The sequence below is a fragment of the Streptomyces sp. Y309 genome (assembly GCF_056712025.1).
Window position 1 is genome coordinate 2,013,354 of the sequence record NZ_CM160048.1, and the last position, 55,931, is coordinate 2,069,284.

At 71.8% G+C, this 55,931-nt stretch carries 49 protein-coding genes and 4 pseudogenes (2 of these 53 cut by a window edge); 24 read left to right on the plus strand and 29 right to left on the minus strand.

All coding sequences use genetic code 11. The features are described 5' to 3' along the window. The 4 genes from AC0KTA_RS07315 to AC0KTA_RS07330 all read right to left on the minus strand — a co-directional run. Positions 1-296: the 5' end (the start) of a carbohydrate ABC transporter permease gene (locus AC0KTA_RS07315; RefSeq protein ID WP_481054293.1), read on the minus strand. Its footprint begins 721 nt before the window's first position; the window shows 296 of its 1,017 coding nt (coding positions 1-296); it begins with the start codon at positions 294-296; the stop codon falls past the left edge of the window. Beyond that, positions 297-1,580: an ABC transporter substrate-binding protein gene (locus tag AC0KTA_RS07320; RefSeq protein WP_481054294.1), complete on the minus strand. Its 1,284-nt coding sequence runs from the start codon at positions 1,578-1,580 to the stop codon at positions 297-299. Positions 1,581-1,781: 201 nt separating this feature from the next. Further along, a complete protein-coding gene (locus AC0KTA_RS07325; RefSeq protein ID WP_481054295.1) occupies positions 1,782-2,747 on the minus strand; it encodes a PaaX family transcriptional regulator in 966 nt (321 codons plus the stop codon). 385 nt (positions 2,748-3,132) lie between these two features. Beyond that, complete coding sequence (locus AC0KTA_RS07330) at positions 3,133-3,978, minus strand: SDR family oxidoreductase (RefSeq protein ID WP_481054296.1); 846 nt, start codon at positions 3,976-3,978, stop codon at positions 3,133-3,135. A gap of 65 nt (positions 3,979-4,043) precedes the next feature. Between AC0KTA_RS07330 and AC0KTA_RS07335 the strand changes: the two genes are divergently transcribed. Beyond that, entirely contained in the window at positions 4,044-4,379 is a 336-nt protein-coding gene (locus tag AC0KTA_RS07335; RefSeq protein ID WP_481054297.1) for a winged helix-turn-helix transcriptional regulator, read from the plus strand. Here the strand turns inward: AC0KTA_RS07335 and AC0KTA_RS07340 are convergent. Beyond that, entirely contained in the window at positions 4,369-4,974 is a 606-nt protein-coding gene (locus AC0KTA_RS07340; RefSeq protein ID WP_481054298.1) for an SPL family radical SAM protein, read from the minus strand. The two genes, AC0KTA_RS07335 and AC0KTA_RS07340, sit on opposite strands and share 11 nt — an antisense overlap. Before the next feature lie 234 nt (positions 4,975-5,208). Between AC0KTA_RS07340 and AC0KTA_RS07345 the strand changes: the two genes are divergently transcribed. Both AC0KTA_RS07345 and AC0KTA_RS07350 read left to right on the plus strand, forming a co-directional pair. Continuing rightward, entirely contained in the window at positions 5,209-5,982 is a 774-nt protein-coding gene (locus AC0KTA_RS07345; RefSeq protein ID WP_481054299.1) for an MBL fold metallo-hydrolase, read from the plus strand. Positions 5,983-6,171: 189 nt separating this feature from the next. Then, the gene (locus AC0KTA_RS07350) at positions 6,172-6,393 is read left to right on the plus strand and encodes a nuclear transport factor 2 family protein (RefSeq protein ID WP_481054300.1); all 222 of its coding nucleotides are present in this window, start codon (positions 6,172-6,174) and stop codon (positions 6,391-6,393) included. Between the two features lie 266 nt (positions 6,394-6,659). Here AC0KTA_RS07350 and AC0KTA_RS07355 read toward each other — a convergent pair whose 3' ends face one another. Beyond that, positions 6,660-7,169, minus strand: coding sequence for a MarR family winged helix-turn-helix transcriptional regulator (locus AC0KTA_RS07355; protein ID WP_481054301.1), 510 nt, complete (start codon positions 7,167-7,169; stop codon positions 6,660-6,662). Positions 7,170-7,462: 293 nt separating this feature from the next. Then, positions 7,463-8,653, minus strand: a complete 1,191-nt coding sequence (locus tag AC0KTA_RS07360; protein WP_481054302.1) for an acyl-CoA dehydrogenase family protein — start codon at positions 8,651-8,653, stop codon at positions 7,463-7,465. A gap of 209 nt (positions 8,654-8,862) precedes the next feature. Between AC0KTA_RS07360 and AC0KTA_RS07365 the strand changes: the two genes are divergently transcribed. After that, complete coding sequence (locus tag AC0KTA_RS07365; RefSeq protein ID WP_481054303.1) at positions 8,863-9,591, plus strand: YoaK family protein; 729 nt, start codon at positions 8,863-8,865, stop codon at positions 9,589-9,591. Positions 9,592-10,079: 488 nt separating this feature from the next. On the opposite strand, the gene AC0KTA_RS07370 is transcribed toward AC0KTA_RS07365, so the two are convergent. From AC0KTA_RS07370 to AC0KTA_RS07380, 3 genes are all read right to left on the minus strand, one after another. Beyond that, positions 10,080-10,556 carry a VOC family protein gene (locus AC0KTA_RS07370; protein WP_481054304.1) on the minus strand — a complete coding sequence of 159 codons (477 nt, stop codon included), beginning with the start codon at positions 10,554-10,556 and terminating at the stop codon, positions 10,080-10,082. A 147-nt stretch (positions 10,557-10,703) separates the two neighbouring features. Continuing rightward, positions 10,704-13,154: a phosphoketolase family protein gene (locus tag AC0KTA_RS07375; protein WP_481054305.1), complete on the minus strand. Its 2,451-nt coding sequence runs from the start codon at positions 13,152-13,154 to the stop codon at positions 10,704-10,706. Between the two features lie 287 nt (positions 13,155-13,441). Further along, positions 13,442-14,386 carry a GbsR/MarR family transcriptional regulator gene (locus AC0KTA_RS07380; protein ID WP_481054306.1) on the minus strand — a complete coding sequence of 315 codons (945 nt, stop codon included), beginning with the start codon at positions 14,384-14,386 and terminating at the stop codon, positions 13,442-13,444. A gap of 241 nt (positions 14,387-14,627) precedes the next feature. Between AC0KTA_RS07380 and AC0KTA_RS07385 the strand changes: the two genes are divergently transcribed. From AC0KTA_RS07385 to AC0KTA_RS07395, 3 genes are all read left to right on the plus strand, one after another. Continuing rightward, the gene (locus tag AC0KTA_RS07385) at positions 14,628-15,641 is read left to right on the plus strand and encodes an ABC transporter ATP-binding protein (protein ID WP_481054307.1); all 1,014 of its coding nucleotides are present in this window, start codon (positions 14,628-14,630) and stop codon (positions 15,639-15,641) included. After that, positions 15,638-16,504 carry an ABC transporter permease gene (locus AC0KTA_RS07390; RefSeq protein WP_481054308.1) on the plus strand — a complete coding sequence of 289 codons (867 nt, stop codon included), beginning with the start codon at positions 15,638-15,640 and terminating at the stop codon, positions 16,502-16,504. The genes AC0KTA_RS07385 and AC0KTA_RS07390 overlap by 4 nt, the downstream gene beginning before the upstream one ends. A gap of 138 nt (positions 16,505-16,642) precedes the next feature. Further along, the gene (locus AC0KTA_RS07395) at positions 16,643-17,185 is read left to right on the plus strand and encodes an SgcJ/EcaC family oxidoreductase (protein WP_481054309.1); all 543 of its coding nucleotides are present in this window, start codon (positions 16,643-16,645) and stop codon (positions 17,183-17,185) included. Here the strand turns inward: AC0KTA_RS07395 and AC0KTA_RS07400 are convergent. Both AC0KTA_RS07400 and AC0KTA_RS07405 read right to left on the minus strand, forming a co-directional pair. Next, positions 17,148-18,551: a sensor histidine kinase gene (locus AC0KTA_RS07400; RefSeq protein WP_481054310.1), complete on the minus strand. Its 1,404-nt coding sequence runs from the start codon at positions 18,549-18,551 to the stop codon at positions 17,148-17,150. The two genes, AC0KTA_RS07395 and AC0KTA_RS07400, sit on opposite strands and share 38 nt — an antisense overlap. Beyond that, positions 18,548-19,291: a response regulator transcription factor gene (locus AC0KTA_RS07405; protein ID WP_481054311.1), complete on the minus strand. Its 744-nt coding sequence runs from the start codon at positions 19,289-19,291 to the stop codon at positions 18,548-18,550. The genes AC0KTA_RS07400 and AC0KTA_RS07405 overlap by 4 nt, the downstream gene beginning before the upstream one ends. Positions 19,292-19,405: 114 nt before the next feature. Between AC0KTA_RS07405 and dhaK the strand changes: the two genes are divergently transcribed. The 4 genes from dhaK to AC0KTA_RS07425 all read left to right on the plus strand — a co-directional run bounded on the left by dhaK (position 19,406) and on the right by AC0KTA_RS07425 (position 22,726). Beyond that, positions 19,406-20,398: a dihydroxyacetone kinase subunit DhaK gene (gene dhaK / locus AC0KTA_RS07410; protein WP_016642467.1), complete on the plus strand. Its 993-nt coding sequence runs from the start codon at positions 19,406-19,408 to the stop codon at positions 20,396-20,398. Between the two features lie 112 nt (positions 20,399-20,510). Next, the gene (dhaL, locus tag AC0KTA_RS07415) at positions 20,511-21,113 is read left to right on the plus strand and encodes a dihydroxyacetone kinase subunit DhaL (RefSeq protein WP_481054312.1); all 603 of its coding nucleotides are present in this window, start codon (positions 20,511-20,513) and stop codon (positions 21,111-21,113) included. Positions 21,114-21,126: 13 nt separating this feature from the next. After that, positions 21,127-21,537, plus strand: coding sequence for a PTS-dependent dihydroxyacetone kinase phosphotransferase subunit DhaM (locus tag AC0KTA_RS07420; RefSeq protein WP_481056342.1), 411 nt, complete (start codon positions 21,127-21,129; stop codon positions 21,535-21,537). A gap of 178 nt (positions 21,538-21,715) precedes the next feature. Next, complete coding sequence (locus AC0KTA_RS07425; RefSeq protein ID WP_481054313.1) at positions 21,716-22,726, plus strand: fibronectin type III domain-containing protein; 1,011 nt, start codon at positions 21,716-21,718, stop codon at positions 22,724-22,726. A 29-nt stretch (positions 22,727-22,755) separates the two neighbouring features. On the opposite strand, the gene AC0KTA_RS07430 is transcribed toward AC0KTA_RS07425, so the two are convergent. Next, the gene (locus tag AC0KTA_RS07430; protein WP_481054314.1) at positions 22,756-23,316 is read right to left on the minus strand and encodes a PadR family transcriptional regulator; all 561 of its coding nucleotides are present in this window, start codon (positions 23,314-23,316) and stop codon (positions 22,756-22,758) included. Positions 23,317-23,405: 89 nt separating this feature from the next. Here AC0KTA_RS07430 and AC0KTA_RS07435 point away from each other — a divergent pair, with 89 nt between their 5' ends. Further along, on the plus strand, positions 23,406-23,858 hold the full coding sequence (locus AC0KTA_RS07435) for a nuclear transport factor 2 family protein (RefSeq protein WP_481054315.1): 453 nt from the start codon (positions 23,406-23,408) through the stop codon (positions 23,856-23,858). Positions 23,859-23,884: 26 nt separating this feature from the next. Here AC0KTA_RS07435 and AC0KTA_RS07440 read toward each other — a convergent pair whose 3' ends face one another. Genes AC0KTA_RS07440 through AC0KTA_RS07450 form a run of 3 tightly spaced genes read right to left on the minus strand, consistent with a single transcriptional unit; the run spans position 23,885 to position 26,511 of the window. Continuing rightward, complete coding sequence (locus AC0KTA_RS07440) at positions 23,885-25,213, minus strand: aldehyde dehydrogenase family protein (RefSeq protein ID WP_481054316.1); 1,329 nt, start codon at positions 25,211-25,213, stop codon at positions 23,885-23,887. Positions 25,214-25,220: 7 nt separating this feature from the next. Next, on the minus strand, positions 25,221-25,811 hold the full coding sequence (locus AC0KTA_RS07445; protein WP_481054317.1) for a TetR/AcrR family transcriptional regulator: 591 nt from the start codon (positions 25,809-25,811) through the stop codon (positions 25,221-25,223). A 4-nt stretch (positions 25,812-25,815) separates the two neighbouring features. Then, positions 25,816-26,511 carry a type 1 glutamine amidotransferase domain-containing protein gene (locus AC0KTA_RS07450; RefSeq protein ID WP_481054318.1) on the minus strand — a complete coding sequence of 232 codons (696 nt, stop codon included), beginning with the start codon at positions 26,509-26,511 and terminating at the stop codon, positions 25,816-25,818. A 120-nt stretch (positions 26,512-26,631) separates the two neighbouring features. Between AC0KTA_RS07450 and AC0KTA_RS07455 the strand changes: the two genes are divergently transcribed. The 4 genes from AC0KTA_RS07455 (at position 26,632) to AC0KTA_RS07470 (ending at position 30,304) form a co-directional block, all read left to right on the plus strand. After that, positions 26,632-27,561 (plus strand): LysR family transcriptional regulator, encoded by a 930-nt coding sequence (locus AC0KTA_RS07455; RefSeq protein WP_481054319.1) that lies wholly within the window; start codon positions 26,632-26,634, stop codon positions 27,559-27,561. Positions 27,562-27,718: 157 nt separating this feature from the next. Next, complete coding sequence (locus tag AC0KTA_RS07460) at positions 27,719-28,231, plus strand: hypothetical protein (protein ID WP_481054320.1); 513 nt, start codon at positions 27,719-27,721, stop codon at positions 28,229-28,231. Between the two features lie 187 nt (positions 28,232-28,418). Further along, positions 28,419-29,171 carry a sugar phosphate isomerase/epimerase family protein gene (locus AC0KTA_RS07465; protein ID WP_481054321.1) on the plus strand — a complete coding sequence of 251 codons (753 nt, stop codon included), beginning with the start codon at positions 28,419-28,421 and terminating at the stop codon, positions 29,169-29,171. Next, positions 29,168-30,304, plus strand: a complete 1,137-nt coding sequence (locus AC0KTA_RS07470; protein ID WP_481054322.1) for a Gfo/Idh/MocA family protein — start codon at positions 29,168-29,170, stop codon at positions 30,302-30,304. Before AC0KTA_RS07465 ends, AC0KTA_RS07470 begins: the two co-directional genes overlap by 4 nt. Here AC0KTA_RS07470 and AC0KTA_RS07475 read toward each other — a convergent pair. Beyond that, the gene (locus AC0KTA_RS07475; protein WP_481054323.1) at positions 30,301-30,834 is read right to left on the minus strand and encodes a PadR family transcriptional regulator; all 534 of its coding nucleotides are present in this window, start codon (positions 30,832-30,834) and stop codon (positions 30,301-30,303) included. The genes AC0KTA_RS07470 and AC0KTA_RS07475 overlap by 4 nt on opposite strands. Before the next feature lie 52 nt (positions 30,835-30,886). Continuing rightward, positions 30,887-32,908, minus strand: coding sequence for a 2,4-dienoyl-CoA reductase FMN-binding domain-containing protein (locus AC0KTA_RS07480; protein WP_481056343.1), 2,022 nt, complete (start codon positions 32,906-32,908; stop codon positions 30,887-30,889). A gap of 165 nt (positions 32,909-33,073) precedes the next feature. On the opposite strand from AC0KTA_RS07480, the gene AC0KTA_RS07485 reads away from it, so the two are divergent. After that, a complete protein-coding gene (locus AC0KTA_RS07485; protein ID WP_481054324.1) occupies positions 33,074-34,225 on the plus strand; it encodes a hypothetical protein in 1,152 nt (383 codons plus the stop codon). An 81-nt stretch (positions 34,226-34,306) separates the two neighbouring features. Here AC0KTA_RS07485 and AC0KTA_RS07490 read toward each other — a convergent pair whose 3' ends face one another. Both AC0KTA_RS07490 and AC0KTA_RS07495 read right to left on the minus strand, forming a co-directional pair. Further along, positions 34,307-38,872: a CHAT domain-containing protein gene (locus tag AC0KTA_RS07490; protein WP_481054325.1), complete on the minus strand. Its 4,566-nt coding sequence runs from the start codon at positions 38,870-38,872 to the stop codon at positions 34,307-34,309. 47 nt (positions 38,873-38,919) lie between these two features. Next, positions 38,920-39,330 carry a hypothetical protein gene (locus AC0KTA_RS07495; RefSeq protein WP_481054326.1) on the minus strand — a complete coding sequence of 137 codons (411 nt, stop codon included), beginning with the start codon at positions 39,328-39,330 and terminating at the stop codon, positions 38,920-38,922. Positions 39,331-39,553: 223 nt separating this feature from the next. On the opposite strand from AC0KTA_RS07495, the gene AC0KTA_RS07500 reads away from it, so the two are divergent. Then, entirely contained in the window at positions 39,554-40,546 is a 993-nt protein-coding gene (locus AC0KTA_RS07500; protein ID WP_481054327.1) for a zinc-binding dehydrogenase, read from the plus strand. A 659-nt stretch (positions 40,547-41,205) separates the two neighbouring features. Here AC0KTA_RS07500 and AC0KTA_RS07505 read toward each other — a convergent pair. Next, positions 41,206-41,604, minus strand: coding sequence for a type II toxin-antitoxin system PemK/MazF family toxin (locus AC0KTA_RS07505; protein ID WP_481054328.1), 399 nt, complete (start codon positions 41,602-41,604; stop codon positions 41,206-41,208). 113 nt (positions 41,605-41,717) lie between these two features. Between AC0KTA_RS07505 and AC0KTA_RS07510 the strand changes: the two are divergent. Beyond that, positions 41,718-42,804, plus strand: a pseudogene (locus AC0KTA_RS07510) (IS701 family transposase). Positions 42,805-43,448: 644 nt separating this feature from the next. Here the strand turns inward: AC0KTA_RS07510 and AC0KTA_RS07515 are convergent. Then, positions 43,449-43,784, minus strand: coding sequence for an ArsR/SmtB family transcription factor (locus AC0KTA_RS07515; protein WP_481054329.1), 336 nt, complete (start codon positions 43,782-43,784; stop codon positions 43,449-43,451). A gap of 170 nt (positions 43,785-43,954) precedes the next feature. Here AC0KTA_RS07515 and AC0KTA_RS07520 point away from each other — a divergent pair, with 170 nt between their 5' ends. The 3 genes and pseudogenes from AC0KTA_RS07520 to AC0KTA_RS07530 all read left to right on the plus strand — a co-directional run. Beyond that, positions 43,955-45,097, plus strand: coding sequence for an FAD-dependent monooxygenase (locus AC0KTA_RS07520; protein ID WP_481054330.1), 1,143 nt, complete (start codon positions 43,955-43,957; stop codon positions 45,095-45,097). A gap of 99 nt (positions 45,098-45,196) precedes the next feature. Then, a pseudogene (locus tag AC0KTA_RS07525) lies at positions 45,197-45,277 on the plus strand (IS5/IS1182 family transposase); the annotation flags it as partial. Positions 45,278-45,291: 14 nt separating this feature from the next. Then, a pseudogene (locus tag AC0KTA_RS07530) lies at positions 45,292-45,426 on the plus strand (SAM-dependent methyltransferase); the annotation flags it as partial. Here the strand turns inward: AC0KTA_RS07530 and AC0KTA_RS07535 are convergent. Beyond that, positions 45,397-45,721 (minus strand): annotated as a pseudogene (locus AC0KTA_RS07535) (IS630 family transposase); the annotation flags it as partial. The pseudogenes AC0KTA_RS07530 and AC0KTA_RS07535 overlap by 30 nt on opposite strands. 88 nt (positions 45,722-45,809) lie before the next feature. After that, positions 45,810-46,451, minus strand: a complete 642-nt coding sequence (locus tag AC0KTA_RS07540; protein WP_481054331.1) for a gamma carbonic anhydrase family protein — start codon at positions 46,449-46,451, stop codon at positions 45,810-45,812. Between the two features lie 242 nt (positions 46,452-46,693). Here AC0KTA_RS07540 and AC0KTA_RS07545 point away from each other — a divergent pair, with 242 nt between their 5' ends. Continuing rightward, positions 46,694-47,482 (plus strand): polysaccharide deacetylase family protein, encoded by a 789-nt coding sequence (locus AC0KTA_RS07545; RefSeq protein WP_481056344.1) that lies wholly within the window; start codon positions 46,694-46,696, stop codon positions 47,480-47,482. 33 nt (positions 47,483-47,515) lie between these two features. On the opposite strand, the gene AC0KTA_RS07550 is transcribed toward AC0KTA_RS07545, so the two are convergent. Both AC0KTA_RS07550 and AC0KTA_RS07555 read right to left on the minus strand, forming a co-directional pair. Beyond that, positions 47,516-48,811, minus strand: coding sequence for a cytochrome P450 (locus AC0KTA_RS07550; RefSeq protein WP_481054332.1), 1,296 nt, complete (start codon positions 48,809-48,811; stop codon positions 47,516-47,518). A 72-nt stretch (positions 48,812-48,883) separates the two neighbouring features. Beyond that, positions 48,884-49,516, minus strand: coding sequence for a TetR family transcriptional regulator (locus AC0KTA_RS07555; protein ID WP_481054333.1), 633 nt, complete (start codon positions 49,514-49,516; stop codon positions 48,884-48,886). Positions 49,517-49,597: 81 nt separating this feature from the next. On the opposite strand from AC0KTA_RS07555, the gene AC0KTA_RS07560 reads away from it, so the two are divergent. Next, on the plus strand, positions 49,598-50,590 hold the full coding sequence (locus AC0KTA_RS07560; protein WP_481054334.1) for an oxidoreductase: 993 nt from the start codon (positions 49,598-49,600) through the stop codon (positions 50,588-50,590). Between the two features lie 145 nt (positions 50,591-50,735). Here AC0KTA_RS07560 and AC0KTA_RS07565 read toward each other — a convergent pair whose 3' ends face one another. The 3 genes from AC0KTA_RS07565 to AC0KTA_RS07575 all read right to left on the minus strand — a co-directional run. Then, positions 50,736-51,962 carry an XdhC family protein gene (locus AC0KTA_RS07565; protein WP_481054335.1) on the minus strand — a complete coding sequence of 409 codons (1,227 nt, stop codon included), beginning with the start codon at positions 51,960-51,962 and terminating at the stop codon, positions 50,736-50,738. A gap of 69 nt (positions 51,963-52,031) precedes the next feature. Beyond that, on the minus strand, positions 52,032-53,489 hold the full coding sequence (locus AC0KTA_RS07570; RefSeq protein ID WP_481054336.1) for an NCS2 family permease: 1,458 nt from the start codon (positions 53,487-53,489) through the stop codon (positions 52,032-52,034). Positions 53,490-53,651: 162 nt separating this feature from the next. Further along, positions 53,652-55,931, minus strand: the 3' portion of a protein-coding gene (locus AC0KTA_RS07575; RefSeq protein ID WP_481054337.1) for a xanthine dehydrogenase family protein molybdopterin-binding subunit. Its footprint extends 111 nt past the window's final position; 2,280 of the gene's 2,391 nt are visible here — the last part of the coding sequence; its start codon lies beyond the right edge, outside the window; its stop codon occupies positions 53,652-53,654.

The window sequence follows — 55,931 nt, forward strand, 5'->3', positions numbered from 1 at the left end:
AGGGTGTTGCCGATCGACTGCCAGAAGTCGGAGTCGGTCACCAGGTACGCGTAGTTCTCCCAGCCGATCGACCGCATCTCTCCGATGCCGTCCCACGACATGAACGACAGGTAGACGGAGAAGCCGACCGGGAAGATGCCGAAGACGGCGAAGAGGATGAAGAACGGGGAGACCGCCGTGTACATCGGCCAGTAGCGGCGCCAGCCGGGCAGCGGCCTGGACCCGTCCGGCGGCGGCTTGGCGGCGCTCACTCGCCGGTTGACGGGCTTCCCGCGGAGCGCATTGGCGAGGCCCATTCACATCGCCCCCTCGCGGGTGAGTTCGCGCTCGATGGTGTCCTGGGCGTCCCTCCATGCCGTGTCGACGTTCTTGCCGGACTCCACGTCGGCGAGCTCGGCGGCGAAGACGGGGTCCATCACCCGGTCGTACGGGCTCTTGTAGACGGTCTTGACCCCCCGCGCCGACGGGCCGAACACCTCGATGGTGCGCTGCCCGCCGTAGAAGGGCCGAGGCTCACGCATCTGAGGCCTCGTGAAGGAGCGCGGGGAGGACGGGAACAGCGACATCTCCGTGAACGCCTTGACCTGGTTCTCCGGAGACTGCAGCCAGGTGATGAACTTGTAGGCCGCCTCGGCGTTCTTGGAGTACTTGGTGATCGCCAGGAAGGAGCCGCCCCGGTTGCCGGCGCCGCCGGGCGGGTCGGTCACCCGCCACTTGCCCTTGGTCTTCGGCGCGGCCGACTCCGGGAAGGCGAAGCCCCACCACACCGCGCCGATGCCGACCGGCTGGCGGCCGCTGGTGACCACGCCGTACAAGTCGGTGGAGCCCTCCGGGGCGCCGGCCGACAGGCCGTCCCTGCCGATCCGGTAGGCCAGTTCGAATGCCTCGCGCAGCTCGTCCCGGTCGCCGATGTAGCGGCCGTCCTCGGTCATGTACCTGCTGGCCAGCTGGCTCAGCCGGATGTCCCAGACGTGGTGGATGTTGGGGCAGATCACCGCGCGCTGCTGGGACTTCCGCAGTTCCTTGCCCAGGGCGATGAAGCCGTCCCAGTCCGGGGCCCGGGCGGCGAGTTCCTTCGGGTCGGTGGTGATCCCGGCTTCCTGAAGCAGGTCGGCGCGGTAGAACAGCCCGGTGGGGCCGGTGTCCATGGGGAACGCGATCATCCGGCCCTCGGGCGTGATGCACTCGTTCCACTTCCAGTCCAGGTACCGGCTCTTCAGCGCGGCCGCGCCGAAGTCGTTCAGGTCGACGAACACGTCCTGGTTGGGGAAGTAGGTGGCCACGTCGGAGTTGATGCCGATGATGTCCGGCACCAGGGACTTGCCGGCGAGCGCGGTACGCACCTTGGTGTTGAAGTGGCCGCCGATGTTGGTGCGGCTGAGTCTGAAGCCCTCGGCCCCGGGAATGCCCTTCGTCTCGGCCCGGGCGACCAGCTCGTCGCTCACCGACCGGTCCCAGGCCCACAGCGTGATCTCGTCCGAGTCGCCGAGCGAGCGCTGCGACCCGCAGCCGACCGGCCCGAACCCTCCAGCGGCCGCTCCGGCGCCCAACGCCAGCAGCCGCCTTCGTGACACTGCCATGGAGATGCCTCCTGTCACCACTGATGCGGAGGTACGAGGGCCCGAGGCGGCGGGAGGCGGTGCCTGCGATCTGCTCGTTGCGCGGCACACGACTGTGAACGTTCCCACATCGCTTCGAATGACAGAAAGAGTCGCGATCGGGCTCTCATCTGTCAATCGCTGCGACCTAATCACTTTGAACTCAGATCAGGCCGTCGGCCATCAGCCGTGACTGTGACCGATCCCAGCGCTCATGCCGGCGATCGTATGGGCACTGATGTCGAGGTGCGGACCGTCCGCGGACCGGGCCGCCACCAACCGGACGTGTTCCTGGGCCGGTTGGGCCAGGCCGTCGTACACCGCGACGCACACTTCCCGCGCCCGGGACCGGGGCCAGTCGGCCGGCAGCAGATCGACGGGCAGCAGGGGGTCGAGCACCGGGAAGTGGCGGTAGGTGTTCATCACCTCCGTACGGGCGCGCACCGCATCGGCGCCGGTGATGCCACCGGCGCCGATGCGGTGCAGCAGGCTGCTCCACCGCCGGACGAAGATCTCGTACTGGTCGGCGATGCCGGGCAGGTCCCATGCCTCGATCGGGTTGCGGTTGGCTTCCGTCTCGAGGTCCACCTGTCGTGCGCGGAACACGCTCACCGAACCTGGCGCCAAGTCGGCCAGTTCGGCACGCCCCTTGGGGGTGAGCGGGTGCGGCGATGCCCAGACCGCGTCGTACAGCGGCGCGTATCCCCGCCACCGCAGCGCGGTGCGCAGCGCGCGCCGTCGCGTGCTCTCCTGTTCCGGCACGGAGAAGGCGACCAGTGTCCACCTCCCGTCCCACGAGTCGGGTTGCGTGGTGAACGTGGCGATCGAGGCACCGCCGCTCCACAGATCGACAGCGGCCTCCCGCGTCAGCCGATAGGAGCTGTACCGGCCGCGCCGACTGCTCTCCAGCACCCCTCGACGGGCCAGCCTGCTGATCGTCGTACGGGCGGCGCCGGCCGCCACGTCGAACTCCCCCAGCAATGCCACGATCGCCGCCGCCGGCACCCAGGCCCGCGCCGGAAACGTGTAGTCAGCGATCAAGGTGACCGCCAGGCCCGCCGGTGAACCGCCGGCCTGCCAGCGCGGCAACCGCATCGGCCGAGTGCCGTCGCCGGAGAAGATCTCCTCGAGATGGGAAAGGTTCGCCAAGGTCCGCTCCCACGCGTCGCATCCGACGGCCGTCTCGCGCCAGGGAACGCACACCCGGACATCGCCTGACTGGTCATCGATGAATGACAGTTCGATGCCCGGTCGGACGCCGAGTGAAGCATGTTTCCGATCCCGGCTCAGGACACCGCGTCCGACCTGCTCGGCCCCGACCTGCTGGTCGCGCCCGTGTTCTCACGAGGGAGACGTCTCGTACTGCGGGCCTCATGCAGCGATCCCTTGGCGCCCTGAGGGCTGGCCTCGGGCGGGCGGGAGGTGCGTGATGGCGCGGGCGGTCGGCAGTACTTGAAGGCTTGGCAGGCCGCCCGCCATGCACGGCGGCTTGCCAAGCCCTGACGAACTCGGCCGGAGCCGACAGTAGTTGTGGTCAGAGGCCGATGTCGGTCAGCCACTGACCGGTGGTACGGGGAGTGATGCCGAGCAGCTTCTGGGCGGAGTTCTCGGGTGTGATCGGGCGGCCCGGAAGCGTGCTCATGGCCGCGTAGGCTCCAGCGACGTCGGCGGCGGGGCCCTCGCCGATCAGAGGTGCGACGGAGCTGCGGAACCGCTCGGGAGTGATCTGCTCGAAGAGCACATCCTTGTCGAAGTGGGCGCCGAACGCCTCGGCCAGGCCCGGTCCGGTGATTGCCGGGTACTGGCCGACGGAGACCACGCCGGTGACGTCCGGACGGTCGAACAGGGCGAGGACGGCGTCGGCGATGTCCAGGTGGGAGGCCCAGGAAGCGGGGAAGTCGGCGCGGATCGGGTAGGGCAGCACGCCGCGTTCGCGGACCGCGTCGAGGACGAAGGGCATGAGCAGGTTCTCCAGGTAGAACGTGGGCGTGATCACCGCGTGGGACACCCCGGCGTCCGCCAGGCCGTCGGCCAGCGTCGCGGCAGCGCCGCCCGCCGCGGGGTCGATCGGAGCTCCACTGGTGGAGAACACCACGCGGGCCGGGCGGGCTTCGCGGACGGCGGCGAGGATGTTGTGCGCGTAGGTCTGGCGGTCCTCTTCGGAGACCACCGGCAGGTGGACGAACACACCCTCGGCACCTCGGTAGGCGTCGGTCAGGTCGGCGGCGGAAGAGTAGCCGGCGGCCACGACGCGCTGCGCGCCGTGCACGACGGCGTCGGGGTTGCGGGTCAGAGCGGTCACGGACTTGCCCGCGGCGGCGAGAGCGGCGACGACGGGGGCACCCTGGGCGCCGGTGGCGCCATGAATCACGTAGGTCATGGCGTCATTAGTGCATGAGGTGCACCAGTTACATCAACTGCACTAATGGGGTACGGTCAAAAATTGTGACTGATCCTTGTCTGCCCGAGTGTGGTGTCGCCCGGTTCCTCGCGCTGCTCAACGGGCCGTGGGCCACCCTGATCGTGCGCGAACTGCTGCACGGCCCCCACCGCTTCAACCAGCTGCGCGAGGCCCTGCCCGGCATCAGCCCGCACACCCTGACCAGTCGGCTGCGCCAGTTCGAGAAGCACGGCATCGTCACCCGCACGACCTACGCGGAGGTCCCGCCGCGCGTCGAGTACGCACTGACCCCTCTCGGTGAGGGGCTGCGCGATGTCCTGGAGGTCATGGGGGCCTGGGCCATGGCGGTGCCGGATCCCGAGTCCGGCGTCACCGCCTGACGTACACCTGGCCCGGGGGCCGTACTCGGTCACGGCGAGGATGCGAGCCTCTGCCGCAGGGCGTCGTTGTCGTCGTGGTGGACCACCTCCTCGAAGCGCAGCCGCAGCCCGTGCTTGTCCAGCAGCTCCGCCACGATCGAGTCGAGCTGTTCGCGGTGATCCTTGGTCCGCGCCTGGAGGTATGCCTCGCGGACGTCTTCGGGTTCGTCGGCGAGGACCCTGGTGACTTGGTCAGGATGCGGACCAGGCCCGGGTACTCGACCGCTTTCAGTTCGCGCAGGATGCCGCGGGTGAGGCGGTACTTCGTCTCATGGCCCTGGTAGGGGTCGGTGACCGAGCTGAGCAGCATCGTGCCCCGGCGCTTGGGCTCCGGCATCTTCGCCAGCTCCTTGCGGGCGAGCTCGACCGCGTTCTTCTTCACGTACAGGTAGTCGCCCCACTCCTTGACCGACCGGCCGAACTGGCGCCCGGCGAAGCTGGCGAAGCAGTAGGCGCAGCCCAGCACGCAGCCGGTGTAGGGGTTGATGACGTAGTCGTTCGACGGGGTCTTCGACTTCTGGATCAGGGTCTTCGCCTCGATCTCGACCGGCTCCATGACGTACTTCCTTCCTGCGACCCGGTCGTCCGTGTCCGACGTGCCGGGGTCCTGTGCTGTCCAAGGGTCGGCCGACAGCCGCCGAACCCATACACATGGAACAATAATCGGTGGAAGTTGCTTCCATGGAATGTAAATGGTTTGCTGGAGGCCGAGCGAGTCCTGAGCCCGCCATCGGCCGGAGCGCGCCGCAGGGCCACGTACCACCGTTTCCCCCGACCGAGAGGTTCCCCGATGTCCGGCGCCAGCGAAAAGATCCCCGTCCGCGTCTACGGCGGCCCCACCACACTCTTCGAATACGGCGGACTCAGGTTCGTCACCGACCCGACCTTCGACCCGCCCGGCGAGTACCCCATGCCCCTCCCGGGCGACCACAAGCTCGTCAAGACCGACCCCTCGCCGGTCACCGCCGCCGACCTCGGCCGCATCGACGCCGTCCTGCTCTCCCACGACGAGCACGACGACAACCTCGACAACGCCGGCCGTGCCCTCCTGGCCCAGGTGCCGGTCGTCTTCACCACGGTCAGCGGCGCCGACCGCCTGGGCGGCAACGCCCGCGGCCTCGCCTTCTGGCAGACCGCCGAGCTCCAGCGGCCCGACGGCGGCACCGTGACCGTCACCGGCGTGCCCGCCCGGCACGGCCCCGTGGGCTGTGAGCCGATCTCCGGTGACGTCATCGGCTTCATGCTCACCTCCGACGATCTGCCCTCGGTCTACGTCAGCGGCGACAACGCCGCCCTGGAGCACGTCAAGGAGATCGCCGAGAAGTTCGCCCCGGTGGACACCGCGATCCTCTTCCTCGGCGGCGCCCGCATGCCCTTCGCCTTCGACGGCGCCCTGCTCACCCTCGACAGCGCCCTGGGCGCCGAGGCCGCCAAGACGCTCGGCGCCCGCCGCGTCGTCCCCGCGCACTACGACAGCTGGGCCCACTTCCAGGAAGGCCGCGGCGAGATCGAGGCCGCCTTCACCGAGGCCGGCCTGGCCGACCGCCTCGACTTCGCCCGATGACCCCGACCGACCCCGCGGAGACCACAATGACCACTGCCAACCTCGACCTGGCCCGCGCCTACTTCCAGGCCGTGCAGACCGGAGACATGGCCGCCCTCGGCAGCCTCCTCGACGAGCAGATCGTCTGGCACCAACCAGTTCTCCGGCGACCACAAGGGCCAGGGCGCCGCCTTCCAGATGCTCGGCGGCATGATGGAGGCCAGCCAGGGCACCTTCGCCATCGACAAGATCCACTCCCTCATGGGCAACGGCGACCTGGTCGCCGCCCACATCCACTTCACCGGCCGTCGCGGCGACACGTCCATGGCCATGGACGGCGTGGACCTCCTGCGCATCCAGAAAGGCAAGATCACCGAGATGTGGCTCTTCTCCGGCGACCAGAGCGCCGAAGACGCCTTCTGGGGCCGCTGAAAGCCGTGTGCGCCCCGAGACCACCCCGGCTTCGGGGCGTACGACGGTGCCTCCTCGGCGCCCGCTACATGGGCGAAGACCGCAGCCAGGAGTACGCCGCCCGCAACGGCGGCCCCGGCAACCTCCTCGTCCGCGCCCGCATCGACAACGTCATCGCCTTCGACGGCACCGCCGACTGAACGACAACGGGCGGCTGGTGCGGGGCGGGTGACGATGTTCACCCGCCCCGCACCAGCCGCCCGAAGCCGTGCCCAAGGTGCCCTGGCTCACGAGGCCGACCGACCGGGCTGCTTCGGCGCCCGCATCGCCGACACCGGCGTCTGACCCGCGGCCTTCCGCTCCGCGTCCAGAGCACGTCCGGCTGCCCGCAGCGTACTGAGGACCGCGGTCACCTCCCGCACGGACCGCTCGGGAATCACCGACCCGATCCGCAGCTCCAACTCGTCCTCGAACACCCGCACCGCCCCGTCCATCAGCTTCCGCCCCTCGGCCGTCAGCTCGACGATCGAGGAACGCCGGTCGTTCGGATTCGCACGACGCTCACACAGGCCCGCGGCCTCCAGGCGGTCGACCACCTTGCTCGTGCCGCCCACCGTGATCGAGAACTCCTCGGCGATGTCCTGGATCCGCGGCCCGGGCCGACGCAACAGCAGATGCAGCACCTCGAACGACGTCAGCGGCAGGTCGTACTCCGCCCGCAGCCGCGCGTCGATGCCATTCCACAGCTCGATCTCCAGCGAGACCAGCTCCCGGTACAGCAGCTTCAGATCAGCCATCACTCATCTTCCGAAGAATTATCTTCCATGGATGATTCATTGTAGCCATGGCGGCCCGGACGCGGTCGCGTTCGTCGGGAGCCGGGCTCATACGGGGGTGTCCGTGGTGGCGGGTGCGCCGGCAAAGGGCCTTGTCACGGTTGTAGACGCGCAGCAGAAAGGCGTGCGGGTTGTCGTGGACGGCTAGGCTGGATCGCCCGCCGGGCAGCCGGACCGGAGACGCCGGTGCCTGCGGCGGTACGGTGCCGACTAGCCTGCTTATGTGCCAACTAAAGAGCCTGGTCGCACAGCGGTCAGCGCCGCACCCTCGGCATCCCCAGCCCGATCCACGAGATGATCTCGCGCTGGATCTCGTTGTTGCCGCCGCCGAAGGTGAAGATGACCGCCGAGCGGTAGCCGCGTTCCAGTTCGCCGTGGAGGACCGCGCCCGTCGAGCCCTCCTTCAACGCGCCCGCGGAGCCGACGACTTCCATGAGCCAGGCGTAGGCCTCGCGGCGGGCCTCGGAGCCGTAGACCTTGACGGCGGAGGCGTCCTGCGGGGTGAGGGTGCCGTCCTGGACGGCGTTCACCATCTGCCAGTTGAGGAGTTTCATCGCGTCGAGCTTCGCGTGCGTCTGCGCGAGGCGGCGGCGCACCCAGGGCAGGTCGACGACGCGGCGGCCGTCTGCGAGTTTGGTGTCGGCGGCCCAGCGCTGGACGTCGTGCAGGGCGCGGATCGCCATGGTGCCGTGGGCGGCGAGGGTGACGCGTTCGTGGTTGAGCTGGTTGGTGATCAGCCGCCAGCCCTTGTTCTCCTCGCCGACGCGGCGCGAGACGGGCACGCGGATGTTCTCGTAGTAGCTGGCCGTGGTGTCGTGCGAGGCCAGGGTGTTGATGACGGTGCAGGAGTAGCCGGGGTCCGACGTCGGCACGAGGAGCATGGTGATGCCCTTGTGCGGCGGGGCGTCCGGGTCGGTGCGCACAGCCAGCCACACCCAGTCCGCGGTGTCGCCGTTGGTCGTCCAGATCTTCTGCCCGTCGACCGTGTAGTGGCCGGTCGTCTCGTCGCCCTCGCGCACCGCCCGGGTCTTGAGCGCCGCGAGGTCGGTGCCCGCGTCGGGCTCGCTGTAGCCGATCGCGAAGTCGATCTCGCCGGACAGGATGCGGGGCAGGAAGTACGCCTTCTGCTCGTCGGTGCCGTACCGCATGAGCGTCGGGCCGACGGTGTTGAGCGCCATCAGCGGCAGCGGCACGCCCGCCTGGGCGGCCTCGTCGAAGAAGATGAACTGCTCCATGGGCGTGAGCCCGCGGCCGCCGTACTCCTCGGGCCAGCCGACGCCGAGCCAGCCGTCGGCTCCCAGGCGGCGGATCGTCTCGCGGTAGAACCGCTTCTGGGCGGCGGGCTCGGCGTAGCGGGTGTACGCGTGGCCCGGCACCAGCTCGGCGAAGTACGTACGCAGTTCGGCGCGCAGCCGCTGCTGCTCGGGCGTGTATTCGAGGTGCACGGCCCCTCCTGTCGTCCCTGCGCCCGCCCCTGTCGTGGCGCTGCGGCTTGACGGCGCACACGGTAGAACGTGTTTCAGTAAGGCGGAAGGGCGATGACGGTAGGGATAAGGGGCCCACGGGGGCCTCTCCTGGGTGGAACCTGCGACGCGGCACCCCCATCAGCACCTGCTTGCCCGCCCTGCGCCCCCGCCCCTTGAGAGGCTGAGGCATGACGAACCATCAGCCCGGCGCGGGGGCGGGCACCGAGACTCCCGGCGCCCGCGTCGGCAACCGGCACCCTCTCGCCCTGGTCCTGTTCACGCTCACCGTGGTCAGCGGTTTCGTGGACGCCGTCACCTTCCTCGGGCTCGGCCGGGTCTTCGCGGCGAACATGACCGGCAACGTCGTCGTCATCGGCTTCGCCGCCGCGGGGGCGCCGGGCTTCTCCGTCACCGGGTCGCTGGTGTCGCTCGGCGGGTTCCTCGTCGGCGCGGTCCTGGCGGGGCGGCTGGCCCGGCGGTTCCGCGGGCGGCGCCGGGCGCCGTGGGTGCGGGCCGCGCTGTGCGGCGAGGCGGTGCTCCTCGGTACGACGACGGTGCTGGCGTTCGCGGGTGCCGCCGACGCGACGTACGTCCTGATCGGACTGCTCGCACTGGCGATAGGGCTGCGCAACGGCACCGTACTGAAGCTGAACGTGCCGGCGCTGACGACGACGGTGGTCACGCGCACGCTGACCGGGCTCGCCACCGAGTCGCGGCTCGCGGGCGGCGGGGACGTGCACGCGGCGCGCCGCACCCTCGCCACCGTCGCGTTGATCGCGGGAGCGCTGCCCGGCGCGTGGCTGGTTCTCGGCCACGGGATCGGCTGGCCGCTGCTCGTGAGCACCGCGGCGGTGGCGGTTGCGGCCTGCGTGTACCGCGAGAGGCCGGAGGGGATTGCCGGGGCGCCCGGTTCGTAGTCCGGCGGGAAGCACTTTCGGACGCGCTCTCGGATTGGACATTGCCTCGCTTTGGTCACGGTCCCCAGAGGGCGGGCGACGGTCAGGCCGGCGGCGGCAGCGGCACGATGAACCTCTCCCTGCACACCGGGCGCGGGCGCGCGAGCTGATGCGCCGCTACCGTCGGGCCCTGCTCGCGCACCGGGACGGCGCGCGCATCGTGGCGGGTACGTACGCCGCCGACACCGCCACGCTCGCTGCGCCGAGACGCTCACGTCGGCGCTCCTGAAGGTCCCGGAGGGCGGGCGCGAGGCCACGTGGACGGCCTGGAGCCCTTGCGGCGGGTGACTACCCGTCACTCCGCCGCCTGGCCCCGTACTTCGCCGACGCGTCCTTCGACGGCCGCTTCGAGCACGGGCTCGACCTGCTGCTGGGGACCGGCACGGCCTAGGCAGGGCGGGTGGGCCCTGGGCGTGGCCCGCCGGGACCTGGGCGTGGCCCGCCGGGACCTAGGCGTTGTCCGCCGCCGCCCGCACCGCCGCCACGTCGATCTTCTGCATCTTGAACATCGCCTCCGTGGCCCGCCGCGCCCGCCCCGGGTCCGGGTCGTCGAGCAGTCGGGGCAGCTCGGCGGGGATGACCTGCCAGGACAGGCCGAACTTGTCCTTCAGCCAGCCGCACTGGCTCTCCTGGCCGCCGTCGGCGGTGAGCCTGCTCCAGTAGTGGTCGACCTCCGCCTGGTCGGCGCAGTCGATGGAGAAGGAGACGGCCTCGTCGAAGGTGAACTCGGGGCCGCCGTTGATCCCGAGGTACGGCTGGCCGTCCAGCTCGAACTCCACGGTCAGCACGCTGCCGGCGCGGTCCGGCACGGCCTCGCTGTAGTACGTCACCTTCGTGACCTTCGAGTCGGGGAACACGGAGACGTAGAACTCCGCGGCCTCCTTGGCCTGGGTGTCGAACCAGAGGTTGGGGGTGATCCTGGGCATGGCGCTCTCCTGTTCTGAGTGGCGGCGGCGGTTGTTCCGGGTGGCGGCAGCGGTCGCCGCGTCGTCCGCTGTCTGTACTGACCGTCCTGCGGCGCGGAACTCATCGCCGTCGAGGTCGGTGGGCCGGCGGGAGCGGCCGGATCCGGGTCAGTAGGGCCACGACCAGTCCGCGACCTCGGGCAGGTCGGTGCCGTGCTCGCGGATCCAGGCGTGGTGACGGGTGCGGTGGTCGGCCATGAGCTGGCGCAGGGCCGTGGCGCGGACGGACAGGTCGGGGACGCGGTCGATGACGTCCATGACCAGGCGGTAGCGGTCGAGGTCGTTGCGTACGACCATGTCGAAGGGCGTGGTCGTCGTGCCCGCCTCCTTGTAGCCGCGCACATGGAGCTGCGCGTGGCCGGTGCGGCGGTAGGCGAGGCGGTGGATCAGCCACGGGTAGCCGTGGTAGGCGAAGATGACCGGCTTGTCGCGGGTGAACAGCGCGTCGTACTCGAAGTCGGCCATGCCGTGCGGGTGTTCCTCGCGCGGCAGCAGCCGGGCGAGGTCGACGACGTTGACGACCCGCGTGGCCAGCTCCGGCAGATGCTCGCGCAACAGGGCCGCGGCGGCGAGGACTTCCTGGGTCGGCACATCGCCCGCGCAGGCGAGTACCACGTCCGGTTCGCGCGGCCCGGCGTCGGTGCCGGCCCAGTCCCACACGCCCGCGCCGCGCGCGCAGTGGGCGCGGGCCTCCTCCAGGGTCAGCCAGTCGAAGCAGGGCTGCTTGCCCGCGACGATCACGTTCACGTAGTCCCGGCTGAGCAGGGCGTGTTCGGCGACGGACAACAGGGTGTTGGCGTCCGGCGGCAGATAGACGCGTACGACCTCGGGGCTCTTGTTGAGGACGTGGTCGACGAAGCCGGGGTCCTGGTGCGAGAAGCCGTTGTGGTCCTGGCGCCAGACGTGCGACGTCAGCAGGTAGTTGAGCGAGGGGACGGGCGCGCGCCAGGTCAGCCCGCGGGCCGTCTTCAGCCACTTGATGTGCTGGTTGACCATGGAGTCGACGATGTGCACGAACGCTTCGTACGAGGAGAACAGGCCGTGCCGGCCGGTGAGGACGTAGCCCTCCAGCCAGCCCTGGCAGAGGTGTTCGGAGAGCACCTCCATGACGCGGCCGTCGGCGGCGAGGTGTTCGTCGGTGGGCAGGGTCTCGGCCTGCCAGGCCTTGCCGGTCGCGGAGTACAGGGCGCCGAGCCGGTTCGACTCCGTCTCGTCGGCGCCCATGACCCGGAAGTCGCGCCGCTCGGCGGTGTCGGCCATGACCTTGGCGAGCATCGTGCCGAGCACGCGGGTCGGCTCGTGCAGGGCGGTGCCGGGCTTGTCGACGGCGACCGCGAAGTCCTCCAGGGGGCGCAGCGGCAGGGTGCGGGTGAGCAGGCCGCCGTTGGCGTGCGGTGTCGCGCCCAGGCGCCGGTCCCCCTCGGGCACGCAGGACAGCACCTCCGGGGTGGGGCGGCCGTGGGCGTCGAACAGTTCCTCGGGGCGGTAGGAGCGCAGCCAGTCCTCCAGCTGGCGCAGGTGCTCGGGGTTGTCGCGCACGCCCGCGAGCGGCACCTGGTGCGAGCGCCAGGTGCCCTCGACGGGATCGCCGTCCACGCTCTTGGGGCCGGTCCAGCCCTTGGGCGTGCGCAGCACGATCACCGGCCAGGCCGGACGGCGGCCACGCGTACCGGCGGAGCCTGTGCCGGAGGAACCTGTGCTGGAGGAGCCTGTGCCGGAGGACCGCGCCTCCTGCTGCACCTCGGTGATGCGGTCGACGGCCAGGTCCAGGGCCTCGGCGAGGTCGCGGTGGACCGTGTGCGGGTCGTCGCCGGACACGTGCAGCGGCTCGTGGCCGTACCCGCGCAGCAGGGCGTCCAGTTCGACCTCGGGGATGCGGGACAGCAGGGTCGGGTTGGCGATCTTGTAGCCGTTGAGGTGCAGGATCGGCAGGACCGCGCCGTCGTGCACGGGGTCGAGGAACTTCCCCGAGTGCCAGGAGGCGGCCAGCGGCCCGGTCTCCGCCTCGCCGTCGCCGACGACGCAGGCCACGAGCAGGTCCGGGTTGTCGAAGGCGGCGCCGTAGGCGTGCGCGAGGGAGTAGCCGAGTTCGCCGCCCTCGTGGATCGAGCCCGGCGTCTCGGGCGCGACATGGCTCGGTACGCCGCCCGGGAACGAGAACTGCCGGAACAGGCGCCCCATGCCTTCCGCGTCCCGGGTGACGTCCGGGTACGTCTCCGTGTAGCTGCCCTCGATCCAGGAATTGGCGAGGACGGCGGGACCGCCGTGGCCCGGGCCCCAGACGCACAGGGCCGCCAGGTCCCGCTCCTTGACGAGGCGGTTGAGGTGCGTGTGGACCAGGTTGAGGCCGGGCGAGGTGCCCCAGTGGCCGAGGAGGCGGGGCTTGATGTGCTCGGGCCGCAGGGGCTCGGTCAGGAGCGGGTTGGCGAGCAGATAGATCTGGCCCGCGGCGAGGTAGTTGGCGGCGCGCCAGTGCGCGTCGACGGCGGTGAGCCGGTGGGCGTCCAGGGAGGCGCCACGGTCCTGGGCTGCCGGGGCGGCGGGGCGTTCCTGGGCCATGGGAACCTCGTTTCTGTCCGGTGGGCTGTCCGGTGGAGTGCCGGGTTCCACGTGCGGCGCGGTTCAGGCGGGGCGCGTCGTCGGCCGCGAGGGAGGCCGGGGACGCGGGGTGCTCGAATCGTGCCCCTGTGACCCCTTCACTCCCTTCGTACCCCGGGGCTGTCCGGCACCGCGAGTCGCCCTGGTACGTCCGATACGTCGCGTGGCCGTGCCCGTGCGTCGTGCCCCCGCCGGGCCGACCGGCCCTCAGCAGGCCTCAGCAGGCCCAGCAGGTCTCCAGCCAGACCTCAGCAGGCCTTCGGCCGGTCCAGCGCCGCGCGCTGAGCGTCACTGAGCCGCCCCGCCCTGGCGACGACGCCGTACGCCCCCGCCGCGTCGCGGCACACGGCCACCGGGTCGGCGATGTCCGGATGCTGTTCGGCGTCGTACAGCGCGATGGCGACACGGTCCTCGGTCCACCCCAGAGCGGACGCCAACTCCCCTGCCGTCAGCGGCACTTCGGCATGGACGAGCGCGGCGAGCACGGTCAGGGCGTCGGCGAAGGCGAGGGCGGCGGTGCCGCCGGCCATGTCGTCGCTGAGGCTCGTGAAGAACTGCCGCATCTGGTCGAGGCGGGCGCCCGCGGGCGTGCCCGGGTCCAGGGCCTCGGCGCCCGCCTGCGCGGTGTCGGCCATCATCGCGTGCGTACGGGCGCTGGTCAGCCAGGTGCGCAGCCATACGTCGTCGTCGATGACGTAGCGCTCACGCCGCCCGGAGGCGTCGCGTGCGCGCCGCAGCAGGTCCAGGCGTTCCAGATAGCCGACCGCCTTGGAGACCGAGGCGGGGCTGACCCGCAGCCGCCGCGTGAGGTCGGCGGCGGTCAGCGCTCCGGGGTCGGTCGTGACGAGGCTCGCGAGCACGCGGGCCGCCATGCGCGGCAGCCCCGTGTGCACCATCAGCTCCGCGAACTGGTCCACGAAGGCGCGCACCGCCTCCGGGTCGCGCCCGTACCCCGCGTCTTCGGCGGGCGCGTCCTCGCCCCGGGCCGAGGCGGCGCGGCGGGCGCGGCGGGCGGTGGCGTGGTGGGCGTGGTCGGCCCGGTAGCCGCGGGGGCCGCCGTTGCGGGCCACTTCCCTGCTGACGGTCGACGTCGGCCTGCCCAGCCGCCGGGCGATCTCCGCGTACCCGAGCCCGTCGGCGAGCCCGGCGGCGACGCGCAGCCGGTCCTCGTGGGTGAGCCTGCCTCCGGGCATCGTGCGCTCCCCTCTGCGGCCGTGGCCTTCGGTCGATGACCCGGACAGTATGCGTTCACGAACATCTCATTGCAACGCCAAGGAACGAGGTATTGCGTTCACAGCCAATCCCATTGCAATAGGTACGCGATTCACGCGCACAAACACCCCTGAATTCCCTCTTAGCCAATTGCCTCCCCAATAAACGCAACGTAGCTTTCGCGTCCGATGAACAGCGAGGACAAGCGAGGGCAAGGGACCGATGACAACGCATACCAGCGATGACGACGACGGCGGCGTCGTGCTCGACGTGGAAGGGCTACGGATGCGGTACGGCACGACCGACGTCCTGCGGGACGTGACGTTCCGCGCCCGGCACGGCGAAGTGGTGGCGCTGCTCGGGCCGAACGGCGCGGGCAAGACGACCACGATCGAGATCCTGGAGGGCTTCCGGATGTGCTCCGCGGGCCGGGTCTCCGTCCTCGGCACGGACCCCGCGCACGCCGACGAGGCGTGGCGGGCCCGCGTGGGCGTCGTCCTGCAGTCCTGGCGCGACCACGCCAAGTGGCGGGTGCGGGAGCTGCTCGCGCACTTCGGCAGGTACTACGTTCCGTACGCCACCGACGCGGTGCCGCGGCCGTGGGACACCGATGAACTCCTCGCCGCGGTCGGCCTGTCGGAGCACGCGGGCGACAAGATCAGGACGCTGTCCGGCGGGCAGCGGCGGCGCCTGGACGTGGCGATCGGACTGGTGGGCCGCCCCGAACTCCTCTTCCTGGACGAGCCGACGGCGGGCCTGGACCCGCGGGCCCGGTACGAGTTCCACGACCTGGTGCACCGCCTCGCCGCCGAGCACCGGACCACGATCCTGCTCACGACGCACGACCTCGCGGAGGCGGACAAGCTCGCCGACCGCATCATGATCCTGTCCGGCGGCCGGATCGTCGCGGACGGCTCGGCACAGGAACTGGCCCGGCGCACGGCAGCGGCGGACGAGGTGCGCTGGACGTGCGGCGGACGGCGCTTCAGGCACGAGACGACCGAATCGACGGGGTTCGTACGGGAGTTGTTCCGCGAGCACGGCGAGGCGATCGGTGAACTGGAGGTCCGCAGGGCCTCGCTGGAGGACACGTACATGGCGCTGGTGCGCAAGCAACAGGGGAGCGGATCCGGCGAGGCGGGCGGTGCGGGTCCCACCGCGGACGCCGGTGCGGCCGCGGACGCCGGTGCAGACGCTGGTGCGGGCGAGGGACACGCGGCGGTGACGGCCCGATGAATCCGACGAATCCGATGGATCCGACGAACACGGCGCTGCGGGCGGGCTGGAGCCGCGGGGTGATCGAGCTGCGGCAGACGTTCACCAACGGCGCGGACCTGGTGTCGCATCTGCTCTGGCCGGTGCTGATGCTGACGGCGCTGTACTTCATGCGGGACAGGGAGTTCGGGTCGAGCGGGCTGCTGCTCGGCACGCTGGCGCTGCCGAGCATCCTGGGCATGAACGCCGCGATGGGCATGGTCACGATGAGCCAGGTCCTCACGGCCGAGCGGGAGGACGGCACGCTGCTGCGGGCCAAGGCGACACCGGGCGGGATGCGGAGTTATGTGACCGGCAAGGTGGTCACGGTCGCGGGCGGGCTCGTCGCCGACCTGGCGATCCTGCTGATCCCGGGCATGCTCCTGATCGACGGCATGGCGGCGGGCAGCGCGGGCTCCTGGCTGACGGTGGCGTGGGTGCTGGTCCTCGGCATGCTGGCGACGCTGCCCGTCGGCGCGATCCTGGGCTCGCTGTTCCCGAGCGCCCGCGGGCAGGGCCTGATCCAGTTGCCGGTCATGGCCATGATCGCGATCTCCGGCATCTTCTACCCCGTCACGTCCCTCCCGGACTGGCTCCAGATCGTCGCCCAGGCCACCCCCATCTACTGGCTCGGCCTCGGCATGCGCTCCGCCCTCCTCCCCGACGCCGCGGTCCAGGTGGAGATCGCCCACTCCTGGCGCCACCTGGAAACCGCCGCCGTCCTGGGCATCTGGGCCGCCCTCGGCCTGGCCCTCGCCCCGGTGGTCCTGCGCAGGATGGCTCGTCGGGAATCGGGGTCTGGGGTGGCCGAGCGGAAGGAGAAGGCGTTGCAGCGGGTGGGGTAGGACAGCGAATTGGGTGTCCCCTGTCCGTGCCCTGTACGTCCCTTGGATCACCGCTAACCAGTGCTCCGCGAATCTGGGGTCACTCCCGCCGCAGAGGAAGCCGACGGCGGAAGTGACCACCACCGCACTGGAGTTGAGATGACCCGTCAGACCCGCGTACGCGCCGCTGTCGTCACCGCCACCGCCCTCGTCACCGCCGCCACGGTGACCGCGGGAGTCGGCGCCGCCACCTCCGCCACCGACGCCAAGGCGTCCACGTCCACGTCCACGTCCGCGTCCGCGTCCGCCAAGCCCACCAAGAAGCAGATAGCAGCGCTCTTCGACGGATGGAACAAGGCCCTGCAGACCGGCGACGCCGAGACGGTCGCCGCGAGGTACGCGAAGGACGCGGTGCTGCTGCCCACCGCTTCCCCGCAGATCCGTACCGACCGTGCCGGGATCGTCGACTACTTCGAGCACTTCCAGGACAACAAGCCGAAGGGCGAGAAGATCCGCAGCGTCATCAACGTCCTCGACAGGAACTCGGCGATCGACGCGGGGCTGTACGAATTCCACCTCACCGACGCCAAGACCGGCGAGAAGCGCACTGTCGAGGCCCGGTACACGTACGAGTACGAGAAGCGGAACGGCAAGTGGCTGATCGTCAACCACCACTCCTCTGTGCTGCCGCCCGCAAACTGACCGCCACGCACAGCCCGCCCCCGGGCGCGTCCCGCAGGCTCACGGTTCCGCCGTCGTCCGTCACGAGCTGTTTGACGACGGCGAGGCCGAGGCCCGAGCCGGCGCGCCCGGTGAGGCCCCGGCCGCGCCAGAAGCGGTCGAAGGCCCGGGACTTCTCGGTGTCGGACATGCCGGGGCCCTCGTCGAGGACCGACAGTTCCACCTCGTCGCCCTCGCGCTCCACCCGCACGGTGATCGTCGCCCCGTCCGGCGAGACCTCCAGGGCGTTGGAGAGCACATTGTCCAGGACCTGTTCCAGGTTGCCGGGGGTGGCGGACACCAGCAGCCGGTCGTCGGCGCTCCCCGTGAGCGCGACGGTGACGCCGCGCTCGTCGGCGGCCGGCCGCCATACCGAGAAGCGCTCCTCGATGACGTCCCGGAGCGACAGCGGCTCCGCCGCCGTCGCCTTCGCCTCCGCCCTGGCGAGCACCAGCAGGCCGTTGACCAGGCGGCTCATCCGGACCACCTCGGCCGTCGCCTGCTCCACGTCCTCCTTGACGAACTCGTCGTCCACGCCGTCGGCGATGTTGTCGAGCGAAAGCCGCAACGCCGTCAGCGGGGTCCTGAGCTGATGGGAGGCGTCCGCCACGAAGATGCGCTGCGCGCCGATCAGCGTGTCGAGACGCTCCGCGCCCTGGTTGAGCGTGCGTGCCAGGGTCTGGGTCTCCTGCGGGCCGGTCACGGGGGAACGGGCCGTCAAGTCGCCGTCGCTGAATTTGCTCGCCATGTCGTTGAGCTGGCGCAGCGGCCGGGTCAGCCTGCGGGCGGCGATCGCGCCGAGACCGGCCGCCGCCGCGAGGACGAAGACGGCGAGGGCCGCGCGGAAGCCCCAGATGGTCCACAGCCGGTCGCTGAGACCGCTGGTCGAGTACACGATCCGGACGGCGCCCACGACCGGGCCCGCGTCCTCGTCCCGGCCCCCGTCGCCGTCCGCCGCGCGCTCGTGGGCGGGGACGGTGATCACCAGACGCGGTCCCCAGATGAAGGAGGAACCCCAGTCGGTCGTGGACCTGCCCTCCCCGAGGACCTCCGTCAGGTCCGCGTCCCGCTTCGGCCGGGGCAGGTCGGCCGCGCACTTGCCGGTGACGGTCACCTGGACCTCGCCGGGCGTCTCGTCGCCGTACGCCCTGGCCATCTCCTCCAGGGCCTGGCACGAGGCGGCGTCGCCGTTGCCGAGGAGCAGCGCCATGGTGGTGGCCTCGCGGTTGACGGACTGCTCGGTGTCGTCCCGCAGCTGGGCGGTGAGCGTGAAGGCGACCGGGATGGTGAACAGGCCGATGGCGACCGCCACGAGCAGCACATAGCTGCGGATGAGCTGGCGGATCATGAAGTGCTGCCCGGGGCTCCGCCGCCGTCGCCGCCGTCCTCAGAATCAGTGGCACCCGCGGCATCCGCGGCATCGACGACGAGCCGGAAGCCCACCCCCCGTACCGCCTCGATGGTGATCGCGCCCGCCAGCTTCCGCCGCAGTGCCGCGACGTGAACGTCGAGCGTTTTCGTCGGCCCGAACCAGTTGGCGTCCCACACCGCCTCCATGATCTGCTCGCGCGACATCAGCGCGCCCGGCTCCTCGGTGAGGAAGGCGAGCAGGTCGTACTCCTTGGGCGTGAGCGGGACCTCCGCGCCGTCGACGTGTACGCGCGCGGCCTTGCGGTCGACGGTCAGGCGCGGCCCGTAGCGGTCGGGCCCGGCCGCCAGGGTGCCCGGGGTGCGCGGCTGCGCCCGGCGCATCACCGCCCTTATCCGCGCGATCACCTCTCGTACGCCGAAGGGCTTGGAGACGTAGTCGTCGGCGCCCAGCTCCAGGCCGACCACCCGGTCCGTCTCGTCGCTGCGCGCGCTGATCACGATGATCGGGACGTCTCCGCGGGCGCGCAGGGCCTTGCAGATGTCGAGGCCGTCGGCGTCGGGCAGGCCCAGGTCGAGGAGTACGACGTCGTACGGGCCCGGACAGGCCAGCGCCGCCCCGCCCGTACTGACCCATTCCACCTCGAAGCCGTACCGCAGCAGGCCGCGCCGGAGGGACCGGGCGACCGGCTCATCGTCTTCCACCAGAAGTACGCGCACGTCACGGAGCTTAATGCTTGAAAGTTTGAGCGCTGATCCGGCGCTCCACTGGCTGGATACTGGCATCGGGTTCGCACGTAACAGCAAGGCCGAGCCGACCAACAGGAGGCACCCGTGAAGATGCTCATCAACGTGGCGGAGACCGTGGTCGCGGACGCGCTCAGAGGGATGGCGGCCGCGCATCCGGAGTTGGCCGTGGATGTGGAGAACCGGGTGATCACGCGGGCGGACGCGCCCGTCGCCGGGAAGGTCGCGCTGGTGTCGGGCGGCGGGTCCGGGCACGAGCCGCTGCACGGCGGGTTCGTCGGGCCGGGGATGCTGTCGGCGGCGTGCCCCGGTGAGGTGTTCACCTCGCCCGTGCCCGACCAGATGGTGCGGGCCGCGGCGGCCGTGGACAGCGGTGCGGGCGTGCTGTTCGTCGTGAAGAACTACACCGGCGACGTCCTGAACTTCGACATGGCCGCCGAGCTGGCCGAGGACGAGGGCATTCAGGTCGCCAAGGTCCTCGTCAACGACGACGTGGCGGTGACCGACAGCCTCTACACGGCGGGGCGGCGCGGCACCGGCGCCACCCTGTTCGTGGAGAAGCTGGCGGGCGCGGCCGCCGAGGAGGGCATGCCGCTGGAGCGGGTGGAGGCGATCGCCCGGCAGGTGAATGAGAACGCCCGCAGTTTCGGGGTCGCGCTGAGTGCCTGCTCCACTCCGGCGAAGGGGTCCCCGACGTTCGATCTGCCCGCCGGTGAGCTGGAGTTGGGCGTCGGCATTCACGGCGAACCGGGGCGCGAGCGGCGCGCCATGATGACGTCCCGGGAGATCGCCGACTACGCCGTCGACGTGATCCTCCAGGACCTGGATCCGCACGACCCCGTGCTCGTCCTCGTCAACGGCATGGGCGCCACCCCGCTGTTGGAGCTGTACGGCTTCAACGCCGAGGTCCAGCGCGTGCTCGGCGAACGCGGCGTCCCCGTGGCCCGCACCCTCGTCGGCAATTACGTGACCTCCCTCGACATGGCGGGCGCCTCCGTGACGCTGTGCCGGGTCGACGAGGAGCTGCTGCGGCTGTGGGACGCGCCGGTCCGCACCGCGGGGCTGCGCTGGGGCATGTGAGCACCTCGGGGCCACGGCCCTCCGACCATGACCCACAGCCCTCCGACGTAGACCCCCGGCCCCCCGACGTAGGCCCCCGGCCCCCGACGTATCGACAACGCAAGGAGTTTCAGTGCTCGACGCCGATTTCTTCCGCCGCTGGCTGACCACGGCCGCCGCGGCCGTCGACCGCGAGGCGGAGCGGCTCACCGAGTTGGACTCGCCCATCGGCGACGCCGACCACGGCAGCAACCTCCAGCGCGGCTTCACCGCCGTCGTCTCCGTCCTGGAGAAGGAGGCCCCGGACACCCCCGGCGCCGTCCTGACCCAGGCGGGACGGCAGTTGATCTCCACCGTGGGCGGCGCGTCAGGGCCGCTGTACGGCACGCTGCTGCGCCGCACGGGCAAGGCACTCGGCGACGCGGCCCAGGTGAGCGAGGCCGAGTTCGCCGACGCGCTGCGCGCCGGCGTCGACGCCGTGGCCGCGCTGGGCGGCGCCGCGCCCGGCGACAAGACCATGCTGGACGCCCTCGTCCCCGCGGTCGACGCGCTCCCCACGTCCTTCGCGGCGGCCCGCGCCGCCGCCCACGAGGGCGCCCTCGCCACCACGCCGTTGCAGGCCCGCAAGGGCAGGGCGAGCTACCTGGGCGAACGCAGCATCGGCCACCAGGACCCGGGGGCCACCTCGTCGGCCCTGCTCTTCGAGGCGCTGGCCGAGACGGCCGAGGAGGCGTGACATGAGTCGTGACATGAGTGACGACAGCAAGCTCGTGGGCATCGTGCTCGTCTCGCACAGCGGTCCCGTCGCCGAGTCCGTGGCCGCGCTCGCCTCGGGCCTCGCGGGCGGCGGCACCGCCCCCGTGGCCGCCGCGGGCGGCACGGAGGACGGCGGCCTCGGCACCAGCTCCGAGCTCATCGCCGCCGCCGCGGCACGGGTCGACCGGGGCGCCGGCGTCGCGATCCTCGTCGACCTGGGCAGCGCCGTCCTCACGGTCAAGGCCCTGATCGCCGAGGGCGACGAACTCCCGGACGGCGCCCGCCTCGTCGACGCGCCCTTCGTGGAGGGCGCGGTCGCGGCGGTCGTGACGGCGTCGGCGGGCGCCGACATCGCCGCGGTCGAGGCGGCGGCCCGGGAGGCGTACGACTACCGCAAGGCCTAGGCGGTACGGGGCGCGGGTCCCGCGGTGCCTCGACGGGCCGCGGGCCTCGCAGCCGACAACCCGCACCCCACAACCCACAACCCGCGGACCACAACCCGCGGACCCCGCACTCTTGATGTGCCCCCGTCACCCCTGTCAAATTGGTCCGGACCATTCGCGTCGAGTGGAAGGCACGACCGTGCGACGGACCCCCCACCCGCCCCGCCACCCGCTCCCCCGCACGACCGCCCGGCGCGCCGTCGCCGTCACCGCGGCCGCGTGCGTGCTGAGTTCCTGCGCCTGGGGCGGTGGCGACGACGGCGAGGGCACACGGCCGCCCTCCGCGCCGCGCGGCCTCACCGTCCAGGCGGGCAGCGCCACGACCGTGCACGTGATGTGGAACAGCACCGCCGACGGCTCCGACATCGCCCGCTACGAGATCTACCGCGGCGCCGCCAAGGTCGAGGACGTCCCGGCCGACCAGCACATGGTCGACGTCACCGGGCTGAAGCCGTCGGCCACGTACACCTTCTCCGTCCGGGCCCGCGACGCCGACGGCAACGTCAGCCCGGACAGCAGGAAGCTGACGGTCACCACGCCCGCCGCCGCGAAAGCCGACCGCGAGGCCCCGTCCCGCCCGCGCACCCTGCGCGGCGAGGCCGAGGGCGGGCGCGCGGCGACGCTGGCGTGGGGCGGGTCGAAGGACAACCGCGGCGTGGCCTCCTACGAGATCTACCAGGGCACGTCGAAGATCCACAGCGTCGGCGGGGGCACCACGGACACGCTGCTCACGGGCCTGCGGCCGGGCACCACGTACACGTTCACGGTGAAGGCGCGCGACGCCGCCGACAACTTCTCGGCCGCGAGCCCCGCCGTGCGCGTCACCACCGCCGCGGGCAAGGACAGCGGGCGCGCCACGGCCCCGGCGGACTTCCGGGCGCGTACGCACCGGGCCGACGGGGCGTACTACATCGACCTCGCCTGGCAACCGCCGCACACCGGCGGGGCAGTGACGGAATATCAGATCCATCTGGACGGCAGGAGCGCGACGTCGCTGGTCTTCGGCGGCACGGCGCCGCGGGACAAGGCGAAGCACAGCTTCTACGTCGGCCGGAAGTCCGGCGAGACGCACCGCGTGAAGCTCCGCGCCAAGCTGCCCGACGGCACATGGGGCGGCTACTCCCCCGAACGGACCGTCACCACCCGCTGAGACGCGGACCTCTGGGCCGCTGCGGCCGCTCAGTCACCCTGCTCCCGCCGCGCCAGCAGCTCCGCCGTCCGCAGGCACCACTCGCGCGTCTCGCGCTCGAAGGCGAGGCCGCGTCGGCAGGTCAGATACGGGCCGATCCGGCGGCCCTTGCGCAGGAACTCGTCCTCGTCCAGCTCGCCGCGCAGCCGCCGCAGCAGCTTGCCGAGGACCTCGGTCTTGGCCTCGGCGACCGCCGCGCGCTCGTGGAGCTGGGCGATCACGGGTGCGGCGCCGACATCGTCGACCGCCTGCACCTTGACCAGCAGGTCGTCCCGGATGAAGGAGGGCTTGGCGGGCGCCGCGGCGAACCGTTCCAGTTCGGCGAGACCCTCCTGCGTCACCTTGAACACCCGCTTGTTGGGGCGGCCTTCCTGCACCACCTCACGCCCGGAGACCAGGCCCTCGCCCTCCAGTCGCGCCAGTTCGGCGTACAACTGCTGGGGCTGCGCGTGCCAGAAGTTGGCCACGCCGATGTCGAAGCTCTTGGCGAGCTGATAGCCGCTGAACTCGCCATCGAGCAGTGCTGCGAGCACTGCGTGCCGCAAGGCCATGGCCTGTCTGCCCCTCTTCCCTTAATCGGCCGACACTCGCATCATAGTCAAGGAATTGAGTAGTCATATTCGTGACTAGGAGGCCACCCATGACGACCACATCCGCCACCGAGTCCGCGCACCGCTTCCGCGCCGCCGTCGAGAAGCGTGAACTCGCCGCTCTGGAGGAGCTGTTCACTCCGGACATCCGGTTCTACAGCCCGGTGAAGTTCCAGCCCTTCGAGGGGCGCGAGATGGTCATGGGGCTCTTCGGCGTACTGCTGCGCCTCTTCGAGAACTTCCGGTACGTCGGGTCCTACGAGGGCGCGGCGCAGACCAGCGCCGACGGCAGCGAGGCGCCGTCGGCGGTCCTGCTGTTCCGGACGACCGTGAGCGGCAAGGAGATCCACGGCATCGACCTGCTGCACTTCGACGAGGACGGCCGGATCAAGGAGTTCACGGTGATGGTGCGCCCGCAGTCGGCGGTCCAGGCGCTCGGCCGGGCCGTGCACGCGGGCCTGGTCGCCGACGGCCTGGTGCCGCCGCTCCCCGAGGAGGGGTGACACCAGGCGCGGTCCGGGGCCCTGGATCAGGCGGGCAGCGGCACGTCCAGGCGCGCCTTGCGGTGGCTGAACGTCGCGATGGAGTGCGGGCCGTGGTAGGCGCCGAGGCCGCTCTCACCGACGCCACCGAACGGCAGCTCGGGGACGGAGAGATGGGCCATCGGCAGGCCGAAGCCGAGCCCGCCCGACGAGGTCTCCGCGGCCAGCCGCTCACGGGTGCGGTCCGCGTCGGTGAAGGCGTACAGGGCCAGCGGCTTGTCCCGGTCGTTGATGAAGTCGATCGCCTCGTCGAGACCTTCGACCTCGACGATCGGCAGGACGGGGCCGAAGATCTCCTCCCGCATGACCGGCTCGTCGGGCCGCACCCCGGCGAGCACGGTCGGCGCGATGTACAACGCGCCGCGGTCCGTCTGACCGCCCGTCACCACGCGGCCCGAGCCGAGCAGCCCCGAAATCCGGTCGAAGTGCCGCTCGTTGACGATGCGTCCGTACGCGTCCGACGCCGCCGGGTCCGCCCCGTACTGCTCGGTGATCGCCTCCGTGAGCGCGGACTCAAGGGCGCGGGCGGTGGCGGGGTCGGTGAGGACGTAGTCGGGGGCGACGCAGGTCTGGCCGGCGTTGGCGAACTTGGCGCGGGCCAGGCGGCGGGCGACCTCGGTGGTGTCGACGCCCGCGTCCACGAACGCCGGTGACTTGCCGCCGAGTTCGAGGGTCACCGGGGTCAGGTGCTCGGCCGCGGCGCGCATGACGATGCGGCCCACGGTGCCGTTGCCGGTGTAGAAGATGTGGTCGAAGCGCTGGGCGAGCAGCGCCGTGGTCTCGGGCACGCCGCCCTCGACGACCGCCACGGCGTCCGTGTCCAGGTGGCGGGGCAGCAGCCGGGCAATCAACTCCGAGGTGGCGGGCGCCAGTTCGCTCGGCTTGACGACCACCGCGTTGCCCGCGGCGAGCGCCCCGGCGACCGGTACGAGGAGGAGCTGCGCGGGGTAGTTCCACGGCGCGACGACCAGGACGACGCCGAGCGGGTCGTACTGCGTGCCCGCGCTGGCGTGCTCCCCGAAGACGCCGCTGACGTCGACGGACTGCGGGCGCAGCCACTCCTGGAGGTGGTCGAGGGTGTGGTCGATCTCCTTGACGGTGAAGTCGACTTCGGCGCGGTAGGCCTCGGCGCGGGGCTTGCCCAGGTCCGCGTGGAGGGCGTCCGCGATGTCCTCGCGGTGCTCGGTGAGCATCTCCCGCAGCCGCGTGAGCTGCCGCTCGCGCCAGGCCAGGGGGCGGGTGCGGCCGCTGCGGAAGGTGGCGCGGAGGCGGGTCACGAGGGCGGCGGGGTCTTCGGGGGTGGCGCTGTCGTTCATGAGGTCCTCAGGAGTGTGGCTCGGGGGGTGGGGTGGGTGCCTGCCCGGGTGCGGGCAGGAGCCCGGTGAGCAGGGCGTCGGCGGCGGGGCGCAGCAGACGCGCCGCGTCGGGATGGGTTTCTAGGCCTATGACGAGGGCGAGGCAGATGTCGGCGGCGTCGGCGGGACGGGAGTTGCCGGAGCCGCGGGTCCCCGCCGCCGCGAACTGCTCCGTCAGCAGCTCCCGGATCCGCCCCGTGAACGCGTCGCAGATGTCGCCGGACAACCGCGCCTTGGCGTCGAGGAGTTCGGCGGTGTGCGGCGAACCGCCCACGAGGTCCAGGACCAGGTCGAGCTTGGCGGCCAGGATGCCGTGGATCCGCTCGGCGGGCGGCGCGTCGGACGCGGCGGCAGCGGCGGCCCGCTCGAGCGCCCGGTCGTGCAGGCGCCGGGTGAGCCGCCGGACCGCGTCGTCCTTGCCGCGTACGTACTGATAGACCGCCGACCGGGACACGCCCATCTCGCCCGCGATGTCGTCCACCGTGGTGCGCCGCACGCCGTACCTGCTCAGGCAGGTGTACGTCGCGTCGAGGACGTCGGTGAGCCGGTCGGTGGCCATGGGTTCAGCCCACCGCCTTGACGATCTCCGCGGCGAGCGGGGCGGCCGACGCCGGGTTCTGGCCGGTGTGGAGGTTGCCGTCGGCGACGACGTGCGGGGCCCACGGCTCGCCCTCCCGGAAGTCGACGCCGAGGGCGACGAGCCGGTCCTGGAGCAGCCACGGCGCGCGGTCGGCGAAGCCGGACTGGGCCTCCTCGGCGTTGGTGAACGCGGTCACGCGGCGGCCCGCGAAGGGCGATGCGCCCCCGTCGCGCGCGGTGGCGAGCAGCGCGGCGGGCCCGTGGCAGACGATGCCGAGCGGCTTGCCGGACGCGAGCGCCGCGGTGAGCAGGTCACCGGAGGCGGCGTTCACCGCGAGGTCCTCCATCGGGCCGTGGCCGCCCGGGTAGAACACGGCCGCGTAGTCGTCGAGCCGCACGTCCTCCAGCGCGAGCGGGTGCTTCAGGGCGGTGCTGCCGTCCAGGGCGGCGGCGATCGCGTCGGCGTTCTCCTGGCCGCCGTTCAGCTCGGGGGCGAGGCTCGCCGGGTCCATCGTCGGCACGACCCCGCCGGGCGTCGCGACCACCACGTCGTGCCCGGCGGCGGTGAAGGCCTCGTACGGGGCCGAGACCTCCTCGGCCCAGTAGCCGCTCGGGTGCGCGGTGCCGTCCGCCAGCGTCCATACCGCGGAGCCGGTCACCACCATCAGGATCTTCGCCATGTCGGTCCTCCTCCTTCGCTTCCCTTGCGTGTGCTCTGACGTTTCGTACGCAGAGTGTCAGCACGTCGATGACTTCGACGGTAGGCGCCCGAGCCATAGAGAACCAATAGGGTGTCCGGCATGCCCCATAGGAAAACCAATGGCAACGCCTCGCTGGACCTGTCCCTGCTGCGGACGTTCCTCGCCGTGCACCGGTCCGGTTCGTTCACGGGGGCGGCGCGGCTGCTCGGGCTCTCGCAGCCGACGGTGACGACGCAGATCCGCTCCCTGGAGCAGCAACTGGGCCGGGAGCTGTTCGAGCGGCGTCCGCGCGGCGCCGTCCCGACGTCCGTCGCCGACGAGCTCGCGACGCAGGTGGCGGCCCCGCTGGACGCGCTCGCCGCGGTCGTCGACCGCGGCCCGCTCGCCGCCGAGAAACGCCCGGACCCGGTCCACCTGGCGGGCCCCGCCGAGCTGCTGTGCACCCGGGTGCTGCCCGCGCTCGCGCCGCTCACCGACCGGGGGGTGCGCCTGCGGGTCACCCTGGGCCTCACCGACGACCTCCTCGACGGGCTGCGCGGCGGCCGCTTCGACCTGGTGATCTCCACGATGCGGCTGCGCGGGCGCACGCTGAGCGCGGTGCCGCTGGCGGACGAGGAGTTCGTGCTCGTGGCGTCGCCGGGCTGGGCGGAGCGGATCGGGCCCGCGCGGGTCGCGGCCGACGGGGCCGCCGCGCTGCGCGGGGTGCCGCTGATCGCGTACGCCGACGACCTGCCGATCGCCCGCCGGTACTGGTGGCACGTCTTCGGCGAGCGCCTGACCGAGCAGCCCGCGATGACGGTGCCCGATCTGCGCGGGGTCCTCGCGGCGGTCGTGGCCGGGGCGGGCGTCAGCGTGCTGCCGCGCTATCTGTGCCTCGACGAGCTGGCCTCGGGCGCGCTGGTGCCGCTGCTGCTGCCCGAGGATCCGCCGATCAACACGGGCTATCTCGCGCAGCGGCCGGGCGCGCCCGCCAATCCGCACGTCCTGCTCGTACGGGACCGGCTGCTGCGGGTCGCCCCGTCCTGGTGACGCTCGGCCGGACGATGGACTCCGTCACCTGCCCGGGGGCAGCCCGCATGCGGTGCGGGCCGACGCCACGTTGGCTCGTCGTCAGGCAGCACGGGCGTTTCCCAATTCCGGCGGCGCATGGGATGTACCGCCTCCCGTGCCGCCGGAGGGCAGACGCATGCGTACTACTCAGATATCTCTCCGCTCCGGACTCGCCGTCGCCGCCGTCGCGCTGCCGCTGGCACTGGCCGCCCCGTCGGCGGTCGCGGCATCGGGGATCAACGTGACCGCCAGTGGCTCGACCGTGACGGTCACCACGACCGCGTGCCCCAGTGGGGGCAAGGGGTCGCTGATGAGCGGCGGCAACGCCAGCTTCGCCTCGGGGCGGCAGGTGCAGCTCACCGGCGGCACCGCCTCCTGGCAGAACGTCAGTCCCGGCACCCACACGGTGGCGGTGATCTGCACGGACGGCTCGGCGGCGGGTTCGCAGACGATCACGGTCGGCGGTGCGACGCCGACGGTCTCGTCGACGTCGGCCCCCGCGCGCGGTGTGCGCGGCGGCTTCGGCGGCGCGGTCGAGGACTACGGCACGACCACGCTGGTCGCGGGCGGGGCCCTGGTGGCCGTGGCCGTGGCCGGCGGTGCGTGGTTCGTGCGGCGTCGCACGCTCCGCGTCCGCGGCCGGTTCTGACCCCGGCCGCCCACGGCCCGCGTCCGGCCCCGGCACATCCACCGGGACCGGGCCCGGGCCTTCGCACGTCCTTGGCAGGCGTACGGGCCCGGGCCTTCGCGCGCCCATACAGGCGTGCGGGCTCCGCCCTCTTGTCCCCTCCCCCTTCCCGTCCTACGGTCCTCCCAGCCGACGGGGAGGGACCTCCATGCCACGACCGCTCAGCGTTCAGCTCTACTCCGTACGTGACGAACTCGCCGCCGACCGCGCGGGGACGCTGGGCCGGCTCGCGGAGATGGGGTACGGCGCGGTGGAGGCGTTCGACGTCACCGCGGACGCCGTAGGGCTGCGGCGCGTCGCCGACGACCTCGGCCTCACCGTGTCCGGCGCGCACGTCGTGCAGCTGCTCACCGCCGCGCCGGAGCCCGTCCTCGACGCGGTCGCCGCGCTCGGCACCCCGCTAGCGATCGTCCCGGCCGGTTTCCCGCACGAGGACTTCACGTCGTACGAGGGCCTCGGCCGCGTCGCGGACCGCCTCAACTCCCTTGCGCGCGAGGCGGATCGGCATGGGCTGCGGCTCGGCTACCACAACCACTGGTGGGAGATCGAACCGCGGCTTGCGAGCCACGGCGGGCGGCACGCGATCGAGGTCCTCGCGGACCTCCTTGACCCCGCGGTGTTCCTGGAGGTCGACACGTACTGGGCCGCCGTCGGCGGCGCCGACGTGCCCGCGCTGCTCGACCGCCTCGGCACCCGCGTGGAGGCCCTGCACCTCAAGGACGGACCGGGCACGAAGGACGACCCGAACGTGGCGGTCGGCGGCGGCACCATGCCCGTCCCGGAGGTCCTCGCGGCGGCGCCCACCGCCTGGCGCGTGGTCGAGTTCGACGCGTGCGCGGGCGACCTCCTCGGCGAGCTAGCCGCCAGCCGCACCTACGTCAGCGCCCTGGACGCGGCGTGACCGCGGGCCCGGTGGGCGTCGCCGTCGTCGGCGCGGGCGTCATCAGCGCCGAGTACCTGCGCACGCTGAGCACCTTCCCCGACATCCGCCTCGTGGCCGTCGCCGACATCGCCCCGCAGCGGGCGGCCGCGGCGGCCCGCGCCCACGGCATCCCGCTCGCCGGTGACGTACCCACCGTCCTCGCCGAGCCGGACGTGGAGCTGGTCGTCAACCTGACCGTGCCCGCCGCCCACGCACGGGTCGCGGCGGCCGCGCTGCGGGCGGGCAAGCACGTGTACGGCGAGAAGCCGCTCACGCCGACGCCCAACGAGGCGGAGAAACTCGTCGCCGAGGCGTCCGAGCGCGGGCTGCTGCTCGGCGGCGCGCCGGACACGTTCCTGGGCGCGGGCCTGCAGTCGGCGATCCGGGCCGTCCGCGCGGGCCACATCGGCAGGCCGGTCGCGGCGACGACGGCGGTGCAGAGCCTCGGCCCCGAGTCCTGGCATCCGGACCCGGCGTTCTTCTACCAGCCGGGCGCGGGGCCACTGTTCGACCTCGGCCCCTACTATCTGACGGCTCTGGTGGCGCTGTTCGGCAGCGTGGCGCGGGTGGCCGCGACGGCGGCGCGGGCCCGGGAGCACCGCACGGTGGGCTCGGGCCCGAAGGCCGGGCAGTCATTCCCCGTGGACGTGCCGACGCACGTCGCCGCGCTGCTCGAGTTCGCGTCGGGCGCGAGCGCCAACTCGACGTTCAGCTTCGACAGTTCGCATCCCCGCATACGCTTCGAGATCACCGGCACGGAGGGCACGCTCGCCGTACCGGACCCGAACACGTTCCGCGGCCCGCTGCGGCTGCGCGCCAACGGCAGCGACGAGTGGCACGAGCTGCCCGTGCGCGGGCGTACGGACGGCCGCGGGCTCGGTGTCCTCGACATGGCGCGCACCATCCGTACGCAGGACACGCCCACCGTCCACAACGGTCTGAGCACCCACCGGGCCTCGGGTGCCCTCGCCTTCCATGTCCTCCAGACGATGACCGCGATCACGCAGTCCGCGGCCGTGGGGGCGTTCGTGCCGCTGCCCGCCCAGCTCGTGCCCCCGGCGCCGCTCCCGGAGGACTGGGACCCGACGGCGGCCACGCTCAACGGGGCCTAGGAATCGGCCAGTTCGTCCAGGGTCCGGGTGAGCCACTGCGTCCAGAACGTCTCCAGGTCGATCCCGGCCCGCAGCACCACGTGGCGCAGCCGGTCCTCGATCGCGTCCCGGCCCGGCGGGAAGTCCCGCCGCTCGATCTCCTCGTACTCCGCCAACTGCCGCTGGTGCAGGGCGAGATGGCGGCGCAGCTCGGCCTCGATGCCGTCCGTGCCGACGACGGCCGCGGCCCGCAGGCGCAGCAGCAGGGTGTCGCGCAGCGGCTTGGGGTCCTGGCGCGCGGCGGTCCAGCGGGCCAGTTCGGCGCGGCCCGCGGGCAGCACTTCGTAGTCCTTCTTCTGCCCGCGGGTGGCCTGCGCGGCGGGCAGCGCGCGGATGAGGCCGTCGCGCTCCAGTTTTCCCAGCTCGCGGTAGATCTGCTGGTGCGTGGCCGACCAGAAGTAGCCGATCGACCGGTCGAACCGGCGTGTCAGCTCCAGACCCGAGGACGGCTTCTCGAGCAGGGCGGTGAGGATCGCGTGCGGGAGGGACATGACGGCATCCTAGGGACGGCCGCGGGCGGGGTCGTCGCCGCGGGCCGGGTCGTCAGAGCGCGGCGGCCAGCTCCGTGCCCTGCTTGATGGCGCGCTTGGCGTCCAGTTCGGCGGCGACGTCGGCGCCCCCGATGAGATGGGCCGCGATCCCGGCGGCGATCAGCTCCTCGTAGAGACCGCGCCGGGGCTCCTGGCCGGCGCAGAGGACGACCGTGTCGACGGGGAGGGTGCGCTGTTCCTCGCCGACAGTGATGTGCAGGCCCTCGTCGTCGATGCGGTCGTAGGCCGCGCCCTTGACCATGGTGACGCCGCGGTGGCGCAGTTCGGCGCGGTGGATCCAGCCGGTCGTCTTGCCGAGGCCCTGGCCGACCTTGGACGTCTTGCGCTGCAGGAGGTGGACGGTGCGCGGCGGCGTCGGCCGTACGGGCTCGGTCAGGCCGCCGCGGCCGCGGTAGTCCATGTCGACGCCCCACTGCTTGAAGTACGTCGCCGGGTCCAGGCTCGCCTTGTCGCCGCTGTCCGTCAGATACTCCGCGACGTCGAAGCCGATGCCGCCCGCGCCGACGATCGCGACACGCTCGCCGACGGGCGCGCCGTCGCGCAGGACGTCCAGGTAGCTGACGACGCTCGGGTGGTCGACGCCCGGGATCTCGGGGGTGCGGGGCGTGACGCCGGTGGCCACGACCACCTCGTCGTAGCCGGTGGCGGCGAGGTGCTCCGCGGTCACCCACGTGTTCAACCGCACGTCGACACCGCGCAGTTCGAGCTGCGTACGGAAGTAGCGCAGCGTCTCGTCGAACTCCTCCTTGCCGGGGACCTTGCGGGCGATGTCGAGCTGGCCGCCGATCTGGGACGCGGCGTCGTACAGCGTCACGTCGTGGCCGCGCTCGGCGGCCGACACGGCGAAGGCGAGGCCGGCGGGGCCCGCGCCGACGACGCCGACGCGCTTCTTGCGGCGGGTCGGGGCGAGCACCAGCTCCGTCTCGTGGCAGGCCCGCGGGTTCACCAGGCAGGAGGTGATCTGCAGGTTGAAGGTGTGGTCGAGGCAGGCCTGGTTGCAGCCGATGCAGGTGTTGATGGCGTCCGACCGCTCGGCCGCCGCCTTGGCGACGAAGTCCGGGTCGGCGAGGAGCGGGCGCGCGAGGGAGACCATGTCGGCGGCGCCGTCCGCGAGCAACTGCTCGGCCAGTTCCGGGGTGTTGATGCGGTTGGTCGTGACCAGCGGCACCGACACCTCGCCCATGACCTTCTTCGTCACGAAGGTGTACGCGCCGCGCGGCACCGATGTGGCGATGGTCGGGATGCGTGCCTCGTGCCAGCCGATGCCGGTGTTGATGATCGTGGCGCCCGCGGCCTCGATCTCCTTCGCGAGGTGGACGACCTCGGCGAGCGTGGAGCCGCCGGGCACGAGGTCGAGCATCGACAGGCGGTAGATGATGATGAAGTCCGGGCCGAGGCGTTCGCGGGTGCGGCGGACGATCTCGACGGGGAAGCGGATGCGGTTCTCGTACGCGCCGCCCCAGCGGTCGGTGCGGCGGTTGGTCGGCGCCGCGATGAACTCGTTGATCAGGTAGCCCTCGGAGCCCATGACCTCGACGCCGTCGTAGCCCGCGAGCCGGGCAAGCTCGGCCGCGCGCACGAAGTCCTCGACGGTCTGCTCGACCTCGTCGTCCTCCAGGGCGCGCGGCGGGAAGGGGCTGATGGGCGCCTGGATCGCGCTCGGCGCGACGAGGCCCTCGTGGTAGGCGTACCGCCCGAAGTGCAGGATCTGCATCGCGATCCTGCCGCCCTCGCGGTGCACCGCCGCGGTGATCCCGGCGTGCTCCTCGGCCTCCGCCTCGGTGGTCAGCTTGGCGCCGCCGTCCCAGGGGCGGCCGGCCTCGTTGGGCGCGATGCCGCCGGTGACGATGAGGCCGACGCCGCCGCGCGCCCGCGTCGCGTAGAACTCGGCCATGCGCGCGAAGCCGTCCGGCGCCTCTTCCAGGCCCACGTGCATCGAGCCCATCAGGACCCGGTTGGGGAGGGTCGTGAAGCCCAGGTCGAGCGGGCTGAGCAGGTGCGGGTAGCGGCTCACGGAGCTCATCGGGGCGGCCTCTTTCGTCCACGTACGCCAGGGCGACGGCGGGGCAGGTGTTCGTCGTCACCACAGTTGTAAGGCAGCTCCCGACTTTATGCAACTAGTTGCACAACGGTTCACGGACCATACTGGTCGGGCCCCGACCACCCACGGAACGATTCCATGGCCAAGAACAGCGCTTCCTCGACCACCGCCCCCGCCACCGCGTGGCTCGCGCGCGGGCGCCACCTCGGGCCCGAGCCCGAGCAGGACGCCCGGCGCAACCTGATCGCCCTCAAGGCGGCCGGGGTGCTCGACGACTTCCAGGACCTCGACCCCGTCGAGGCGGCCCGCTCCACGGTCCTGCATCCCCGGGACGAGACCGCCGACCCCGGCCCGTCGGCCCGCCGCCTCTTCGAGGCCCGCTGGCGCGTGGCCGACGACGTCACGGTGCGCGCCCAGCTGACGACGTACGACACCGGGCCCCGCCGCAAGGAGGGCGAGGGCGTCACCTGGGTCCTCGCCGCCGAGGCGGAGCAGGTGTGGGACGCGCACTGGCCCTCGCCCGCCACGATGTTCTGGCCCGACAGCGACCGGGTCGCCTGGGACCACGACACGGCGGCGGACGTGCGCCTGCGGACGACGAACCACCTGCCGAAGGACGACGACGAGCTGCGCCGGCGGCTGCGGGACTGCACGCGGGACAGCTGGTTCATCCACGTCGTGGTGCACGAGGCGATGACGCCGGACACGAAGGGTCAGCAGCCGGTCTCGGCGTTCCTGCCGCCGGGGCTGCGGCACCGGGTCGTCGAGCACCGGGGCACACCGGAACAGGCGCAGATCGCCGACTTCGCGATGAAGCGGGAGCTGAGCGCCCGGATGCCGCGCGGCGGCGCCGTCATCCTGCCCACGGAACCGCGGGGCCCGGAGGACGACGCGGAGCGCTTCACCGTACGCAGCGTGTTCCTTGACGGCTCGGAGCCGACCGAACTCCTAGACAGGATCAAGGAGTTCGCCGCGCTGCCGCGGCCGCTGCCGGCTGACGCCGAGCGTGCCCTGACCCGGCTGCGGCAGGGCTGGCACCTGCTCACCCCGGACGAGGAGCTGGCCCACGCGCAGGGGATGGTGACCAAGTACGCCGAGGCCCTCGACGCCATGACGAAGTCCCGCGACCTGTACCGGGAGGCGGCCGAGGCGGCGAACGCCGCGCTGGCCGAGGTGACCGGCGGCAAGGGCGCGTCCGGGGCGGCCGCCCCGGGGTCGGGCAGGGCGGAGGGCTCGCCGCTGAGCGCCCTCACGAAGGCGTTCGGCCGCTTCCGGGACCCGAAGAAGTAGCTCCCGGGCCGACGGGCACGTACGACACGTAGGACGGGCACGTACGACGTGTAAGAGTCGCCGCGCGCGGCCGGGGCTCGCTCAGAGCAGGTCCAGGATCTGCTGGACGGTGAGGTCCTCGATGCCGGGGTCGGGGGGCGGTGGTGGCTCCTCCAGTGCCTCGACGCGCTCGCGGTGCCGGGCCGCGACCACGCGGAGGGCGGCCAGGGTCACGTGGGAGGGATCCTGCGTCGGCAGGCCGGCGGACTGTTCGCCGGTGAGCCATTCCACCGCCGGAACGCCGAGTTCGGTGGTGACGTGGCCGGTCCGCTCGTCCGGCGGGCGGGCCGGGATCAGGACGTGGTCGGTGGGGAGCCGCCCCTGGTGGACCGTCTCGCCCCACACGAGGACGGCATAGGACCGGTCAGCAAGCTCGTCGCCGTAGCTGTAGCGCACGCCGGGGAAGGTCCAGCCCTCCTCCTCGTGGAACCGGGTGCGGAGCCGATCCGTCTCGTCGACCGCGGTGCCGCCGAGCGCGGAGTCGAAGAAGCGCCCCACGTCCCGGGTCACCAGGATCCTGAGCGGCACCTTGCGGAGGTGTGCGGACTCGGCGGCGGCCCGCCAGCGCAGCGCCTCGTAGCTGTTCCCGGACGCCTCGGCGAGGCCGGCGAGTTCCTCCAGGATCTCGTGCTCCAGTTCCGCGTGCGGAATCTGCCGGGCGAGCGAGCGGGCGGCCCGGAGGCACGCGTCGGCGCGGTGGGGGGCGTGGTCGGCGCGGTGGGCGGCGGCGAGCTCGCGCAGCGTGCCGACGGCCAGGGTGCGCCCCTGGTAGGTCCGGTCGGCTGGATCGAGCCGGAGCCGGGCCAGGGCGGTGAGCTGTTCGACGGCGGCCCGGTGGTCGTGGTTGCCGCGGGCGGCCTCGGCCAGCAGCCCGCGGATCTCGCCCTCCTGCCAGTGCCCGGCCGCCGTCGCGGCCAGCGCCTCGGCCAGGGGCGGCCCGGCCGCCGCGAACCGCTCCGCGCCGAGCAGCAGCCTGCCGAGCTGGAGGAGCCACGGGACGCGGGCCTCCGGGTCCGGCTCGAGGTCGAGGACGCGACGCAGGGCCGTCTCGCGCTCGTCGACCAGACCGCCGAGCCCCTCGGCCGCGGCGCAGAACGACTCCCAGGCACGGCGTTCCCGTGGGGCGAGGCCCTGGATGCGGGCCAGGGAAGCCGCCTCGCGGGACATTTCGAGCACCGCGCCCACCTCGTCCGCGTCGCTCTCGGCCGCCACGTCGTACGGTTCGAGGGCCGCGAGGAGCAGGTCGACGCGGTACGTCGGGGAGCGGAACTCCTGCTGGCGCAGCAGCTGTTCCTGGAGCAGCCGGTCGGCGCCCTTCTTGTCGCCGAGACGCCTGTGGCACTGCACACCCCCGCTCAGCGCCGCGAGCTCACTCGCCTCGTCGTGCAGGTCGGAAGCCTTGTGGGAGGCAATCGCGTAGTGCCGCTCGGCGTCTTCGTAGGCGCCGCGGTGCAGGGCGATGCTTCCGCGCAGCAGGTCGAGGCCGACGTCGAGACGTGCGTAGTTCAGGGTCCGGTTGAGCGCGTCGATCTTGTCTGCGAGCTGCTCCGCCTGGTCCACCTCTCCGAGGTCCAGCCAGTTGCGCGCCGCGTCGAGCAGGACCACGGCGGCGTTGCGGGGCTGCCCGAGCTGCTCGTACACCGCGAGGATGGCGGCCAGTTCCCCCTCGGCCGCGCGGTAGTCGCCGCGGTCGAGGAGCACCGCGCACACCCGGTCGAACCTGACGGCGTTGGCATGGCCGCCGCCGTCCCGGATGGTCCGGGCGATGCCCTCGGCCTCGTCCAGCAGGGCGGTGATCGTGGCGTGTTGGGTCCGGTCGCCGGTCATGGCGAGGATGCGTGCCAGGGTGCGCAGCGCGAAGACGAGGACGGGCTGGATCCCGCCGTGCCCGCGGGCGAGTTCGATGGACTCCGCCAGCATGTCCCTGCGCAAGGTGTCCGGTGTGTTCGGCAGGTGGAAGGTGAACTCGCAGACGGCCGTCGCCAGCGTCTCGGCCCGATCACGGTCCGTCTCGGGCGGGAAGTTCGTCAGCGCGTCGTCGAAGAAGCGGATGGCGTCGCTGACATGGCCGAGTTCGCTCTCCGCGGCGGCGAGGACGCGGTAGAGCCGGTGCTCGGGGGCGCGCGTGAGGATCTGGTGGCAGAGCGCGGCGACTTCGCCGTAGCGGCCGTACGTGTCGTGGATCTCGGCGAGGGCCACGGTGGCGTCCACGGCGAGGCCGCTCCTGCCTCCCTCCAGGGCGAGCCGCCGCACCTCCTGCAGCAGCGGCTCGTCGAGGCGTCGTACGTCCGGCTCGTCCAGGAAGTCCCCCAGCTCGGCCGCGAGCGCGGCCGCGCACCGGGCCGCCGCGCGGTGTGCCACGTCGTCGTGCGCCGCGAGCCGCCCGCGCAGCAGCAGCGGGACGACGAACCGCGGCGATCCGTCCCGCCAGGTGCGCTCCAGGAGGTTCAACCCGGCCAGTCTGTCGGCGTGTTCGAGGGCTTGCGCCGCCGGTTCGTCGGTGAGTCGGGCGAGCGCCCCGCACGGCACGGGAGTGCGGTACGGCGCCGCGGCCCGCAGCAGTCGTGTGCTCGACGGGGAGACCTTCGACAGCAGCAGGGGCAACGCGATGTCGGCGTCCAGCATGCGGTCGCGGGTCTCACGCATGCGTACGCGCAGCAGGTCGTCGCCGACGTCGATGCCCTGGCTCGCCGCCCCGAACAGGCTCTCCAGCAGGCGCGGATTGCCGCCGGCGGCCTCACGGATGGCGTCGATCCGCTCCGGCGTGAGGTCGCCCGCCGGATGATCCGCGGCAAGCCGGTCGAGCTGCCGGTCGATGAGCCGGCCGATCTCCTCGTCGCGCGGCGGGGCCAGCGTGATGGTGCCGAAGCCGTCGGTGCACGGCAGGCGCAGCGGGTATCTGCTGGTGACGACGGTGCGATGGCCGCTGTGCGCCGGTGCCAGGGCGGTGACGAGCTGGGTCAGCACGGTGACGGCCTCCGGCCGGGGAACCGGCCGCTCGCCCGCCATGGCGATGTCGGTGACCGTCTTCTTGTCCGGCCGGAAGCTCGACTCGAACTCGTCCAGCCAGAACAGCAGTTGGCCCGGGCAGCGGGCGAAGGCCGTGGGAAGCCGCGCCATGAAGGACGGGCCGGTGCCCGCGCCCTCCAGCACGTCCGCGAGCCGCTGATCGGCCATGAGGACCCGCCGGAGGTAGTCCTCGGTGAGGTGCTCGTCCCCCAGCCGCAGGACGACGAGGTGGAACTGGTCCCCGAGGCGCTGGCAGACCCGGCCCACCAGCGTCGTCTTGCCGATGCCGCCCATGCCCTGCACCACGAGTCCGGGCCGGGCGTCGGCGGCGTCCCCGAAGGGGGCCAGCATCCGGATGGCCCGCTGCACCTGGCGCCGGCGGCCGACGAACCGCAGCGGATCGGGGTAGGTGGGCTCGGCCTTGCCCGGGGTGCGCGCGGCGACCACCATGGCGTCCCTGGGCCTGCGGGCCGTGCCGCGCCTGCTTGCGGGTTCGACGAGCGGCCCCGGCGGGTCGCCCCGCAGGTACATGCGCAGCAGATGCCAGTAGGGCACCTCGGTGTTCATCTCGGCGTACGTCTTGGCGAGTGCCGTGGTCGGTGAGACGCCCCGGGCCAGCCACCGGTAGAAGACCGCGGCCGCCCGCGTCGCCGCGCTGTCGGCCACGGGCCGCCCCCAGCCGAGCACCACGGGCACGGTCCCGCGTGCGAGCTCTTCCGCGAGCGAGGCCACGGCGCCCGTGTCGGCGGCCTCACCCGTGCGGCAGCCGGACAGGAACAACACCCGGGCCCGGCCCGCGAGACAGCGGTGCAGGTCCTCGGCTCCGGCCTGCCGGGGCCTGCCCATCCGGTCCTCGGTCAGGAACTTGGGCCCGTCGTCGGCGTGCACGGCGTGACCCGTGAGGTGTACGACGTCGACGTCGCCCTCGGCGTGGTTGTGGACCCGCTCCTCCAGCTCGTCGAGGTCGCCCGACTCCTCGACCTCCAGGTCGATGCCCTGCCGCCGGGTCGCCTCCCAGATCCTGCCCTGCTCCGCGTCGTAGTCGAGCGGGCTCTCGGTGTCCGGGGCCAGGTCGGGTGCGCAGGCCATGAACACGATCCGCAGGGAGCGCGCGGCGGGCGGGCGGACCGGCGATGTGTCGGGCACACGGCGCACCGGGATGACGGGAAAGGGGGCGGTGACGACGAACGTCCGGCCGTCGTGGAGGAGTTCCCACGGAAGATGGGCGAAGCGGGCGGCCTCGTGTCCGACGTCGATCCTGAGGACGAGGACGCCCCACTCGCCGGCCGTCCGCTCGGTGTACGCGGACAGCAGCCGCTGCGGTGTGTCGATGAGGGCGTACAGCTCCCGGCCGTACGCGACGAGGGCCTCGAGCCGGCGGGCGCGCTCCTCGGCGTCGGCGGGCAGTTCGGCGTAGTAGTCCGTCTCCGCGCGGTCGATCCGCTCCTGGACGTCCGGCAGGGCGACGTCGACGGGAGGCGGCGCGTGCCCGCCGGGGCCGGGGCCGTTCCCGTTGCCGTACTCCTGCCCGTAGTCGTAGTGGAGGCGTATGGAATCGGGCCGCGTCTGATCGATGCGGACGCTGATGAAACGCTCCATGCGGTCTGCCCCGTCGATCGAGCCTGTGCGCCGTCCGGACCGGCGCGCTATCCGCTGCCGCGGGAGGATTCGGGGCCGGATTCCGGGTCGGAACGCAGGCCGGAATCCCAATCGGCATCGGCATCCGAATCGGCATCAGGATTGGAATCGGTATCGGGATCGGAATCCGGATCTGCGGACGACGACGCCTGCCGGAAGAGCCGCTCCAGTTCCTCCGGACCCAGGTTGTCCAGGAGCAGCCTGCGGTCTCCGACCACCACGACGATCCGCTCGACCGAACGGCTCGCTCCCCGCGCCGCGCCGTCACGCCAGCTACGGCACCAGCGCACCATCTGGTCGGCCAGCGCCGCGGACCCCGCCATGATGCCGATGATCGCGGCGGCGGTGCTCAGCGGGTCCTTGTGGCCCTTCGCGGTGACGGACTCCGTGAGGCGGGCGGCTCCTTGGGAAAGGGCCACCAACTCCGCCGCTGCCCGCCCGGCGTCACGCCCCTGGACATGTATCTGCACCGTGTCCCCCGCCCTCCCCGCGCCGAACGCTCCGTATTGTCCCGGGCGCGAACTGGCGGAGAGAAGCGGAACGACGACGTAGAAAACCTACGGATGGGCGGGGTGACTTGGCGGCGTCCCGCATGCTGTCCGTCGAACACATCGGGAAACAGGAAAGGGGAGGTGGCCGGTCATGGCCTCGCTCATGCGTGCCGTTGTCGTCGACGCGCCCGGGGGTCCGGAGGTGCTGCGGCTGACGCGGCTGCCCCGGCCGTCGGCGCGACCCGGCTGGGTCGTCGTCGAGGTGGGCGGGTTCGGGGTGAACCGCTCGGAGATGTTCACGCGACAGGGGCACTCGCCGTCGGTGGAGTTCCCGCGCGTGCTCGGCATCGAGTGCGTCGGGACCGTCGTCGATTCCGCCGAGCCGCACCTGCCCGCGGGCACGGTCGTCGCGGCCTGCATGGGTGAGATGGGGCGTGCCTACGACGGGAGTTACGCGGAGTACGTCGCGCTGCCCGCCCGGCAGGTCATGCCCGTGCGCACCGGACTCGACTGGGCCACGCTCGCCGCCGTGCCCGAGACGTTCCTCACCGCGCACGGCTCGCTGCGGGCGCTCGGCCTGCCGCCCGGGGCGCGGCTCGTCGTGCGCGGGGCGAGCTCCGCGCTGGGGCTCGCCGCGGTCGCCCTCGCCCGTGACGCCGGGCTGCGCGTCGCGGGGACCACGCGGCGCGCGGAGCGGTCCGACGGGCTGCGGCGGCTCGGGGTGCCGGACGTGCTCGTGGACGGCGGGGAGCTGGGGGCGGTGGTGCGGGAGCTGTGGCCCGAGGGCGCGGACGGGGTGCTCGATCTGGTCGGGGGCGTGTCCGTCGTCGACTCTCTGCGGGCCCTCTCGCCGGGCGGGATCGTCTGTAACGCCGGGATCCTCTCCGGCACGTGGACCATCCCCGACTTCGAGCCGCTCACGGCGATTCCCTCAGGGGCACGGCTCACTGCTTACAGCAGTACGACGGTGACGGCGGCGAACAGCGCGGAGGTGTTGCAGGAGTTGGTGGACGGCGTCGCCGCCGGGCGGTTCTCGCCGGTCGTGGACCGGGTGCTCGGCCTTGAGGACCTCGTGGAGGCGCATCGGGTGCTGGAGGGGAGCGGGGCGCTGGGGAAGGTGGTGGTGGTACCGGCGCGGCGGTGAGGTGCCGCTGCGCGGGGCCTTCCCCAAGGTCGGCCCCTTCGACCGTCCGCAGCTCGGCGGCCGGCTCACCCGCCCGGACGAGTTCGACGCTCTCGTGCGGTGACGGTTCGACCGGGCCATCCGGTCCATGGGCGACATGCACGAGCTGGCCAAGGGGGCCCGTGAACACCGCAAGACGCTCGTCTTCGCCGAGGGCATCGGCAACAACGACCACCAGGCGGTGACTCATGACCTCATGTGTTGAGTGCAGCGAGGCAGCAACTCGGCGCGGACGCTGCGATGTTCGCGGAAGGGCGCATCAAGACCGTCCCGCGGTTCGCTCTCGCCGTTCACGCGGCAGGAGCCGCTCGAGGCGGCGGCACGATGCGGCGGCGGGGCTCCGCAGACGGATACAGGAACGCGGGCAGGGGGCGGTTCGAGTCCGCCCGCCCCGCTCGCCCTCGGTGACGAGAGCACGGACGACAACGTTCAACCGCTCTGCCGTCCGTGCCACAAGCACAAGGCTCGTGATGATTTCGGGGCGAAGCCGATGCCGTTCCAGTACTCCAGCCGTAGTTCGTGATCTCGATGGTGAGGGCGCCGAGGAGACAGGTGGCCAGTGTCGATCATCTGGACGAGATCGACCACGCCATCGGGGGGCGTTGTCCGCCTACTCGAGTTCACCGAGACGTACGTAGGGCGTCCTTTATCTCGCTGAGCTTCGCGGTTGTCGCCGGGGCCCACTCTTTCGCCTGTCCGCCGAGGCGGAGGGCCTCCTCGATCTCGCTGAGCTTCGCGGAGGACAGGACGGCTGCCCGCTCGATCAGGTCGTCCCGGGACACGGTGGTCAGCCACGTGCAGGGGGTGAAGCCTGGACGCGGGGATGCGAACCGCAGTACGCCTTCAAAGGGCAGTCCTTCCATGGCGCCTACTTGCACTTCGACGCCCAGACCGCTGATGTCGACGCCCGCCGGCGCGACGACCTGCATCGCCCGGATCCCGGACGCGTCGTCTGCCGACAGCAGTACGACCAGCCGCCGCTCGTCGAACTCGACCCACCAGACTTCGCCACGCTGCACATGTCCTCCTGACGCAGGACGGCAGACGAACGCTGCACGACCCTGACGCGCTGTGGAGACGAGCAGGTCACAGCTTAGACCCTGCCCGCTGACAGGAGGCGTTCGAGGGCCTGATGAGCCGGATCGCAGGCCGGTTCACCCGAGTCGAACCCCGGCGCAGGGCCGGACGGTTGGTGCTCGGGTTGCTGTCGGACCTGCCGCGTAAGAACTGCTGGACCATCGCCGAGTGGTCCGGGGAGGCCACCGCGGACGGCATGCAACACCTGCTCGGGCGGGCCAAGTGGGACGCCGACCAGGTCCGCGACGACGTACGCGGCTACGTGGTGGAGCACCTGCACGACGACCAGGCGGTTCTGGTGGTCGACGAGACCGGCGACGTGAAGAAGGGCACCGGCACGGTCGGCGTCCAGGGTCCACCGCGGCGTGCCCGCGCCAGCGACCAAGCCGGAGCTGGCCGCTCGCATGGTCGCCCGGTTCCTGGACGCTGGGCGCCGGGCCGCCTGGGTCGCCGGTGACGAGGTTTACGGCGGCAACCCGACGCTGCGAACCGCGCTGGAGGAACGCGGCACCGGCTACGTCCTCGCGGTGGCCTGCTCGCACGAAGTCACCACCGGCGCCGGGCAGTTCCGCGCGGACGCCCTGGCCAAAGAGGTGCCCAAGCGGGCCTGGCAGAAGCTGTCCGCAGGGGCCGGAGCCAAGGGCCACCGCTTCTACGACTGGGCCGTCATCGACCTCGTCGACCCCCGGCCCGGAAGTCGCCAGTTGCTCATCCGCCGAAACCGCAGCACCGGCGAACTCGCCTACTACCGCTGCTACTCACCCGCACCGGTGCCGCCGACCACCCTGGTGCGCGTCGCTGGATCAAGGTGGCGGGTGGAGGAGTTCCTCCAGTCCGGCAAGGGCCTGGCCGCCCTGGACGAGCACCAGGTCCGCCGCTACCCGTCCTGGTCCCGCTGGGTCACCCTGGCCATGCTCGCCCACGCCTTCCTGGCCGTCGTCCGCGCGGACGAACACGCCCACCACCCCGCACTCGACGCCCTCATACCGCTCACCTGCAACGAGATCCAACGACTGTTCATCACGCTCGTCGTCCAACCCGTCCACGACGCCGTCCACCGGCTCGGCTGGTCCGACTGGCGACGCCGCCACCAGGCCCGATCCCAGGCCGGCCACTACCGACGACAAGCCACTCAGGCATGAAGATCACGAACTACGGCTGGAGTACTAGCAGCGGCGATTATGGGCGCTGGCCACCAGGCTGGGCCGCCGCTCCCCCGCAGACAAGCTGGTTGATGACCGGGAACGGGAGCGGACACTTGGCCGCCGTGCCGGCTCGCAGGCTTCCGGTTTCGGCGCTGGCGGGTACGACGAGGACTCCAAGGAACGCGACGGCTCCGAGGGCTGCCCCGGCCAACGCGCGCACATGCGCCGATCACCCGAACGAGGGTGTATCGAAACACCGCCCCGTACGGACCCTGACCAGGTCCGCACGCGAGCGGGATCAACTACTCCGTATCAAGGGACCTGATCGACCTGAGGCGATCACGGTTGCGCGTAGGCACACGTAGAAGTGTTGATTGCGCAGTTGAGATGATCCGTTGGCGAACTCCGGGCACCTTAGGTGAACGGCTGGCGCACACCAGCACGGGCGATCCTTCCGCGACGCCCTTCACGCCCCTAACCCGTGGTGCGTGCTGTGTGGTCGAGCGGCGAACGTCGCGGACCACTTTCCGTTGAGCCGACGTGAGTTGGCCGCAAGGGGCGCGAGCCGGGCGCGGGCTGGATTCGGTCGGGCTCGCGGCTCAGGGCCGACTCGGACTCCCCTCCGGTGTGCTCAGCTGTGCTCAGCGAGGGGCGGTACCGCCCGGGGGCTCTGCTCCCAGGAGGGCGAGCAGCCCGGGGAATCTCTTCTCGATGTCCGCGCGTCGCAGTCGGATGCCCTTGCGGTTGCCGTAGTCGATCTCGTCAATGAGACCTGCCTCGCGCAGGACGCGGAAGTGGTGGGTCTGGGTCTGCTTCGAGATCGGAAGATCGAACGAGTTGCAGCCCCGCTCGTTGTCGCTGCGATCGGCGGCCAACTGCGTCATCACCGAACGACGGTGCTCGTCGGCGAGGGCGCGAAACACCGCACCCAGATCGAGCGCATCGGCCTCCGGGCCGACCAGGTTCTTCCCGGTCACGCGGCACTCCTTTCAGGTACGACTTGAATCGTACCTGAAGGCTGTGCTCCACTGAGGTACGAAATCTTTCGTACCTGGTCGGGTTGCGCTGCCCCGTGCCGCCGCGCCCTGAGACCCGGCCCCGGCACTCGCCGGGGACCTGGTGATCGACACTCCGAGAGGTCATCGTCATGAAGAAGCCCGAGGTGCTGATAGTCGGTGCCGGAATCGCAGGGCCCGCACTCGCGTACTGGCTCTCCCGGAATGGCTACCGGCCGACGGTCGTCGAACATGCCCGGCAGCTGCGCTCGGGTGGTAGCGCGATCGTCGTGAAGGGGCCCGCCATCCCGGTCGCCGACCGCATGGGCATCCTCCCGCAGCTCCGCGGGCTTGCCACCCGCAATCGGTCACTGACCCTGCTCGACCCCGGCGGCAGGCGAATCCTGCAACTCCCGCTCACCTCGGACGAGGCGCCGACGGTCGAGGTGACCCGAGCCGACCTGTCCGAGGTGCTCCACCGGTCGGCGCAGACCGAGGCCGAGTTCTTGTTCGACGACACGGTCACCGCTCTCGACCAGGACGGAGGTGGGGTCGACGTCACCTTCCGGCGGTCCGCGCCACGGCGCTTCGACTTGGTGGTCGGTGCCGACGGGATGCACTCCACCGTACGGCGCCTGGTATTCGGACCCGAGCGGCAGTTCGCGAGCGACCTGGGCCTGTACGGCGCGACCGTGCCGCTGGAACCCGACGCCATCGAGGACCCGAGCGAGATGACGATGCTGACCGTGCCGAACCGGATGCTGGTCGTCCACCCCTCGCGGACCACTCCGCTCGCGATCTTCACCTTCCGGGCCGCACAGCCGGCGCCCCACGACCGCAAGAACATCGCCCTTCACAAGCAGACCGTGGCCGACGCCTACGCCGACGTGCGGTGGCGGGCACCGGAGCTCGTGGCGGCGTTCCTCGACCACCCGGCTCCGTTCTTCGACCCCCTGACCACCGTCCGGGTGCCCTCGTGGTCCCGCGGACGGGTCGTACTGCTCGGGGACGCGGCGGCGGCGACAGCCCTGCTGGGCGACGGGTCCAGCATGGCGATGGCGGGCGCGTACGCCCTCGCAGAAGAGCTCGCCGCCCATCCCGGTGATCACGCCCGCGCCTTCGCCGCCTACGAGTGGCGGCTCCGCCGTGAGGTAGGCCCGCGGCAGCGACGCGTCGGCCTGCTCTCCAGGCTCATGGTGCCCCGCACCCGGCCGGGCCTCGCGGTGCGCAACGCCGTGGGCCGCGCGGTCGGTCGCACGAACCGGATCGCCTCCCGTGAAGCCGCGAACCGGTAGACCGAGCCCGCACCGACCGGTCACCGGTCGGTGCGCAGCTCCCCTGTAGCTCCCAACCGGGTCCGCGCCTCCATGTCCGACGAGCCCGGCTCGGCGTGGCAGGTCATCGCCGATGCGGCAGGTCGACTGCTGTCGGCCTCACCCACCGTTCCCGGCGCTCGCCACGACACGGGTGCTGCCGGTGACTACGCCGCTTCGCCGGGAAGGCGATGTTCACCTACCGCTACAGCTACGCCCCCCGCAAGTGGCAGAACCTCCTGCTGAAGGCAGGCTTCACGACCGCCGAAACGAAGATCCTCAACGTTCCCCCTGTCGACGACGGCGCGTAGGCCTCGGTCGCCGGCGTGGCGGTTTCGCCAGATGATGGAGCAGCGGATCATGCTGCCCTGTTCCTTGTGGCCGGCGTGGTCGGTGCCGTCGAGGGTGAAGTGCGCAGGGCGGTGAACGGGCCTCGATGCGGTTCAGCCAGGAACTGTTGGTCGGGGTGCAGGCGATCTCGACGTTGTCGGCCGCGGCCCAGGTCCCGACCCGCTGGCACCTCTTCGTGGTCAGCTGCGGGGGAGAAGTTGTCACGGACGATCGCGATCCCATCGTCGGCGGGTAGAGGGTGCGCAGGGCCCCGCAGGCCCTCGTGGCTGATGTCGTCGACCACCCCCTCGGCGACCAGGACGGCGCGTCACCTCACCGCAGCACAAGGGCCGCTGATGCGGCGCTAGCCGAGATTCAGAACCTCATCGTCCGCGTGCGTGCCGAACTCGGCGACGCGCACCTCCGCGATGTGCTCGTACCGGCTGATCCGGTCGGTCCACTCCGCGTCGACGCCGAACGCCACCTGCGCGAAGCCCACCCGCCTGACGGCCTCGGCCAGGCCCGGATCGCCAGGGGCCAGCAGCCGCACCGGCGCGTCCAGCGCCACGGTGTGCGGCGGCACGAAGTACTCGTCCGGCACAACGGTGCGCGCATGCACGAGCGCGCCGACAGCGACAACCGAGCCGGCCCCCAACCGTGCGCCCTGCAGGACCGTCGCCGCCGTCGCCACATAGACGCACCTGCCGGCCTCGCAGCCCAGCAGCGTGGCATGCGGCCCCACGAAGACGTGGTCGCCGACAAGCACCGGCTGATCGCCGGCGACCGCAGACCCGCGCAACACCGCGTTCTCGCAGATCACCGCCGCCTCCCCGACCTCGATCCGAGCCCCCTCGGCATCGAGCACCGCACCGTACATCACCCGCGCCCTCGGCCCCACGCGGACATCACCGACGAGCGTGGCCGTCGGGGCGACGTACGCGGTGGGATGGACCTGCGGTTCACACCCCCGGTGCCGGATGCGGATTCCCCGCGCTTCAGCGATCATGAGCGGATTCTCGGCCGACCGACCACGAGCATGCTGGCGGATTTCAGACGTCGCGTTCGCCGGGACATGTGCCGTCCGTGGGCGGAGCCCCCTCCGCGGCGGAGCCGCAAAGTGTCGCAGCCGGGAAGGGGCGCCCGCGTGCAGAGCGCGCTAATGGACGCAGCGGGGAGCTCCCAGCCCGGCCGCCTCCCACCCCAGCTATACACTCAGTGTATAGTTCCCGCATGCCTGCTACATACAAGATGCGGAAGCCCGCGACCAGGTTGCGCCCCGGCGCAGCCTTCCTCGGGATCACCGCGCTCGCCGCAACCGCGGCCCTCACCGGCTGCACCAAGCTGGACACCGTCTCCCCCAGCACCGCCCGCAAGGACGCGGCAAACGCGGCGCACGTGAAGACCGCACAGCAGGGCAGCTTCGGCACCGTCGACTGCCGCAGGGCCAAGTGCATCGCGCTGACCTTCGACGCGGGCCCGAGCGAGAACACGCCGCGTCTGCTGAAGATCCTCAAGGACAAGAGGGTGCCCGCCACCTTCTTCACGCTCGGCAAGAACCACATCGCGAAGTACCCCGAGCTGGTCAAGCGGATGGACGCCGAGGGGCACGAGGTCGCGAGCCACACCTGGTCGCACAAGATCCTCACCAAGATCAGCCCGAAGGAGGCGCGCGCCGAGCTGGAGCGCCCCAACAAGGCGATCGAGAAGCTCATCGGCAAGAAGCCGACGCTGATGCGCCCGCCGCAGGGCCGCACCAACGACACCGTCAACAAGCTCTCCCGCGAGCTCGGCCTCGCCGAGATCCTGTGGACGGTGACGGCCAAGGACTACACGACGAACGACTCGGCGCTCATCCAGAAGCGCGTCCTGGAGCAGTCGAGCCGGGACGGCATCATCCTGCTGCACGACATCTACAAGGGCACGGTGCCCGCGGTGCCCGGCATCATCGACGGGCTCAAGAAGCGCGGGTACGTCTTCGTGACGGTGCCCCAGCTGCTCGCGCCGGGCAAGGCGGAGGCGGGCAAGGTCTACCGCTAGGCGGTCCGGCCCACCCGGACCCGGGGGACCCGCTCACCACTCCACGTACAACGCCTCCGGCGACCGATGGATCAGCGTCGGCCGCATCCGCACCGGCGGCCCCTCCGACGCGAGCCGCAGCCCCGGGAAGCGCCGCGTGAACAGCTCCAGGGTGAGGCGGAGCTGTTCGCGGGCGAGCTGCGCGCCGGGGCAGGCGTGCGCGCCGAAGCCGAAGGCGACGTGCCGGGCGACGGGGGTGCGCATGATGTCGAAGACGTCGGGCCGCTCGTACCGCCCCTCGTCCCGCCCCGCCGCGCCGAAGCCGACCAACACCTCGGCGCCCGGGGGCAGTTCGGTGCCCGCGAGGGTGACGGCACGGGTGGTGACCCGGCGGAAACCCTGGAGCGCGGTGTCGTAGCGCGCCGCCTCCTCGATGGCCGCCGGGATCCGCTCCGGCTCCTCGCACAGCAGCTTCCACTGCGCGGGGTGGCGCAGCAGGTGCAGCAGGGTCGTGCCGATCAGGGCCGTGGTGGTCAGGTGGCCGGCGAGCAGGAAGTTCTGCAGGTGGGCGATGAGTTCGCCGCGCTGGCCGACGGTGAGTTCGGGCCCGCCGCCCCCGGGGGCGTCCTCGCCGTCCTGGGGCTCGCCGTCGTCTTCGGGATAGCCGTCGTCGGGCACCAGCGAGGTGACGATCTCGCTGCACAGGTCGTCGCGCGGGGCGGCGTGCCGGTCGCGTACGTAGCCGTCGAGGAGCCGCTGGAGCGCGATCATGTCGCGGGCCGCCGCGATCTGGTCCTCCTCCGGGAGGGGCCGGAACAGCAGCCGCTCGGTGCCGTGGCCGCCGCGCACCACCAGCGGCACGTCCGCCGGGTCGAAGCCGAGGACGTGCCCTATCACCTGGCCCGGCAGGCGCAGCGCGTACGCCTCCATCACGTCCACCGGTCGGCCGGTCCCCGGTGCGGCGAAGGCATCGGCCAGCGCCGCCGCCCGCTCCGCCACGTACGGCAGCGCGGCCGCCACCCGGGCCGGGGCGAGGCCGCGGACGATCGGCGCGCGCAGGCGCTGGTGCGTCGGGCCGTCCGCGGTGATGACGACGGGCCGGCGGACGGCGATGCCTTCGCCGAGGACGGCGAGGGCGGCGGGTGACGGGACGACGTCCCCGCGCACCGCGTTGGCCGACGAGAACACGTCCGGGCGGCGCAGCACCTCGCGGACGTCGGCGTCCCGGGCGACCAGCCAGGCACGCAGCTCGGGCACGTACGTGAGCCCTTCGGCACGCCGGGCGCGGGCGTACAGCGGGTACGGGTCGCGCGTCAACTCGTCGAGCCTGGCGTGCTGTTGCCGGTCCACCCTCCTCATGGTGCCCGAGCCGCGGGGCCGGGTGGAAGGGCGCGGGCGGGCCCCCGCGGGGCTTTCCGGACGTCAGCCGCGCCCTGGGGCCGCGTCCAGTGCCGGGGCGATCACGGCGAACGCCCGGTCGGTGAGCGCGGCCGGGTTCTCGGCGCCGTCGCTGCCGCTCCACCGGTGCAGCACCGCGTCGAAGGCGTTCAGCGCCATCCCGGCGGCGAGGCGCGGATACAGCTCGGCCTCGGCGTCGAGCTCCTGGCGGCGGGCCAGTTCCGCCGCCAGGTCGTCGCGCCACTCCGCCTGCCGCTCCAGGAAGCGGGCGAGCAGCGCGGGGGTGCGCAGGATGAGCTGGACGACGCGCAGCGCCCGGTCGGAGTGGTCGGCGCATTCGCCGAGCGGCACCCAGACGGCGTGCCGCAGCGCCTCGGACGGCCGCTCCCCGGCGGGCCGGGCCGCCAGCTCCGCGCACATGCCGGTGCCCATGTCGGCCAGGAACTGGACGACGACGTCCTCCTTCGACGCGAAGTACCGGAAGAACGTCCGCTTGGACACGCCCGCCGCGGTCACGATCTCGTCGACGGTGACGCCGTCGAACCCCTTCTGCGCGAGCAGTTGAAGCGCCGCCTCGGTCAACTCGTCCGCGACGAGCTGCCGTTTGCGCTGGGCCAGGCTGACTTCGGGACCGGGGGAACCAGGACGAGGGGTCACCCCGCCATGTTACACGCCATGCCCCGCATGGCACTCGGTAACTCATTGACACTCAATGCCACCAAAGGCAGCATGTGCCGCATGACGCAGCAGCAGACGCAACCGCAGGGGCAGCAGGGCGAGCAGGGGACGAAGCGAAAGCCGCGCTGGACCGTCGAGCGGATACCGGACCAGACCGGGCGCGTGACTGTCGTGACCGGGGCCAACAGCGGCCTCGGCCTGGCGACCGCCCGGGCCCTCGCCCGCCGCGGCGCGCACGTGATCCTCGCGGTGCGCGACGAGGCGAAGGGCCGCGCCGCGGCCGCCACGATCACCGCGGAACAGCCGGCCGCCCGCCTGGAGGTACGCCGCCTCGATCTGGCCGACCTCGACTCGGTCCGCGCCTTCGCCACCCGCCTGCGCGCCGACCACCCGCGCCTCGACGTCCTCGTCAACAACGCCGGCGTGATGACCCCGCCCCGGACGCTCACCGCCCAGGGCCACGAGCTGCAGTTCGCCGCCAACCACCTGGGCCACTTCGCGCTCACGGGACTGCTGCTCGACCTCCTACAGAAGGGGCCCAACTCCCGTGTGGTCACGGTAACTTCGACCAATCACCGGCAGGGCCGCCTCTTCTTCGACGACCTCTCCGGGGAGCGCGGTTACGGGCCGATGGCGTACTACAACCAGTCGAAGCTCGCGGGCGCCGTCTTCGGCCACGAACTCCACCGCCGCCTGACCGAGGCAGACAGCCCGGTGCGCAGCGTCCTCGCCCACCCCGGCTACACGGCCACCAACCTCCAGACGACCGCCCCCACGGGCCTGGTCAAACTCCTCTTCGGCCACCTCCTCAAGCCCTTGGCCCAGTCCCCGGACCTTGGCGCACTCCCCCAGCTGTACGCGGCAACGGCACCCGAAGCACAAGGCGGCACTCTCATAGGCCCGGACGGCATGGCGGAACTACGCGGCACCCCGAAGCAGGTCCAGCTCTCCCCCCGAGCCACAAACCCAGAAACGGCCCACCACCTGTGGCACATCTCAGAGCAACTGACGGACGTGCGCTACGAGTTCACGTGCACGGCAGGCGACTCTTGAGCGACGGCAGCGGCCCGATATCAAGCCCGTCCGGCGTTTGAGGACGAGCGCGAAGCGCGATGCTTTTCAGCCCGTCCGGCGTTTGAGGACGAGCGCGAAGCGCGACAATACGGCGCCCCCGTCCAACGGGACCCCGGCCCCAACCTCAGGCAACCGACCCAATCCGCCCAGAAGCCTTCCGCGTTCCATCATGATGGATGGGCGTGTGCGCTCCGGTGAGCGAAACCCCACTCCCACCCCGCCGCGAGGCAACAATCTCCGCAGCGATCGACAGCGCCGTCTCCTCCGGCGTACGCGCCCCGAGGTCGAGCCCGATGGGCGACCGCAGCCGGGCCAACTCCAGCTCGGTGACGCCGACTTCGCGCAGTCGGCGGTTGCGGTCCTGATGGGTGCGGCGCGACCCCATCGCGCCCACATAAGCCACCGGAAGCCGCAGCGCGCACCGCAGCAGCGGCACGTCGAACTTGGCGTCGTGCGTGAGCACGCACAGCACGGTGCGGCCGTCGACCTCGGTGCGCTCCAGGTACTCGTGCGGCCACTCGACGACGATCTCGTCGGCGTCCGGGAAGCGGAGGGGCGTGGCGAAGACGGGCCGGGCGTCGCACACGGTCACGTGGTAGCCGAGGAACTTGCCGATCCGCACCAGCGCGGAGGCGAAGTCGATGGCGCCGAAGACGATCATCCGGGGCGGCGGCACGGAGGACTCCACCAGGACGGTGAGGGGCTGCCCGCAGCGCGAGCCGTCCGCACCGATCTCGACGGTGCCGGTACGCCCCGCGTCCAGCATCGCGCGGGCCTCGCCCGCCACGGTCCGGTCCAGCTCTGGGTGCCCGCCGAACCCGCCTTCGTACCCCGCTGCGGCCGCGGGCGCGGACTCCGTCTCGTACGCGGGTCCGTCGCCGTGCGCGACCCCCTCAAGGCCGGCGCCGCCGTCCGCACGGACCAGCAGCACCCGCCCCATCAGCTCGGCCGGGCCCTCGGTGATGCGCGCCACCGCCGCCGCCTCGCCGCGGGCGGCGGTGGCGAGGGCGGAGGCGAACACCGGCCGCGCGGGACCGTCCGCGCGGACCGGTGTGACCAGGATGTCGATGACGCCGCCGCAGGTCAGGCCCACGGCGAAGGCGTCCTCGTCGCTGTAGCCGAAGCGTTCGACGACGGTCTCGCCGTCGTCGAGCGCCTGCCGGCACAGCTCGTACACCGCGCCCTCCACGCAGCCCCCGGAGACCGACCCGATCGCCGTGCCGTCGCTGTCGACGGCGAGGGCGGCGCCGGGCTGCCGGGGCGCGCTGCCGCCCACCGCCACGACGGTGGCGACGGCGAAGTCGCGTCCCTGCTCGACCCACCGGTTCAGCTCTTCGGCGATGTCCAGCATGTCGGTCTCCTCAGGGGGTCTGCTGAGCCTCCCCGAGAGGCTCAGCGGCTAGGGGGCCGGAGCGGCGCCTCAGTGGACGCCCATCCAGCTTTCGATGGGGCTGAGGGCGAAGTACACGAGGAAGATCAGGGTCAGGCCCCACATGAAGGCCCCGATCTCCCGTGCCTTGCCCTGAGCGATCTTGATGGCGACCCAGGCGATGACACCCGCCGCGACACCGGTGGTGATGGTGTACGTGAAGGGCATCAGGACCACGGTCAGGAACACCGGGATCGCGGTGGCGCGGTCGGCCCAGTCGACGTGCCGGGCATTCATCATCATCATCGCTCCGATGACGACGAGCGCGGCGGACGCGACCTCCTGCGGGACGATCGCGGTGACGGGCGTGAAGAACAGGCAGGCCGCGAAGAACACGCCGGTCACGACGGAGGCGAGGCCCGTACGGGCGCCCTCGCCGACGCCGGTCGCGGACTCGACGAAGACGGTCTGGCCGGAGCCGCCCGCCACACCGCCGATCGCGCCGCCCGCCCCGTCGATGAACAGAGCCTTGGACAGGCCTGGCATGCGGCCCTTGTCGTCGGCCAGATTGGCCTCCGTACCGACGCCGATGATCGTCGCCATCGCGTCGAAGAAGCCCGCGAGCACCAGGGTGAAGACGATCATGCCGACCGTCATCGCGCCGACCTCGCCCCAGCCGCCGAACTCGACGTCTCCGAAGAGCGAGAAGTCGGGCGTCGAGACCGCGCTGCCGTGCAGCTCGGGGGCGCCGTTGGCCCACTGCTTGGGGTTGATGACGTCCATCGCGTTCAGGGCGACAGCGACGACGGTGCCGGTGATGATGCCGATCAGGATCGCGCCGGGGGTGTTGCGGGCCTGGAGCATGAAGATCAGGAGCAGGGTGCCGGCGAAGAGCAGGACGGGCCAGCCCTGGAGCTCGCCGGCCGGGCCGAGGGTCAGCGGGGTCGCCTTGCCCTGGTGGACGAAGCCGCCCTTGACCAGGCCGATGATGGCGATGAACAGGCCGATGCCCATGGTGATGCCGTGCTTGAGCGCGAGCGGGATCGCGTTCATGATCATCTCGCGCAGGCCGGTGACGACCAGGAGCATGATCACCACGCCGTACATCACACACATGCCCATGGCCTGCGGCCAGGTCATCTCGGGCGCGACCTGCGAGGCGATGACACCGGAGACGGACAGTCCGGCGGCCAGGGCCAGCGGCACCTTGCCGATGAAGCCCATGAGGAGCGTGGTGACGGCCGCGGCGAAGGCCGTGGCGGTGATGAGGGCCTTCTGCCCCATCGTGTCGCCCGCCGCGTCCTTGCCGGACAGGATCAGCGGGTTGAGCAGGACGATGTACGCCATCGCCATGAAGGTGGTGATGCCGCCGCGCACCTCACGCGCGACCGTCGATCCTCTGAGGGATATGTGAAAGTACCGGTCCAGCCAAGACCGCCCGGCCGGAACGCGTGAGCCGTGGCCCGCGTCCTCGGCGGTGGTCTTGGGCTCCAGTGACTGCTGGGTCATGGTTGCCTACTCCCAAGGTTCACAGGGGCACCCGCAGTGCTGCGGGATTTGGGATGGTGCGTGGGCTGCACGACCCGGGGGACGGCCCGAGACGGACTTAAGGAGAGGGGGTCCGGGGGACGACAGTCCCCCAGCTCCCTTTTTCTGCTGACCCCGGAGGGCTTACGTGCCGGTGAGGTGTTCGGGACGTACCGGCGTCTTGTTGAGCTCCAAGCCCGTCGCGTTCCGGATCGCCGCGAGGACGGCCGGGGTGGACGACAGGGTCGGGGCCTCGCCGATGCCACGGAGCCCGTACGGGGCGTGCTCGTCGGCGAGTTCGAGCACGTCGACGGGGATGGTCGGCGTGTCGAGGATGGTGGGGATCAGGTAGTCCGTGAAGGACGGGTTCTTCACCTTCGCGGTCTTCGGGTCGACGATGATCTCCTCCATGACCGCGACGCCCAGGCCCTGGGTGGTACCACCCTGGATCTGGCCGAGCACGGACAGCGGGTTGAGCGCCTTGCCGACGTCCTGCGCGCAGGCGAGCTCGATGACCTTGACCAGGCCCAGCTCGGTGTCGACCTCGACGACCGCGCGGTGCGCGGCGAAGGAGTACTGGACGTGGCCGTTGCCCTGCCCGGTGACCAGGTCGAAGGCCTCGGTGGGGCGGTGCCGCCACTCGGCCTCGACCTCGACGCTCTCACCCTCCAGGACGTCCACCAGGTCGCCGAGGACCTCGCCGCCGTCGGTGACGACCTTGCCGCCCTCGAGGAGCAGCTCGGCGGTGGCCCAGGCGGGGTGGTACGTACCGAACTTGCGGCGGCCGATCTCCAGGACCTTCTCGCGGACGAGCTCGCAGGAGTTCTTGACGGCGCCGCCGGTGACGTACGTCTGCCGTGACGCGGACGACGACCCTGCGCTGCCCACCTGGGTGTCGGCGGGGTGGATGGTCACCTGTGTGACGCCCAGCTCGGTCCGGGCGATCTGCGCGTGGACGGTGACGCCGCCCTGGCCGACCTCGGCCATCGCGGTGTGCACGGTCGCGACGGGCTCGCCGTTGATGACCTCCATGCGCACCTTGGCGGTGGAGTAGTCGTCGAAGCCCTCGGAGAAGCCGACGTTCTTGATGCCGACCGCGTAGCCCACACCGCGTACGACGCCTTCGCCGTGCGTGGTGTTGGACAGGCCGCCGGGGAGCTGGCGGACGTCCGCGCCCTCGGAGCTCTCCCACTGGCGCTCGGGCGGCAGCGGGCGGGCCTTGACGCGGCGCAGGATCTCGGCGACCGGGGCGGGCGAGTCGACGACCTGTCCGGTCGGCAGGAGCGTGCCCTGCTCCATGGCGTTGAGCCGGCGGAACTCGACCCGGTCCATGCCCACCTTGTCGGCGAGCTTGTCCATCTGGGCCTCGTAGGCGAAGCAGGCCTGGACGGCGCCGAAGCCGCGCATCGCGCCGCACGGCGGGTTGTTGGTGTAGAGGGCGATGGCCTCGATGTCGACGTCGTCGACCACGTACGGGCCGACCGACAGGGACGAGGCGTTGCCCACGACCGCCGGGGAGGCCGAGGCGTAGGCGCCGCCGTCCAGGACGATCCGGCACTTCATGTGCGTGAGCTTGCCGTCCTTGGTGGCGCCGTGCTCGTAGTGGAGCTTCGCCGGGTGGCGGTGGACGTGGCCGAAGAAGGACTCGAAGCGGTTGTAGACGATCTTGACCGGCTTGCCGGTGCGCAGCGCCAGGAGGCAGGCGTGGATCTGCATCGAGATGTCCTCGCGGCCGCCGAAGGCGCCGCCGACGCCGGAGAGCGTCATGCGCACCTTCTCCTCGGGCAGGCCGAGGACGGGGGCGATCTGTTCGAGGTCCGAGTGCAGCCACTGGGTGGCGACGTACAGGTCGACGCCGCCGTCCTCGGCGGGCACCGCGAGGCCGGACTCCGGGCCGAGGAAGGCCTGGTCCTGCATGCCGAAGGTGTACTCGCCCTTGACGACGAAGTCGGCCTTCTTCGCCGCCTCGTCCGCGTTGCCGCGGATGATCGGCTGGCGGTGCACGATGTTCGGGTGCGGGACGTGCCGGGAGTGCTCGTCGTCGCGGCCCTCGTGGACCAGGATCGCGTCGGGAGCGGTCGCGGACGCCTCGTCCGTGATGACCGGGAGCTCCCTGTACTCGATCTTGATCTTCGCGGCGGCGCGGCGCGCGGTCTCGGGGTGGTCGGCGGCCACGAGGGCGACCGGCTCACCGTGGTGGCGGACCTTGCCGTGCGCGAGCACCGGCGTGTCCTGGATCTCCAGGCCGTAGTTCTTCATATCGGCCGGCAGGTCGTCGTAGGTCAGCACGGCGTAGACACCGGCCTGGGCGAGCGCCTCGGAGGTGTCGATCGAGACGATCTCGGCGTGCGCGACCGTGGACCGCAGGGTCTGGCCCCACAGCATGTCCTCGTGCCACATGTCCGAGGAGTACGCGAACTCGCC

Coding starts and splice junctions, on each gene's coding strand:
- AC0KTA_RS07370 (WP_481054304.1), bottom strand. CDS start 10,556: ATGCCCAGGATCACCCCCAACCTCTGGTTCGACACCCAGGCCAAGGAG.
- AC0KTA_RS07570 (WP_481054336.1), bottom strand. CDS start 53,489: ATGACCCAGCAGTCACTGGAGCCCAAGACCACCGCCGAGGACGCGGGC.
- AC0KTA_RS07345 (WP_481054299.1), top strand. CDS start 5,209: ATGTCCGGCGCCAGCGAAAAGATCCCCGTCCGCGTCTACGGCGGCCCC.
- AC0KTA_RS07385 (WP_481054307.1), top strand. CDS start 14,628: ATGACAACGCATACCAGCGATGACGACGACGGCGGCGTCGTGCTCGAC.
- AC0KTA_RS07500 (WP_481054327.1), top strand. CDS start 39,554: ATGGCCTCGCTCATGCGTGCCGTTGTCGTCGACGCGCCCGGGGGTCCG.
- AC0KTA_RS07390 (WP_481054308.1), top strand. CDS start 15,638: ATGAATCCGACGAATCCGATGGATCCGACGAACACGGCGCTGCGGGCG.
- AC0KTA_RS07540 (WP_481054331.1), bottom strand. CDS start 46,451: ATGATCGCTGAAGCGCGGGGAATCCGCATCCGGCACCGGGGGTGTGAA.
- AC0KTA_RS07475 (WP_481054323.1), bottom strand. CDS start 30,834: ATGTCCCTCCCGCACGCGATCCTCACCGCCCTGCTCGAGAAGCCGTCC.
- AC0KTA_RS07460 (WP_481054320.1), top strand. CDS start 27,719: ATGCGTACTACTCAGATATCTCTCCGCTCCGGACTCGCCGTCGCCGCC.
- AC0KTA_RS07430 (WP_481054314.1), bottom strand. CDS start 23,316: ATGGCCTTGCGGCACGCAGTGCTCGCAGCACTGCTCGATGGCGAGTTC.
- AC0KTA_RS07355 (WP_481054301.1), bottom strand. CDS start 7,169: ATGGCTGATCTGAAGCTGCTGTACCGGGAGCTGGTCTCGCTGGAGATC.
- AC0KTA_RS07485 (WP_481054324.1), top strand. CDS start 33,074: ATGGCCAAGAACAGCGCTTCCTCGACCACCGCCCCCGCCACCGCGTGG.
- AC0KTA_RS07395 (WP_481054309.1), top strand. CDS start 16,643: ATGACCCGTCAGACCCGCGTACGCGCCGCTGTCGTCACCGCCACCGCC.
- AC0KTA_RS07340 (WP_481054298.1), bottom strand. CDS start 4,974: ATGGAGCCGGTCGAGATCGAGGCGAAGACCCTGATCCAGAAGTCGAAG.
- AC0KTA_RS07350 (WP_481054300.1), top strand. CDS start 6,172: ATGATGGAGGCCAGCCAGGGCACCTTCGCCATCGACAAGATCCACTCC.
- AC0KTA_RS07450 (WP_481054318.1), bottom strand. CDS start 26,511: ATGGCGAAGATCCTGATGGTGGTGACCGGCTCCGCGGTATGGACGCTG.
- AC0KTA_RS07455 (WP_481054319.1), top strand. CDS start 26,632: ATGCCCCATAGGAAAACCAATGGCAACGCCTCGCTGGACCTGTCCCTG.
- AC0KTA_RS07520 (WP_481054330.1), top strand. CDS start 43,955: ATGAAGAAGCCCGAGGTGCTGATAGTCGGTGCCGGAATCGCAGGGCCC.
- AC0KTA_RS07490 (WP_481054325.1), bottom strand. CDS start 38,872: ATGGAGCGTTTCATCAGCGTCCGCATCGATCAGACGCGGCCCGATTCC.
- AC0KTA_RS07560 (WP_481054334.1), top strand. CDS start 49,598: ATGACGCAGCAGCAGACGCAACCGCAGGGGCAGCAGGGCGAGCAGGGG.
- AC0KTA_RS07545 (WP_481056344.1), top strand. CDS start 46,694: ATGCGGAAGCCCGCGACCAGGTTGCGCCCCGGCGCAGCCTTCCTCGGG.
- AC0KTA_RS07565 (WP_481054335.1), bottom strand. CDS start 51,962: ATGCTGGACATCGCCGAAGAGCTGAACCGGTGGGTCGAGCAGGGACGC.
- AC0KTA_RS07375 (WP_481054305.1), bottom strand. CDS start 13,154: ATGGCCCAGGAACGCCCCGCCGCCCCGGCAGCCCAGGACCGTGGCGCC.
- AC0KTA_RS07435 (WP_481054315.1), top strand. CDS start 23,406: ATGACGACCACATCCGCCACCGAGTCCGCGCACCGCTTCCGCGCCGCC.
- AC0KTA_RS07420 (WP_481056342.1), top strand. CDS start 21,127: ATGAGTGACGACAGCAAGCTCGTGGGCATCGTGCTCGTCTCGCACAGC.
- AC0KTA_RS07465 (WP_481054321.1), top strand. CDS start 28,419: ATGCCACGACCGCTCAGCGTTCAGCTCTACTCCGTACGTGACGAACTC.
- AC0KTA_RS07440 (WP_481054316.1), bottom strand. CDS start 25,213: ATGAACGACAGCGCCACCCCCGAAGACCCCGCCGCCCTCGTGACCCGC.
- AC0KTA_RS07330 (WP_481054296.1), bottom strand. CDS start 3,978: ATGACCTACGTGATTCATGGCGCCACCGGCGCCCAGGGTGCCCCCGTC.
- AC0KTA_RS07380 (WP_481054306.1), bottom strand. CDS start 14,386: ATGCCCGGAGGCAGGCTCACCCACGAGGACCGGCTGCGCGTCGCCGCC.
- AC0KTA_RS07400 (WP_481054310.1), bottom strand. CDS start 18,551: ATGATCCGCCAGCTCATCCGCAGCTATGTGCTGCTCGTGGCGGTCGCC.
- AC0KTA_RS07445 (WP_481054317.1), bottom strand. CDS start 25,811: ATGGCCACCGACCGGCTCACCGACGTCCTCGACGCGACGTACACCTGC.
- AC0KTA_RS07365 (WP_481054303.1), top strand. CDS start 8,863: ATGACGAACCATCAGCCCGGCGCGGGGGCGGGCACCGAGACTCCCGGC.
- AC0KTA_RS07320 (WP_481054294.1), bottom strand. CDS start 1,580: ATGGCAGTGTCACGAAGGCGGCTGCTGGCGTTGGGCGCCGGAGCGGCC.